This is a genomic window from Sphingomonas kyeonggiensis (assembly GCF_014204495.1).
Lineage (GTDB): Bacteria > Pseudomonadota > Alphaproteobacteria > Sphingomonadales > Sphingomonadaceae > Sphingomonas > Sphingomonas kyeonggiensis_A.
In genome coordinates this window covers 288,358-345,286 of sequence record NZ_JACHLN010000002.1, presented here as the reverse complement: position 1 = coordinate 345,286, position 56,929 = coordinate 288,358, and the positions used below count along the sequence as shown (strand labels likewise).

51 protein-coding genes and 1 tRNA gene (2 of these 52 running past the window's edge) are annotated in these 56,929 nt (G+C 66.9%); 18 read left to right on the top strand and 34 right to left on the bottom strand.

What is annotated here, in order from left to right; translation table 11 throughout:
- From bamA to HNP52_RS09175, 12 genes are all read right to left on the bottom strand, one after another.
- On the bottom strand, positions 1-2,253 hold the 5' portion of the coding sequence (gene bamA / locus HNP52_RS09230) for an outer membrane protein assembly factor BamA (RefSeq protein WP_184165856.1). 516 nt of this gene lie to the left of the window's left edge; the window shows 2,253 of its 2,769 coding nt (coding positions 1-2,253); its start codon is at positions 2,251-2,253; its stop codon lies off the left edge, out of view.
- 69 nt (positions 2,254-2,322) lie between these two features.
- The gene (rseP, locus tag HNP52_RS09225) at positions 2,323-3,456 is read right to left on the bottom strand and encodes an RIP metalloprotease RseP (protein ID WP_184165853.1); all 1,134 of its coding nucleotides are present in this window, start codon (positions 3,454-3,456) and stop codon (positions 2,323-2,325) included.
- Positions 3,453-4,613, bottom strand: coding sequence for a 1-deoxy-D-xylulose-5-phosphate reductoisomerase (dxr, locus tag HNP52_RS09220; RefSeq protein ID WP_184165851.1), 1,161 nt, complete (start codon positions 4,611-4,613; stop codon positions 3,453-3,455). The genes rseP and dxr overlap by 4 nt, the downstream gene beginning before the upstream one ends.
- Entirely contained in the window at positions 4,610-5,389 is a 780-nt protein-coding gene (locus tag HNP52_RS09215; RefSeq protein ID WP_184165849.1) for a phosphatidate cytidylyltransferase, read from the bottom strand. The genes dxr and HNP52_RS09215 overlap by 4 nt, the downstream gene beginning before the upstream one ends.
- Complete coding sequence (locus HNP52_RS09210) at positions 5,386-6,138, bottom strand: isoprenyl transferase (RefSeq protein ID WP_184165847.1); 753 nt, start codon at positions 6,136-6,138, stop codon at positions 5,386-5,388. The genes HNP52_RS09215 and HNP52_RS09210 overlap by 4 nt, the downstream gene beginning before the upstream one ends.
- Before the next feature lie 33 nt (positions 6,139-6,171).
- Positions 6,172-6,729: a ribosome recycling factor gene (gene frr / locus HNP52_RS09205; protein WP_184165845.1), complete on the bottom strand. Its 558-nt coding sequence runs from the start codon at positions 6,727-6,729 to the stop codon at positions 6,172-6,174.
- 13 nt (positions 6,730-6,742) lie between these two features.
- Positions 6,743-7,474 (bottom strand): UMP kinase, encoded by a 732-nt coding sequence (gene pyrH / locus HNP52_RS09200; RefSeq protein WP_184165843.1) that lies wholly within the window; start codon positions 7,472-7,474, stop codon positions 6,743-6,745.
- 146 nt (positions 7,475-7,620) lie between these two features.
- Complete coding sequence (locus HNP52_RS09195; protein WP_260396037.1) at positions 7,621-9,510, bottom strand: beta-N-acetylglucosaminidase domain-containing protein; 1,890 nt, start codon at positions 9,508-9,510, stop codon at positions 7,621-7,623.
- Positions 9,511-9,703: 193 nt separating this feature from the next.
- Positions 9,704-10,465 (bottom strand): hypothetical protein, encoded by a 762-nt coding sequence (locus HNP52_RS09190; protein ID WP_184165839.1) that lies wholly within the window; start codon positions 10,463-10,465, stop codon positions 9,704-9,706.
- A gap of 386 nt (positions 10,466-10,851) precedes the next feature.
- The gene (tsf, locus tag HNP52_RS09185) at positions 10,852-11,784 is read right to left on the bottom strand and encodes a translation elongation factor Ts (RefSeq protein ID WP_184165837.1); all 933 of its coding nucleotides are present in this window, start codon (positions 11,782-11,784) and stop codon (positions 10,852-10,854) included.
- A gap of 217 nt (positions 11,785-12,001) precedes the next feature.
- Complete coding sequence (rpsB, locus tag HNP52_RS09180; protein WP_184165834.1) at positions 12,002-12,799, bottom strand: 30S ribosomal protein S2; 798 nt, start codon at positions 12,797-12,799, stop codon at positions 12,002-12,004.
- Between the two features lie 154 nt (positions 12,800-12,953).
- The gene (locus tag HNP52_RS09175) at positions 12,954-13,421 is read right to left on the bottom strand and encodes a hypothetical protein (protein ID WP_184165831.1); all 468 of its coding nucleotides are present in this window, start codon (positions 13,419-13,421) and stop codon (positions 12,954-12,956) included.
- 218 nt (positions 13,422-13,639) lie between these two features.
- On the opposite strand from HNP52_RS09175, the gene HNP52_RS09170 reads away from it, so the two are divergent.
- Positions 13,640-13,858: a hypothetical protein gene (locus tag HNP52_RS09170; protein ID WP_184165828.1), complete on the top strand. Its 219-nt coding sequence runs from the start codon at positions 13,640-13,642 to the stop codon at positions 13,856-13,858.
- Here the strand turns inward: HNP52_RS09170 and HNP52_RS09165 are convergent.
- From HNP52_RS09165 to HNP52_RS09155, 3 genes are all read right to left on the bottom strand, one after another.
- Positions 13,809-14,585, bottom strand: coding sequence for a phosphatidylcholine/phosphatidylserine synthase (locus tag HNP52_RS09165; protein WP_184165825.1), 777 nt, complete (start codon positions 14,583-14,585; stop codon positions 13,809-13,811). The two genes, HNP52_RS09170 and HNP52_RS09165, sit on opposite strands and share 50 nt — an antisense overlap.
- A 50-nt stretch (positions 14,586-14,635) precedes the next feature.
- The gene (locus HNP52_RS09160) at positions 14,636-15,364 is read right to left on the bottom strand and encodes a phosphatidylserine decarboxylase (RefSeq protein WP_184165822.1); all 729 of its coding nucleotides are present in this window, start codon (positions 15,362-15,364) and stop codon (positions 14,636-14,638) included.
- Positions 15,365-15,472: 108 nt separating this feature from the next.
- Entirely contained in the window at positions 15,473-15,853 is a 381-nt protein-coding gene (locus HNP52_RS09155; protein ID WP_184165819.1) for a hypothetical protein, read from the bottom strand.
- A gap of 154 nt (positions 15,854-16,007) precedes the next feature.
- Here HNP52_RS09155 and HNP52_RS09150 point away from each other — a divergent pair, with 154 nt between their 5' ends.
- Together HNP52_RS09150 and HNP52_RS09145 are read left to right on the top strand one after the other, a co-directional pair.
- The gene (locus HNP52_RS09150; RefSeq protein WP_184165816.1) at positions 16,008-16,625 is read left to right on the top strand and encodes a class I SAM-dependent methyltransferase; all 618 of its coding nucleotides are present in this window, start codon (positions 16,008-16,010) and stop codon (positions 16,623-16,625) included.
- Between the two features lie 80 nt (positions 16,626-16,705).
- Positions 16,706-17,926 carry an NADP-dependent isocitrate dehydrogenase gene (locus tag HNP52_RS09145; RefSeq protein ID WP_184165813.1) on the top strand — a complete coding sequence of 407 codons (1,221 nt, stop codon included), beginning with the start codon at positions 16,706-16,708 and terminating at the stop codon, positions 17,924-17,926.
- Positions 17,927-18,109: 183 nt separating this feature from the next.
- On the opposite strand, the gene HNP52_RS09140 is transcribed toward HNP52_RS09145, so the two are convergent.
- Entirely contained in the window at positions 18,110-18,931 is an 822-nt protein-coding gene (locus HNP52_RS09140) for a hypothetical protein (protein ID WP_184165811.1), read from the bottom strand.
- Entirely contained in the window at positions 18,931-21,525 is a 2,595-nt protein-coding gene (locus HNP52_RS09135) for a TonB-dependent receptor (protein ID WP_260396036.1), read from the bottom strand. Before HNP52_RS09135 ends, HNP52_RS09140 begins: the two co-directional genes overlap by 1 nt.
- Positions 21,526-21,801: 276 nt before the next feature.
- On the opposite strand from HNP52_RS09135, the gene HNP52_RS09130 reads away from it, so the two are divergent.
- The 3 genes from HNP52_RS09130 (at position 21,802) to HNP52_RS09120 (ending at position 24,743) form a co-directional block, all read left to right on the top strand.
- Entirely contained in the window at positions 21,802-23,601 is a 1,800-nt protein-coding gene (locus HNP52_RS09130; RefSeq protein ID WP_184165809.1) for a cation:proton antiporter, read from the top strand.
- Between the two features lie 102 nt (positions 23,602-23,703).
- Complete coding sequence (locus HNP52_RS09125; protein WP_184165806.1) at positions 23,704-24,222, top strand: hypothetical protein; 519 nt, start codon at positions 23,704-23,706, stop codon at positions 24,220-24,222.
- 2 nt (positions 24,223-24,224) lie between these two features.
- A complete protein-coding gene (locus HNP52_RS09120; protein ID WP_184165805.1) occupies positions 24,225-24,743 on the top strand; it encodes a hypothetical protein in 519 nt (172 codons plus the stop codon).
- Positions 24,744-24,983: 240 nt separating this feature from the next.
- On the opposite strand, the gene alaS is transcribed toward HNP52_RS09120, so the two are convergent.
- From alaS to HNP52_RS09105, 3 genes are all read right to left on the bottom strand, one after another.
- Positions 24,984-27,635, bottom strand: coding sequence for an alanine--tRNA ligase (gene alaS, locus HNP52_RS09115; protein ID WP_184165804.1), 2,652 nt, complete (start codon positions 27,633-27,635; stop codon positions 24,984-24,986).
- A 68-nt stretch (positions 27,636-27,703) separates the two neighbouring features.
- Positions 27,704-28,255, bottom strand: coding sequence for a site-2 protease family protein (locus HNP52_RS09110; protein WP_184165803.1), 552 nt, complete (start codon positions 28,253-28,255; stop codon positions 27,704-27,706).
- A gap of 147 nt (positions 28,256-28,402) precedes the next feature.
- Entirely contained in the window at positions 28,403-29,656 is a 1,254-nt protein-coding gene (locus tag HNP52_RS09105; RefSeq protein ID WP_409372617.1) for a M24 family metallopeptidase, read from the bottom strand.
- 156 nt (positions 29,657-29,812) lie between these two features.
- On the opposite strand from HNP52_RS09105, the gene HNP52_RS09100 reads away from it, so the two are divergent.
- Positions 29,813-31,132 carry a dicarboxylate/amino acid:cation symporter gene (locus tag HNP52_RS09100; protein ID WP_184165782.1) on the top strand — a complete coding sequence of 440 codons (1,320 nt, stop codon included), beginning with the start codon at positions 29,813-29,815 and terminating at the stop codon, positions 31,130-31,132.
- Positions 31,119-31,979, top strand: a complete 861-nt coding sequence (locus tag HNP52_RS09095) for a rhodanese-related sulfurtransferase (protein ID WP_184165779.1) — start codon at positions 31,119-31,121, stop codon at positions 31,977-31,979. The genes HNP52_RS09100 and HNP52_RS09095 overlap by 14 nt, the downstream gene beginning before the upstream one ends.
- A 10-nt stretch (positions 31,980-31,989) precedes the next feature.
- Here HNP52_RS09095 and HNP52_RS09090 read toward each other — a convergent pair whose 3' ends face one another.
- The 5 genes from HNP52_RS09090 to recA all read right to left on the bottom strand — a co-directional run bounded on the left by HNP52_RS09090 (position 31,990) and on the right by recA (position 36,263).
- Complete coding sequence (locus HNP52_RS09090; RefSeq protein WP_184165776.1) at positions 31,990-32,499, bottom strand: hypothetical protein; 510 nt, start codon at positions 32,497-32,499, stop codon at positions 31,990-31,992.
- Positions 32,492-33,118: a glutathione S-transferase family protein gene (locus tag HNP52_RS09085; protein ID WP_184165773.1), complete on the bottom strand. Its 627-nt coding sequence runs from the start codon at positions 33,116-33,118 to the stop codon at positions 32,492-32,494. Before HNP52_RS09085 ends, HNP52_RS09090 begins: the two co-directional genes overlap by 8 nt.
- The gene (locus HNP52_RS09080) at positions 33,115-33,597 is read right to left on the bottom strand and encodes a DUF1801 domain-containing protein (protein WP_184165771.1); all 483 of its coding nucleotides are present in this window, start codon (positions 33,595-33,597) and stop codon (positions 33,115-33,117) included. Before HNP52_RS09080 ends, HNP52_RS09085 begins: the two co-directional genes overlap by 4 nt.
- On the bottom strand, positions 33,594-34,988 hold the full coding sequence (locus HNP52_RS09075; protein WP_184165768.1) for an RNB domain-containing ribonuclease: 1,395 nt from the start codon (positions 34,986-34,988) through the stop codon (positions 33,594-33,596). Before HNP52_RS09075 ends, HNP52_RS09080 begins: the two co-directional genes overlap by 4 nt.
- 195 nt (positions 34,989-35,183) lie before the next feature.
- A complete protein-coding gene (recA, locus tag HNP52_RS09070) occupies positions 35,184-36,263 on the bottom strand; it encodes a recombinase RecA (RefSeq protein WP_184165765.1) in 1,080 nt (359 codons plus the stop codon).
- A 175-nt stretch (positions 36,264-36,438) separates the two neighbouring features.
- Here recA and HNP52_RS09065 point away from each other — a divergent pair, with 175 nt between their 5' ends.
- Positions 36,439-37,155, top strand: a complete 717-nt coding sequence (locus tag HNP52_RS09065) for an MOSC domain-containing protein (protein WP_184165763.1) — start codon at positions 36,439-36,441, stop codon at positions 37,153-37,155.
- 195 nt (positions 37,156-37,350) lie between these two features.
- Positions 37,351-38,628: a S41 family peptidase gene (locus tag HNP52_RS09060; RefSeq protein WP_184165760.1), complete on the top strand. Its 1,278-nt coding sequence runs from the start codon at positions 37,351-37,353 to the stop codon at positions 38,626-38,628.
- Between the two features lie 176 nt (positions 38,629-38,804).
- Here HNP52_RS09060 and HNP52_RS09055 read toward each other — a convergent pair whose 3' ends face one another.
- From HNP52_RS09055 to smpB, 6 genes are all read right to left on the bottom strand, one after another.
- On the bottom strand, positions 38,805-39,035 hold the full coding sequence (locus tag HNP52_RS09055) for a hypothetical protein (protein WP_184165757.1): 231 nt from the start codon (positions 39,033-39,035) through the stop codon (positions 38,805-38,807).
- A 470-nt stretch (positions 39,036-39,505) separates the two neighbouring features.
- Complete coding sequence (locus tag HNP52_RS09050) at positions 39,506-39,868, bottom strand: response regulator (protein WP_184165754.1); 363 nt, start codon at positions 39,866-39,868, stop codon at positions 39,506-39,508.
- Between the two features lie 41 nt (positions 39,869-39,909).
- Positions 39,910-42,309 (bottom strand): response regulator, encoded by a 2,400-nt coding sequence (locus HNP52_RS09045; protein ID WP_184165751.1) that lies wholly within the window; start codon positions 42,307-42,309, stop codon positions 39,910-39,912.
- A gap of 52 nt (positions 42,310-42,361) precedes the next feature.
- Positions 42,362-44,440, bottom strand: a complete 2,079-nt coding sequence (locus HNP52_RS09040) for a M13 family metallopeptidase (protein WP_184165748.1) — start codon at positions 44,438-44,440, stop codon at positions 42,362-42,364.
- A gap of 237 nt (positions 44,441-44,677) precedes the next feature.
- On the bottom strand, positions 44,678-45,175 hold the full coding sequence (locus HNP52_RS09035) for a DUF2062 domain-containing protein (protein ID WP_184168264.1): 498 nt from the start codon (positions 45,173-45,175) through the stop codon (positions 44,678-44,680).
- A gap of 52 nt (positions 45,176-45,227) precedes the next feature.
- Positions 45,228-45,710 (bottom strand): SsrA-binding protein SmpB, encoded by a 483-nt coding sequence (smpB, locus tag HNP52_RS09030; RefSeq protein ID WP_184168263.1) that lies wholly within the window; start codon positions 45,708-45,710, stop codon positions 45,228-45,230.
- A 225-nt stretch (positions 45,711-45,935) separates the two neighbouring features.
- Here smpB and HNP52_RS09025 point away from each other — a divergent pair, with 225 nt between their 5' ends.
- The 5 genes from HNP52_RS09025 to HNP52_RS09005 all read left to right on the top strand — a co-directional run bounded on the left by HNP52_RS09025 (position 45,936) and on the right by HNP52_RS09005 (position 50,979).
- Complete coding sequence (locus HNP52_RS09025; protein WP_184165745.1) at positions 45,936-46,097, top strand: hypothetical protein; 162 nt, start codon at positions 45,936-45,938, stop codon at positions 46,095-46,097.
- A 50-nt stretch (positions 46,098-46,147) separates the two neighbouring features.
- Positions 46,148-47,911 (top strand): single-stranded-DNA-specific exonuclease RecJ, encoded by a 1,764-nt coding sequence (gene recJ, locus HNP52_RS09020; protein ID WP_184165742.1) that lies wholly within the window; start codon positions 46,148-46,150, stop codon positions 47,909-47,911.
- A gap of 82 nt (positions 47,912-47,993) precedes the next feature.
- Positions 47,994-48,068 (top strand) — tRNA-Glu (locus tag HNP52_RS09015).
- 424 nt (positions 48,069-48,492) lie between these two features.
- On the top strand, positions 48,493-49,185 hold the full coding sequence (locus HNP52_RS09010) for a galactosyltransferase Lgt5 (protein WP_184165739.1): 693 nt from the start codon (positions 48,493-48,495) through the stop codon (positions 49,183-49,185).
- 3 nt (positions 49,186-49,188) lie between these two features.
- Complete coding sequence (locus HNP52_RS09005) at positions 49,189-50,979, top strand: ABC transporter ATP-binding protein (RefSeq protein ID WP_184165735.1); 1,791 nt, start codon at positions 49,189-49,191, stop codon at positions 50,977-50,979.
- Here the strand turns inward: HNP52_RS09005 and HNP52_RS09000 are convergent.
- Positions 50,976-51,689 carry a Stf0 family sulfotransferase gene (locus HNP52_RS09000; protein WP_184165733.1) on the bottom strand — a complete coding sequence of 238 codons (714 nt, stop codon included), beginning with the start codon at positions 51,687-51,689 and terminating at the stop codon, positions 50,976-50,978. The genes HNP52_RS09005 and HNP52_RS09000 overlap by 4 nt on opposite strands.
- Before the next feature lie 283 nt (positions 51,690-51,972).
- On the opposite strand from HNP52_RS09000, the gene HNP52_RS08995 reads away from it, so the two are divergent.
- Together HNP52_RS08995 and HNP52_RS08990 are read left to right on the top strand one after the other, a co-directional pair.
- Positions 51,973-53,811 carry a CmcI family methyltransferase gene (locus tag HNP52_RS08995; RefSeq protein WP_184165730.1) on the top strand — a complete coding sequence of 613 codons (1,839 nt, stop codon included), beginning with the start codon at positions 51,973-51,975 and terminating at the stop codon, positions 53,809-53,811.
- A complete protein-coding gene (locus HNP52_RS08990; protein WP_184165727.1) occupies positions 53,808-54,758 on the top strand; it encodes a UDP-glucuronic acid decarboxylase family protein in 951 nt (316 codons plus the stop codon). The genes HNP52_RS08995 and HNP52_RS08990 overlap by 4 nt, the downstream gene beginning before the upstream one ends.
- Before the next feature lie 42 nt (positions 54,759-54,800).
- Here the strand turns inward: HNP52_RS08990 and HNP52_RS08985 are convergent, their stop codons facing one another.
- Positions 54,801-55,565 carry a LytTR family DNA-binding domain-containing protein gene (locus HNP52_RS08985; protein ID WP_311768432.1) on the bottom strand — a complete coding sequence of 255 codons (765 nt, stop codon included), beginning with the start codon at positions 55,563-55,565 and terminating at the stop codon, positions 54,801-54,803.
- Positions 55,562-56,653 carry a sensor histidine kinase gene (locus HNP52_RS08980; protein WP_184165723.1) on the bottom strand — a complete coding sequence of 364 codons (1,092 nt, stop codon included), beginning with the start codon at positions 56,651-56,653 and terminating at the stop codon, positions 55,562-55,564. Before HNP52_RS08980 ends, HNP52_RS08985 begins: the two co-directional genes overlap by 4 nt.
- 189 nt (positions 56,654-56,842) lie before the next feature.
- Here HNP52_RS08980 and HNP52_RS08975 point away from each other — a divergent pair, with 189 nt between their 5' ends.
- A protein-coding gene (locus HNP52_RS08975; protein WP_184165720.1) for a hypothetical protein crosses the window boundary here: on the top strand, positions 56,843-56,929 show its 5' portion. It continues 228 nt past the right edge of the window; 87 of the gene's 315 nt are visible here — the first part of the coding sequence; the start codon lies at positions 56,843-56,845; its stop codon lies off the right edge, out of view.

Genomic DNA, 56,929 nt, shown 5'->3' with positions numbered 1-56,929 from the left:
GAGCTCGGCCTTGGTCAGGTAATAGGCCTTGCCGCCGATCGCGTCGTCGACGATCTGGTCGCGATCGGTGACCAGCAGCTGGTCGCCGGTCGCCACCGAGCCGGTATAGCTGATGCGCTGCACGCGCGGACCGACGCCGCGGATGTCGAAGCCGCGGAACTGCGGCTCACCCAGATAGAAGCGATCGGTGATGCGCACCGGATCGATGCCCGAACCGCGGCTCTTCTCGAGGCTGTGGATATAGCCGCCCTCGACCGAGACCGAGGCGATGAAGCCGCTGCCGACGTTCCAGTATTTGTCGCCATCGAAGCGCGCGCGCAGATAGCGCACGTCGCCGCCGACACCGGCGAAGTCGCCGCTCAGCGACAGGCGCTGGCCACGCGACGGACGCAGGCGGCTGTTCAGGCTGTCATAGGTCAGCGTCACGCCGACCAGCGAGGTGATGCGGTTGCCCACGGCCTCGCAATAATAGCGACCGGCCTTGAGCGGATCGCAGACGCCGTCGGTGTAGAAGCTCGACTTGTCGAGCGTCACGTCGTCCTGCGCGAGATAGTAGCGGCCCGACAGCGTCCAGTACTCGGTCAGCGGCACGCCGGCGACGACCTGGAAGCCGGTCGAGACCTGGCTGTAGGTGGTCGAGCGATCCGAGCCGATATAGTTGAACGCGTTATAGTCGCGGCGGAAGATCGTGCCGCCCAGCGCGATGTTCTTGTCGAACAGATAAGGCTCGGTGAAGCCCAGCTCGACCGACTTCGAGTAGCTCGAATAGTCGACCGAGGCCGACACGGTCTGGCCCATGCCGCGGAAGTTGCGCTGGCGGATCGAGGCCTGGAGGATGAACTGCTCGAGGCTCGAGAAGCCCGCCGACAGGGTCAGTTCGCCGTTGGCGCGCTCTTCGACGTTCGCCTTGAGGACGATGCGGTCCGGCGCCGAACCCTCGACACGCTCGATCTCGAACTTGTCCTGGAAATAGCCCAGCGAGTTGATGCGGTCCTGCGAGCGCTTGACCAGGAAGGTGTTGAAGGCGTCGCCCTCGGCCACGCGGAACTCGCGGCGGATCACCTTGTCCTGGGTCTGGCGGTTGCCGGTGATGTCGATGCGCTCGATATAGGTGCGGTTCGCTTCGGCGATGTGGAAATTCATCCCCATCGTCAGCGCTTCCTTGTCGCGCTGGAAGTCCGGGCGGACATCGGCAAAGGCGTAGCCGGCGATGCCGGCGGTCTCGCTCAGCTGCTCGACCGTGTCTTCCACGGCCTTCGCATTGTACCAGTCGCCTTCCTTGATGCTCAGCGCGCTGGCGAGCTTCTTGTCGTCGAAATCGCGGATCGCGCTGTCGACGGTGACCGGACCGAACTTATAGCGGGGGCCTTCCTCCACCACATAGGTGATGATGAAGTCCTTCTTGTCCGGCGTCAGCTCGGCCACGGCCGAGATCACGCGGAAATCGGCATAGCCATTGGTCAGGTAGAACTGGCGCAGCTTCTGCTGGTCATAGGCCAGGCGGTCCTGATCGTACGACGTGTTCGAGCTCATCAGGTGGGCGAGGCTCGCCACCTTGGTCGCCATCTCGCCGCGCAGCTTGCCGTCGGAGAACACCTCGTTGCCGATGATGTTGATCTGGCGGACCTTCGACTTCGGGCCCTCATGGACCTCGAAGATCACGTCGACGCGGTTCTGGTCGAGGCTGACCATCTTCGGCTCGACCACGGCGGCGAAGCGGCCCTGGCGGCGATAGAGCTCGATGATGCGCGCGACGTCGGCGCGCACCGCGGTACGGGTGAAGATCTGGCGCGGGGCCAGCTTCACTTCCTTCTTGATCTTGTCTTCCTTGAGCCGCTTGTTGCCCTCGTAGATCACGCGGTTGATCACGGGGTTCTCGCGGATGCGGATCACCAGCTCGCCGGTCTCGGCGCCTTCGATCGACACATCGGCGAGCAGCTCGGACGCGAGCAGGTCCTTGATCGCCTGGTCGAGCGTCTCGTTGGTATAGGCGTCACCCACGCGCAGGCGGGTGTAGCTCATCACCGTTTCCGGCTCGATGCGCTGCGAACCCTGGACGCGGATCGACTTGATCGTGCGCGTCACCGGGGCCGGCAGGCCGGGAACAGGCGTGGCCTGGGCCGCCGCGGGAGCGGGCGCAGGGGTCGCCTGGGGCGCGGTCTGCGCGAACGCAGCTCCCGAGAGCACCGTGCCCGCGAGGAGGGTCGCCGTGGCGCGCGCGCCGATTTTCGTTGCCTTGATCGCAGTCACCATCCCACCCCAGTCGGAATCAAAATACCCGGCCGTCAGCCACGCGGCTTGCACCGCCCTGCACGAACCACATCAGCCGATCAACCCGGCCAGATTTCTCCACACGCCGAACGTGCCGAGGTCGTTGAACGTAACGAACAGCATGAGCGCGAGAATTGCGACCAAACCGCCACGATAAGCCCATTCCATAACCTGCGGCTCCACCGGGCGGCGACGAACGGCTTCCACTGCGTAGAACAGGAGATGGCCGCCATCCAGCACGGGGACTGGCAACAGGTTGATGAATCCCAGATTAATGGAGATCAGCGCGATCAGATAGACCAATTGGACCGGCCCCATGGCGAGAAATTCGCCGGAGACCTTGGCGATCTTGAGCGGACCGCCCAGCTCGCTCACCGGGATACGTCCCAGAATGATCCGCTGGAGCCCCTCGATCGTGGTCTTCACGATCCCGACCGTCTGCCTGATCCCCTCGCCCGGCGCTTCCCAGAGCGCGACGGGGCGGATCTCCGACGCGACCCGGCCGATGCCGAGCACGCCGCGATGCGTGATGTTGCCGAACCGGTCCTTCTCGGTCAGCGAGCCGATCGTCGCGCTGGCCTGCGCGGTCTGGCCGCCACGCTGATATTCGATGTTCACCGCCTCGCCCGAGCGGATCATCGCGAAGACGCCGATATCGACGAAATCCTCGACCTGGCGTCCGTTGAGCGACAGGATCCGGTCGCCCGGCTTGAGCCCGGCGCTCTCGGCCGCGCTCTTGGGGGCGATGCTGCCGATCACCGGCGGGGTCACGACCTTGCCATAGGCGACCGCGAAGGCGCCGAGGATCGCGATCGCGACCAGGAAATTCATGATGGGGCCCGCGGCGACGATGATCGCGCGCTGCCACAGCGGCTTGGCCTGGAAGGTCTGCGCCCGCTCCCTGGGCGGCAGCGAGAGCCATTCCGGCGAGGGCTGGCTGGCGGGGTTCATGTCACCGGCGAAGCGGACATAGCCGCCGAGCGGCAGCCAGCCGAACTTCCAGCGGGTGCCGCGCTTGTCGGTGAAGCCGGCGATCTCGCGGCCGAAGCCGATCGAGAACTCGTCGGCCTTCACGCCGAACCAGCGCCCGGCGAGGTAATGACCCAGCTCGTGCAGGAACACGAGCGGCCCGAGCACCAGCGCGAACGCCAGGATGGTGACCAGGATGCCGGGAGATTGAATCAAGCGACGCCGTCCTTCACACGCTCGCCCGCGATCCGCCTAGCCTCGGCGTCGATTGCCCAAACGGCTTCGAGGCTTTCCGGAGCGACCGGGTCATAGCGGTCAAGCGTATCGGCAGAGATTGCGGCAATTTCAAGAAAGTTGAGACGGCCCGCAAGGAAGGCCGCGACAGCCACTTCATTGGCCGCGTTGAGGATCGCCGGACGAGCGCCCCCGGCCTCCAGCGCCTCGCGGGCCAGCCGCAAGGCGGGGAACCGCACCGCGTCGGGCGCCTCGAAGTCCAGCCTTGCCATTGCCACAAAGTCGAGCGGTGGCATCGGCGTCGCCATCCGGTCGGGCCAGGCGAGCGTGTGCGCGATCGGCACCCGCATGTCCGAAGGGCCCATCTGGGCCAGCACCGATCCATCGACATATTCCACCATCGAGTGGATAACTGATTGGCGATGCACCAATATTTCAAGTGCGTCATTTGCGACCGGGAACAGCCGCGCCGCCTCGATCAGCTCGAGGCCCTTGTTCATCATCGTCGCCGAATCGACCGAGATCTTGGCGCCCATCGACCAGTTGGGATGCGCGCAGGCCTGGGACGGCGTGACGCCGCGCATCGCTTCGAGGTCCCAATCGCGGAACGGACCGCCACTCGCGGTCAGGATGATCCGCCGCACGCGTTCCGGGCGCTCGAAATCGAAGCACTGGAAAATCGCATTATGCTCCGAATCGGCGGGAAGGAGCGTGGCGCCGTGACGTCGTGCCGCCGCGGTGACCAGGTCGCCGGCCGATACCAGCGGCTCCTTGTTGGCGAGCACCACCGTGCCGCCCCGCTCGATCGCTGCCATTGCCGAGCCCAGCCCGGCCAGGCCGACAATCGCCGCCATCGTCCAGTCCGCGCCCATCCGCGCCGCGTCGCAAACGGCTTCCGCGCCGCCGGCGCAGGGGATGCCCGTGCCGGCAAGCCTGTCACGCAGCGCCGGGAGGCAGCTCTCGTCCGCAACCACCGCATGGCGCGCACCGGTGCGGATCGCAGCCGCGGCAAGCTTCTCGACATCGCTGTTGGCAGTCAGCGCGATCACTTCGAAGCGATCGGGTTCGCGCTCGATCAGGTCGAGCGTCGAGCCGCCTACCGATCCGGTGGCGCCCAGGATCGTGACACTGCGTTTCATCGGGCCAGCCAGAGCACCAGCAGCGCCGCCACCGGCGCGACCGTGACCAGCCCGTCGAGCCGATCGAGCACGCCGCCATGGCCGGGAAGCAGGTTCCCCGAATCCTTCACGCCGGCGCAGCGCTTGAGATGGCTCTCGAACAAATCACCGAGCTGGGACAGCACACCGAGCACCGGCGTCGCCCAGGCCAGCGCGACCGGCAGGTGGAACAGCCAGACCAGCACAAAGGCGAACAGCGTCGCCCCCGCAACGCCGCCGAGGAACCCCGCCCAGGTCTTGTTCGGGCTGATCGCCGGGGCAAGCTTGGGTCCGCCGATCGCCCGGCCGGCGAAATAGGCGGCACTGTCGCACGCCCAGACCAGCGCCATCGCCCAGAAGGTAAGCAGCAGGCCCTGTTGCGGCTGCTCGCGGAGCAGCACCAGCGCCAGGATCGGCAGACCGACATAGAAGGCGCCGAGCGCCAGCTGCAGCCCGCGGGTGATGATCATCAGGAAGAAGAAGGCGCCCAGGATCAGGCCCAGCGCCAGGAAGCCCGGCCCGGCCGCGAGACCCGGAGCCATCGCCGCCAGCGGCACCGAGATCGCATATTGCGCGAGCCGCTTGCCCTTGTCGCTGGCACCGGCGAGCAACGCCCATTCGCCCATCATCAGCACGCCGGCGACGCTGACCACCACCCAGAAGCCCAGGCCGCCGGAATAGAGCGCGGCAAAGGCCAGGCCGATCAGGATGAAGGCGACACCCAGCCGGGTGGCGAGTTCGGAACCGTTCTTGCTCACAGGCCCCCGAAACGGCGCTGACGGCGGCCATATTGGTCGAGCGCGGCGGCCAGCGCCTTCTCGTCGAAGTCCGGCCACAGCGTGTCGACGAACAGGAATTCGGCATAGGCCGCCTGCCAGAGCAGGAAGTTCGACAGGCGCTGCTCACCCGAGGTACGGATCAGCAGGTCGAGCGGCGGCAGGTCGCCCGTGTCGAGCGCGGCCTCGAACGCCGCCTCGTCGATCGAGGCGGGATCGATCTCCCCTGCCCGCGCCTTCTCGGCCAGCGCGCGCGCGGCGTCGGCCAGCTCGGCCTGGGCGCCGTAGTTGAGCGCGATCACCAGGGTCGGACCGGGATTGTTCGCGGTGCGTGCCATCGCGCCTTCGATCATCGCGACCAGATCGGGCGAGAGCTTGCGCCACGCACCGATCACCCGAAGCTTGACGCCTTCGGAAACCAGCTCGTCGAGCTCGCTCGCTAGGAAGTGGCGGAGCAGGCCCATCAGGTCCCGCACTTCCTCTTCCGGACGCCGCCAGTTCTCCGAAGAGAAGGCGTAGAGCGTCAGCACCTCGATGCCGAGCGTACGTGCCGCGCGGCTGATCCGCCGCACGGCCTCCACGCCCTGCTTGTGCCCGGCGATGCGCGGCAGGAACCGCTTCTTCGCCCAGCGGCCATTGCCGTCCATGATGATGGCGACATGGCGCGGGGGCGTGGCGCCCTCCGCCTCGGGAACGGGCTTAGCAGCCATCGAACGCACCGCTGACGTCATTCCGGCAAGAAACAGGCAGGGCGCGCGACGACGTCACTTGCCCAGGATTTCCTTTTCCTTGGCAGCGGCCGCCGCGTCGATATCGGCGATCGTGGCATCGGTGAGCTTCTGCACCTCGGTCTCGTGGCGCTTGCGCTCGTCTTCCGAGAAAACGCCCTTCTTCTCGTCGGCCTTCAGGCTGTCATTGCCGTCACGGCGCACGTTGCGCACGGCGATGCGGGCTGCTTCGGCATATTTGCTGGCGAGCTTGGCGAGCTCCTTGCGGCGCTCCTCGGTCAGGTCCGGGATCGGCAGGCGCAGCGTCTGGCCGTCGGTGATCGGGTTGAGGCCGAGGCCGGCCGAGCGGATCGCCTTCTCGACGGGCCCGACGTTCGACTTGTCCCACACGGTGACCGAGAGCAGGCGCGGCTCGGGCGCCGCAACCGTCGCCACCTGGGCGAGCGGCATATGTGCGCCGTAGACCTCGACGGTCACCGGCTCGAGCAGCGTGGTGCTCGCGCGGCCCGTGCGCAGGCCCTGCAGGTCATGCTTCAGCGACTCCACCGCGCCGTTCATGCGGCGCTCGAGGTCGGCCTTGTCGTAAGCGGCCATTATCGGCTCCTTCTTATGCGGATTGGGTTTCGTTCTGGACGATGGTCGAGGTGCCCTCGCCCACCAGCACCTTGGTCAGGTTGCCGGCATCGCGGATGTTGAACACGACGATCGGGATATTGTTGTCGCGGCACAGGGCGACCGCGGAGGCGTCCATCACCTTCAGATTGTCTGCGAGGACGCGGTTGAAACTCAGCGTATCGTAACGCTTTGCCGTCGGCACCTTCTTCGGATCGGCATCATAGACGCCGTCGACGCTGGTGCCCTTGAACAGCGCGTCGCACTGCATCTCGGCCGCGCGCAGCGCCGCCGTGGTGTCGGTGGTGAAGAACGGCAGGCCGGTGCCGGCGGCGAACAGGACGACGCGGCCCTTCTCCATGTGGCGCTCGGCACGACGGCGGATATAGGGCTCGCAAACCGACGCCATCGGGATCGCCGACTGGACGCGGGTATCGACGCCCACCTTCTCCAGCGCGTTCTGCATCGCCAGCGCGTTCATCACGGTCGCCAGCATGCCCATGTAATCGGCCGAGGCGCGGTCGATGCCCTGCGCCGCGCCGGCCAGGCCGCGGAAGATGTTGCCGCCGCCGACGACCATGCAGATCTCGAGCCCGCTCTCCTTGGCAGCCTTCACTTCGAGCGCCACGCGCTCGCAGGTCTCCGGATCGATGCCGAACTGCCCCTGCCCCATCAGGACCTCGCCCGACAGTTTGAGGAGGATGCGCTTGAATCGAGGAGCGGTCATGAAAGCCTTTTGGTTACGCCGGATACGGGAAGCGGCGCGGACCCTAGAGGAGCGCGCCCAAAGGGACAAGCGGGCGCACGGCCTATTTGCCATGCGCCCGCTCGTGACAACGGTAACAGCTGTGGACGATGCCGGTTCCGGCGCGATCAGTCCTTCGGCGAAGGCGCCGGAGCGAGGTAGATCAGGCCCGGCGCATCGCTGATGAAGCTGTCGAGCACGCCGTCCGACACCTTCACCGGCCCTTCGAAGCGGGTGGCGCCGGGGATCGAGCGAATCGCCGAGGCCTTCTTGGTCAGCTCCGTCGCCTCGGCGAAATAGCGCGCGGCGCCCGACTGACCGGCGCGGGCGGCGACCAGACCATCCACGGTCAGGCGCAGCGCGCGGCCCCAGAGCTGCGCGGCATCGAGCCACGGCCCGGTCTCGCGCACGAAGCCGGGCACCACCACACCGGCACGGATCCGGTCCGGCGCCGCCGCCAGCGCGTCCGCCGCCTCGCCCAGGTCGGTGAGCGCCGTGGCGATCGCCTGCGGATCGTTATCGGCCAGCGCGTCGCGCGCGGTGTCGATCAGCGCCTTGAGCTTCGGTGCCTGGGGCTGCCAGGGCAGATGGCCAAAGGTCGGCGCGACGTGCTGGGTATCGAAGAAGGCGAGCAGCGCATCGGCGGTCCCGGCATCGCCGCCGGCAAGGTCGAGCGCCGCCGCGCGCCAGGTGCGCTGGACGTTGTAGTCGCGGTCGTTCCACGAGAAGGCCAGCAGCCCCGCCACCGCGGGGCGGCTCGCCACTTCCTGGTTCATCGGATTGGAGACGATGCCGCTCAGCTCGGCCGAAAGCCCCGCTTGGCGGCGGTCATAGGGTGCCATCAGCAGCCGCCCGGTGGTCTCGCCGAAATCGTTCACCGGGTAATTGTCCCAGAGCAGCGTCTTGCGGCCGAATGCCTTGGTGGCGTTCTTCGCATCGGACACCGAGATCGAGGCGGGCACGACATCGGTGCCGGTCCACTGCACCACCACGCGCGGATCGAGCGCCTTGCGCAGCTCCGCTTTGTAGGGCGATTCCGTGGTGTTGTAATATTCGGTGGGCACCATGGTCAGCGAGCCATGGCCTGCAGCCGCCAGGTCCGCCTGCACGGCGTTGAGCAGCTTTGCCTGCGCGGCCGCGGCAGCCTTCTGGCCGGGCGCGCCGAACGCCGCCTCGTCGGCCGGGCAGTTCCACTTGGTATATTCGATGTCGTCGAGCGCGACATAGAAGCTGCGCACGCCCAGCCCGCGCAGCGCGGCGAACTTGCGACGCACTGCCTCCAGGTCGGCAGCGTCGCTGTAGCAGATCGAGGGCCCCGGCGAGATCGCATAGACGAAGTTGACATGCTCGCGATTGGCGACGTCGACGACCTTGCCCAGCGCGCCCAGCGTGTCGGCCGGATAGGGATCGCGCCACTTGTCGCGGGCGAACACATCGTCCTTCGGGCTGTAGATATAGGTGTTAGCCTTGAACCGGGCGAGGAAGGCGATGTGGTCCTCGCGCTCGGCCATCGACCAGGGCTTGCCGTAGAAGCCTTCGATCGAGCCGCGCACCGGCATCGCCGGATAGTCGGAGACGACCACCGAGGATACGCGCCCGCGCGCCACGATCTGCCGCAGGCTCTGCGCGGCATGGTAGAGGCCGTCGCCATCCCTGCCCGCCAGCACGATCAGCGCGCCGTCGCCCTGCGCGGCACTGGCCAGCGCATAGCCCTCGGCCTTGGCCGGCACTTCGCCGCCGGTCCGCGCCAATGCGTCGCGCACCGCCGCGCCTCCGGCTCCGCCGATCACGACATGGGTGAGATAGAGCCGCTTCGGCAGCACCGTCTCGACCCGGATGTTCTTCACGCCGGCTTCGGTCAGGACCGCGCGCACCAGCTTCTCGGTCGCCGCATCCGCCCCCGCCTCGCGCACCAGCACCACCGCATCGCCCAGCGCGACGCTCGGGCCCGACAGGCGCAGCGACACCGGCGCGGGGAAGATCGCGGGCGCGGTGGAGACCTGGGCCAATGCCGGCATCGCGCTTCCCATCGCCAGGGCCAGAACAGCAGCACGAAGGGAACGGGATTCTCGCATTGAACAGGCTCCTGCCGGTGAAAGGTATTAGATTGGTAGGAAACCAAGCGCACAATGTCGAGAGATTGCGGCAGCACCCCGCTCCTACGCAACAATGTGAAACGCAAAGGGCCGCCACCGATCGGGAGCGGCCCGCTCAGGACGCGCGCTTGCCTACCACCGGAAAGAAATAGGATTGAACGGTCTTCGTGTTGGCAACCTGAATGAGGATGCCGGCTTCCGTCGCGGATGGACCAAACAGCCAGCCCGCAAAGGATCCCGTCGGCATCGACGCATCATTCGTCACGTCACCGGACAGGCTCAGATCCGCCGCATTGAGCGTTCCGGAGATGGTCAGGTGCACCGCCGGTCCGCCGCTCAGGGAAGGAACGGTTATCGTACCGCCGACGGCCCTGGTCGCCATGTTCACGATCAGGCTGCCCGAAGGATACAGGAGCGTCTCGACGCCCGAGCTGCCCAGCGTCTTGTAGCTGTCCGGAGCAATGGGATAGGTCAGTGTGGCGGCCGCGGGCGCGTCTCCCGGCAGGGTTCGGGCGCCCAGGAGCATTCTCTCGAAATATCCCCCCGCTCCGGCGACCGGCTTGTTCCCCTCGCCCGTCGCGGCGTACTGGATGCCGGCGACTGGAAAAATGACAACCGCACGGCGCGAATAGGGGCCGGTATTGGTATCCGCGCGCAGGATATCGGCTCGAGAATTATACAGAACGCCGTTGTACGGATTTGCCCGGTAGAAGAAGCGGAAATCTCCCAGGGACATTCCCACAGCGCCATATCCATATCCTATCTCGACCGTTCCGGCGGCAAGATCCTGGGTGAAATGGAAATCATCCACGATATAGGGCTGCGGCTTCTTGCCGACCTCATACTCGAAGCCCTGGGGATAATTGAAAAACAACATCGGAATGGTGCGATTCCGCGAGAAATCGAACGCGGTCTCATAGGCTACTGGCGTGGGAGTCGGCGTGGGACTGGGGGTAGGTGTTGGCGCCGGCGTCGTGGTGGGCGTCGGTGTCGGCGCGGGAAAAGATGCGCTCCCGCCACCGTCGCAGCCGGCAAGTACCGTGGCGACAAGAACCGCGCCCAACCCCACCCGCATTGCCGAACACTCCGCGTTACGCAACGGTAATTGAAGTGTTTTACTACCCGCAACCGATGACGCAACGTCGACAGATGCGTTGCAGTTCTGGTCACGCCCCCTGCCGCGGATGACCAATATTCGCCGAAACGCAAACGGGCGCCGTCACCCTGGGGTGACAGCGCCCGCGCATCAGGTCCGGGAAGACCTTAGTTGGTGAGACCGGCGGTCGCAGCCACTTCGGCAGCGAAGTCGCTCTCTTCCTTCTCGATGCCTTCGCCGAGCTGGAAGCGGACATAGTCCTTCAGCACGATCGAAGCGCCGGCGTCCTTGGCTGCCTTGGCGATCACGTCCTGAACCGGGGTCTTGCCGTCCATCACGAAAAGCTGGGTCAGGAGAGCGTTCTCCTTCTTGAACTTCTCGATCGGGCCGTTGAGGATCTTCTCAGCGACTTCGGCCGACTTGCCGACGATCTTCTCGGCGTTCTTCTCGCGCAGGATCGCGGCTTCGCGCTCGACGACTTCCGGATCGAGGTCGTCGACCGACAGCGCCAGCGGGAAGGCAGCCGCGACGTGCATCGCGATCTGCTTGCCGAGCGGCTCGAGCACATCGACGCCGGCATCGCTCTCGAGCGCGACGAGCACGCCGATCTTGCCCAGGCCCGGGGCCTGCGCGTTGTGGACGTACGGGATCACCGCGCCCTGCGAGACCTGCACCTGCTTGGCGCGGCGCAGAACCTGGTTCTCGCCGATGGTCGAGATGTTGTTGGTCAGCACTTCCTCGACAGTCCCGGCCGGCAGCGGCGCTGCCTTGATGGTGTCGATGTTGTCGCCCAGCTCGAGCGCAACCGCAGTCACGTCACGAACGAAGGTCTGGAAGATCTCGTTCTTGGCAACGAAGTCGGTCTGCGAGTTGACTTCGACGGCAACGCCCTTGGTGCCGGCAACGGCCAGGCCGACCAGGCCCTCGGCGGCGGTGCGGCTCGACTTCTTGGCGGCGGCGGCGAGGCCCTTGGTGCGCAGCCAGTCGACTGCGGCTTCCATGTCGCCATTGTTCTCGGACAGCGCCTTCTTGCAGTCCATCATGCCCGCGCCGCTCTTCTCGCGGAGTTCCTTCACGGCTGCTGCGGTGATCTCGGCCATGTTTCTTTCCTCTTGGTTAGGCCGCGCCGGGGCACGGCCGATAAATCAATCCCCGTTCGCCCTGTGCTTGTCGAAGGGCCGCCTTCTTTGGCCCGGCACGGGAGAAGAAGTACGGGGCTTCGACACGCGCAGCCCGAACGGGGATGGGATGACGCTCCGAACTGACCGGGCGCCTAATGCGCGCCTATGTCAGTTCGGAGACAATCAGTTGCAAGCTTTACGCGTCGATCTGACGCTCGCCCTCGACTGCCTGCTCGGCGGTCTCGGTCAGCGCCGGCTCGACCGGAGCGACTTCCTGGGCGCCCAGGTCGACGCCGAAGCTCGCCTGGCGGTCCTGGTTGCCGCGGGTCGCCGCGATGGCGATCGCTTCGCAGTACAGGCGGATGGCGCGCGAGGCGTCGTCGTTCGCCGGAACCGGGAAGGCGATGCCGTCCGGGCTCACGTTCGAGTCGAGGATCGCAACAACCGGGATACCCAGGGTGTTGGCTTCCTTGATCGCCAGCTCTTCCTTGTTCGCGTCGATCACGAACATCACGTCGGGCAGGCCGCCCATGTCGCGGATGCCGCCGAGCGAGAGCTCGAGCTTGTCGCGCTCACGGGTGAGCTGCAGCACTTCCTTCTTGGTCAGGCCGTGCGTGTCGCCCGAAAGCTGCTCTTCGAGCGTCTTGAGGCGCTTGATCGACTGCGAGATCGTCTTCCAGTTGGTGAGCATGCCGCCCAGCCAGCGGTGGTTGACGAAGTGCTGGCCGGCGCGGCGAGCTGCCTCGGCGATCGGCTCCTGGGCCTGGCGCTTGGTGCCGACGAACAGCACCTTGCCGCCGGCGGCGACGGTCGAGTTCACGAACTCAAGCGCGCGCGCGAAGAGCGGCACGGTCTGCGAGAGGTCAATGATGTGAACGCCGTTGCGCTCGCCGAAGATGTAAGGCTTCATCTTCGGGTTCCAGCGGTGGGTCTGGTGACCGAAGTGCGCGCCCGATTCGAGCAGCTGCTGCAGAGAGACGACAGGTGCCGCCATAGGGATAACTCCTTCCGGTTGTTCCTCTGGGAAGCGAGTGACCGAACGGCGTTCGGCACCGGGTTATGATGCTTCCCATGCGGGGTTGAGGCGGCGCCCCTACGCGAAAGCGCGCAGGAACGCAACCAGGCTGTTCATATAGGAAGGAATCAGATCAATAGAAGCAGATCAGATAGCGTCCGTCCGGCTCGCCTTCCTTCACGAACCGCCCCTCGAAAGTCGAGAAGTCGAGGCTGTAGAGTCCCCAGGCGCGCTTGTCGTTCATGCGGATATAGCAGCCCTTGTCGGGTTCGTCGCAATTGACGCGCGCCGCATCAGCCGCATGCGCTGCGCGCACCACCGCCGCATAGGCAGACGGTCCGCGCGGCAGGCGGATATGGAGCCAGCCCGTATCCCGGTTGGTGTACAGGCCCTGCACCGGATCGCCCTGGAAACGCAGGTTGCTGGTATCGAAGGAGATCGTGCCGCCCGGCGCCTCCCCATTCTGCTTGAGTTTCGAGATCAGCGCGCTCGCCTCGAGCTTGGTCGCCGGGCAGCTCTGCAGGTTGATCGCCTGCGCCGCGGCGGCATCGACATATAGCGCCGTCACGGCCGCCATCGCGGCCAGGATCTTCAGTCGCATGAAATGTCCCTCCCTATTGCCACGATGCTATCGGCAAGCCGGACATGCTGGCAAGCAGGAGGTTGCGCGACATCGGAACAAGCAAAGAACATGCGCTTGACAATGGAACGTTAACGGAACATAACAGGCTCACAACGCGGACAGGGAACGTCAGCGGGCGCCAATAGGTTGGAATCGCAGGGTTCTCGCCAGGTCAGGCGCGTTTTGGGAGCCAAGTGATGACTGCATTGCTTACCGTTCTGCTGTTCGCCGCCGCGTTCGCCGTTGCCGGCTGGACGATCGTCTCCTCGATCGTCGCCGCCCTTCCCCGCATGCGCGAGCTGATCGGCGGCAATCTCGTCCAGCCGCTGCCCGAGCTGGTGCCGAGCCGCGTCACTGTCCGCTATGCTACTCCGGTGCGCCGCTCCGCGGCATTCCCGCTGCGCGAAGCTGCCTGATCCGGCGATAGCTCCGGATGCTGAACGGGATCGAGAGCAGGTAGAGGACCGCGATCCCCGCCAGCGTCGGCCAGGGTGCGGCGACCAGCGCCGCAACCAGTACCACCAGCACGGCGATCGCCTCGAAGCGGATGCGCTGCTTGAGCCGGATATGCGGCGCGAAGGTCGCTACGCTCGAGATCATCAGCACCGCGATGAAAGCCGTCCACGGCGCCACCACCACCGGCATCCGCAGATGCGGCTCGTCGGTGAACAGCCAGAGATAGATCGGCAGCAGGGTCAGCACCGCCCCGGCCGGCGCCGGCACCCCGGTCAGGAATCCGGCGGACTTGTGCGGCTGTTCCTCGGCGTCGATCTGCGCGTTGAACCGGGCGAGGCGCAGCGCGCAGAACAGAGCGTGGATCAGCGCGATCATCCAGCCGAACCGGCCCAGCGTCTGCAGCGACCACAGATACAGGATCAGCGCCGGCGCGACGCCGAACGAGATCGCGTCGGACAGGCTGTCCAGCTCGGCACCGAACCGGCTCTCGCCGCGCACCATCCGGGCGATCTTGCCGTCGATCCCGTCCAGCAGGCCGGCGATGAGGACCATCAGCACCGCCAGCTCCCACTTGCCGTCGATGGCGAAGCGGATCGCGGTCAGGCCCGAGCAGAGCGCCAGCGCAGTGACGGTATTGGGCGCGATGGCGCGCAGCGGGATGCCGCGCACCGGCCGCATCCGCCGCATGCGACGGGGCCGGAGCGTACGCGGGAACCGTGTGTCGCCGCGCCGGTCGCTCACTGCGAGATGCCGGTGACGGCCGCGCCGCCCTTCTTCGCGATGATCGTCTCGCCGGCGATGGTGCGCTGGCCGAGCGTGACCTGCGCCACATAATCCTCGGGCAGGAACACGTCGACGCGGCTGCCGAAGCGGATCAGGCCGACACGCTGGCCGGCCACGACCATGTCGCCCGGCTTGGTGAAGCTGACGATGCGCCGCGCGACCAGGCCGGCGATCTGGGTGAAGCCGATGCGCAGCCCGTTCTTGTCCTCGACGATGAAGTGCTGGCGCTCATTCTCCTCGCTCGCCTTGTCGAGGTCGGCGTTGAGGAAACGGCCCGAGATATAGATGACGTGGCGGATCGTGCCGGTGATCGGCGTGCGGTTCACATGGACGTCGAACACGCTCATGAAGATCGACACGCGCACCATCGGCGCCTCGCCCAGCGCCTGCGCACCCTTGAGCTCGGGCGGCAGCTCCACCCGCTGGATCATCGTGATGAGGCCGTCCGCCGGCGCGACCAGCACGCCCTCGGCCTGCGGCGTCACCCGGATCGGATCGCGGAAGAATGCCGCGACCCCGAAGGTGAGGAACACCAGGGGCCAGGTGATGAAATCGAACACGAAGAGGCTGAGCAGCGCGATCGCCGCCGCGATCGCCACATATTTGCGGCCCTCGGGGTGGATGTCGGGAAAACGCCACTTGATCGTGGGAGTGCCGAGCGGGGGCTTGTCCATGGATGCCATCGGCAGGCTCTAGCTCCCTGTTGCAGCGAACACAACGCACCTGACAAAACGCGCATCCCGTCGCCTATTTCCCGGAAAATATGCCGCGTATCGATGCGGCAAGCCCGACTAGTCCTGGAGCGCCGCGATCACTGCCGGCAGGCAGTAGAGCCGCTGCCCCACGCCGATCCCCATTGGCACGGCAAGCGCCTTGGAGACGCCGCCCGCAGCCTCGCAGCCCGGCCCGGCGCGCAGGTTGTAGCGGATGATTCGCTTCGTATAGTCGGGGCAGACGTCCGAGCAGACATAGCTCGCCACCACCTGCACGCCCCGGTGCAGGCCCACGGCCAGCCCCCATTTGCGCCGATCGCTCTTCGGATCGAACGGTGTCTTCGCCAGCGCCACCAGCGCGGCATCGCCGATCGGCGCGAACCTGTCCGCGCTGCTGATCAGCTCGGGCGCGGCGACGCTCTGCCCGGCCAGCCACAACATCATCGCCGATCCGATCAAGCCACCCTCCCTCGTTACGCCTCCATCGTGCCGAACCGGGACTTGCCCACAGCTGAACGTCTGCGGATGCGGTGAAATGCAGTCGCTGCGCTTGCATGTTCGCTCGAATTGCCCAAATGCGGGCGACTGTCCTGAAATTGTAATAAGGTCGCCCATGCCCGCTTCCACCGCCGCGAAGGCCCGTACGCGTAACCGCCGCCCCGCCGGCACGCCGTCGCCCTGGGGCATGTTCTTCCGCGGTTTCCTGAAGCGCCCGGTGATGGTCGGCGCGGTCGCGCCCTCGTCGCGCTTCACGATCAACAAGATGCTCGCGCCGGTCGACTGGGAGAACACCAAGCTGTTCGTCGAGTACGGCCCCGGCGTCGGCACCTTCACCCGCCCGATCCTCGACAAGCTGTCGGCCGACGGCAAGCTGATCGTGATCGACACCAATCCCGATTTCATCCGCTATCTGAAGCAGAGCATCCCCGATCCGCGCCTGATCGCGGTCCAGGGCTCGGCCGCCGACGTGAAGCAGATCATCGCCGAGCATGGCTTCGAGCATGCCGACTATATCGCCTCGGGCCTGCCCTTCTCGACCCTGCCCCCGGGCGTGGGCGACGCGATCGCCAAGGCGACCCGCGAAGTGATCCGCAAGGGCGGCGCCTTCCTCGTCTACCAGTACAATCCGCGCGTGAAGAACTTCCTCACCCCGCACTGGTCGCACATCGACCATGCGATGGAGTGGATCAACATTCCGCCTGCCCAGCTCTGGTGGGCCTGGAACGACTGATACCGGTTGCAGGGGCGGGCTTGATCCCCCCGCCCCATCCTCCTAGACGCTCGCCAAACCCTTAAAAGGAACAGCGAGCAATGGCGAAGATCAAGGTTGCAACGCCCGTCGTGGAGATCGACGGCGACGAAATGACGCGGATCATCTGGGAATGGATCCGTGAGCGCCTGATCAAGCCCTATCTCGACATCGACCTGAAGTATTACGATCTCTCGGTCGAGAATCGCGACGCGACGGACGACCAGGTCACGATCGATTCCGCCAAGGCGATCCAGCAGTACGGCGTCGGCGTGAAGTGCGCCACGATCACCCCGGACGAGGCCCGCGTCGAGGAATTCGGCCTCAAGAAGATGTGGAAGTCGCCGAACGGCACGATCCGCAACATCCTGGGCGGCGTCGTGTTCCGCGAGCCGATCGTGATCAAGAACGTTCCCCGGCTGGTTCCGGGCTGGACCGACCCGATCGTCGTCGGCCGCCACGCGTTCGGCGACCAGTATCGCGCGACCGATTTCAAGGTCCCCGGCGCCGGCAAGCTCACGATGAAGTGGGTCGGCACCAATGGCGACGAGCTCGAATATGAAGTGTTCGACTTCCCGAGCGCCGGCGTTGCCATGGGCATGTACAACCTCGACGAGTCGATCCGCGACTTCGCCAAGGCGAGCATGAACTATGCGCTCGACCGCGGCTGGCCGCTGTATCTCTCGACCAAGAACACGATCCTCAAGGCCTATGACGGCCGCTTCAAGGACCTGTTCCAGGAGACCTTCGACGCCGAGTTCGCCGACAAGTTCAAGGCCGCCGGCATCGTCTACGAGCATCGCCTGATCGACGACATGGTCGCCTCGGCGCTCAAGTGGTCGGGCAAGTTCGTCTGGGCCTGCAAGAACTATGACGGCGACGTCCAGTCGGACACCGTCGCGCAGGGCTTCGGTTCGCTCGGCCTGATGACCTCGGTGCTGATGTCGCCGGACGGCAAGACGATCGAGGCGGAAGCCGCCCACGGCACCGTCACCCGTCACTACCGTATGCACCAGCAGGGCAAGGCGACCTCGACCAACCCGATCGCGTCGATCTTCGCCTGGACCCAGGGCCTGTCGTTCCGCGGCAAGTTCGACAACACCCCGGACGTCACCAAGTTCGCCGAGACCCTCGAGGCCGTCTGCATCGAGACCGTCGAGAGCGGCAAGATGACCAAGGATCTCGCGATCCTGATCGGCCCGGACCAGCCCTGGATGACCACCGAGCAGTTCTTCGAGGCGATCCGCGAGAACCTCGAAGCCAAGATGGCCGCCTGGGCATAAGCCTTCGGCACCACCGGAAATGCGAAGGGGGAGCGGCAACGCTCCCCCTTTTCTTTTGCCTGCTGTTATTCCCTAGCTGTTCCCCGAAGCCCTATTGCTCCCCGGCGAAAGCCGGGGCCCAGGGTTTCTCTGCCGTCTTGCTCTGTTACCCTGGGCCCCGGCTTTCGCCGGGGAACGGAAAGCTCAACGCACCGCCGGCACCCGGCTCGCCACCACCTGCCGGGCCTTGCGCTCGATCGACCAGAGCGTGCGCGGCTGCACCGGGTCCCAGGTCACCGCCTGGCCATTGGTCGGGATCGGCACCGTCGCCACCCATTCCAGCAGCGTGCCCGCCTCGGGCAGCTTCACCGCATAAAGCTCCGGCCGGTCGTGCCCGGTCAAATAGAGCAGCCCGTCCTTGCCCCAGGAACCGCCCGAGCTGCTCATCGGTGCGAAGCGGGCGAGCAGCTCCGGCGGGAAATGCCAGGAGCGGAGCGGCTGGAATTGCGCATCCAGCTCCATCAGCACCGTCCAGCGATGGTCGCGCCCCCCCTCGCCGCCGCGCTCGGCGGGATAGTTGGCGAACATCGCCCACCATTTGTCGCCCTTGCGCTCGATCCAGGTGAGCGAGCCCGGGAACGGCGCCAGCGCGACGCTCTTCACATGCTGCATCGTGCGCGTGTCGAAGAACTCGACCGCGCTCGCCATCGGCACGGCGGGATAGTTGGACGCGGCGCACACCAGCATCGCGGCATCGATCACGCAGGAATTCATGTGCGGGTAGAGCCGCTTGTCGCCCTCCCAGCGGGCGATGCGCTTGCCCGTCTTCTTGTCGTACTTGCCGATCAGATTGTTGCTGATCGCGTAGAAATGCCGGGCATCGGCGACAACGCCCTGCTTGGCTTCCTCGGCATCCCAGCGCGCGGTGACTTCGGCCGGCGCGAGCACGAGGGCTTCGCGCGCCGGCGGCGATGCGTCCTGGCCGCCGGGTGCGGCGGCCAGGAGCAGGATCGAGGCGATCAGCATCAGAACTTCGCCGACACGCCCATGTAGAACGTCCGCCCATAGCGCTCGTTCTGGATGATCCAGTTGGTGTTGCCACCCTGATACTGGCGGGTCGGCTCGTCGGTGAGGTTCTGCGCCTCGGCGAAGATGCGCACGCCCTTGAGGATCGCGACGCTGGCCTTGGCGTCCAGGCGGCGCAGATCGTCATTATACTGGTCGTTGTAGCTGGGATCGCCGACGGCGAGCAGCGCATGGCCGGTATTGTGATAGGCGATCGACGCTTCCACCGGACCGCGCTGGTAGAACAGCTCCGCGCCGTAGAGGTAGCGCGACTGGCTCGGGAAGGTCGAGGTCCGGCCGTTCGGCAGCTTCAGGTTGGAGTCCGTCAGCGTGCCGGTCAGCTGCACGCCCAGGCCCGAAAGCAGGCCCGGCAGGAAGGTGAACTGCTGCTGGTACTGCGCCTCGATGCCGATGATGTCGCCGCGATCGGCGTTGAACGGCTGGCTGACGCTGATCGTCGGATAGGTCACGCCCAGGATCGTCGCGTTGGTCAGTACCGTCGCCTTGCTGAAGATCGGGTTCTTGATGAACTTGGCGAAGGCGCCGACGCTGAACAGCCCGCCCGGGGCGAAATACCATTCGGCCGTCGCGTCGAGATTGTCGGCGCGATAGGGCTTCAGGTCCGGATTGCCGAACGAAGCGCTGTTGTCCGTGCCGAGCGCGCTGATCGAGCCGCCGGGATTGAGGCTGGAATATTCCGGCCGGCCGAGGCTGCGCGAATAGGCCAGGCGGACGATCACCTGGTTCGACGGCGCGATCTTGACGATCAGCGACGGCAGGAAGTCGTCATAGCTGTTGTTCACCGTCACCGGCACGATCGCGGTGCCGCCGCGCAGCGCGTTGCCGCGATCATCCAGGCTGGTGCGCTCGTAGCGCACGCCCGGCGTCACGGTGACAGCGCCGAAGGTGAGATTGGCCATCACATAGCCCGCCCACACCTTCTCCTTCAGGCGGAAGTCGGACAGGCTGTTGTTGGCGAGCGTGGTCGCGGCGTCGAGCGGCATCAGCGCGTCGCCGAGATGCTGGGCGGTGAACGCCTGCAGCGCTGGGATGTCGAAGGTCGGGCCGTTACTGAAGCAGCGGCCGGCATTGTCGGGATAGACGCACACCGCCGCGCCGCCCAGGTTGTACTGGCCCAGCGTCCAGCGGTTCGCCGTCGCCGAGGCGCGCACCCAGGTCGGCGTGTCCTGGTCGAACTTGCGGTCGGTATTGCGGTACTTCGCGCCGAACTTGACGAAGCCGATGTCGCTTACATCGATCGTGCCGTCGACCTTGCCCTGCCAGATCGTCTCGTCGTTGAGCTGGTGCGAATATTGGTACTGGCGGAACTGCAGCTGGTTGGCGGTGCACTCGGCGTCGGGCTTCGCCACGTACAGCGGCTCGCTGAAATCGAAGGTCACCCGGCCCGGATTGCAGCGGAACTGCCAGATCGGGAACTGGTCGAGCGTCTGGTTGCGGCTGTAGCCGCCCTCATAGGCGAGCTTGAAGCCGCCGAAATCGGTCGTGCCGCCGACCATGCCGCTGGCCAGCCACTTGGCCTTGTAGTCGAGGCGCAGGTCTTCGCGGCGCTCCGGGCCCGAACCCGGCGTGCCGGTGGCGCTGCTCGCCACGCCGTTGGCGAAGCCGGTCAGGCCGTCGGGATTGACGGTGAAGGCCGTGGTGGCGAAGTCCAGCCGGTAGCGCGGGCGGATCTCGTCCTCGGTGAACTTCGAATAGAAGCCGCGGACATAGAAGGTCTGGCGGTCGCTGGGGTGCCAGTCGAACGATCCGGTGCCGCCCAGGCGACGGCGGGCCAGCGAATATTCGGTGTACTTGATGTTGTCGGGCGTGCCGCCGCGCGCGAACCGCGCATCGGGCTTCCAGTTGTCCGGGTAGAAGCCTTCGCTGTTGAAGTCGCGATAGGAATAGCTGACGCCCAGCACCAGGCCGAACTGCTCGTCCGCGCCGAAGCGCGCCGCGATGCTGGCGTCGCCCTGCACCGGCACCTTCTTGTTCAGCTCCTGATAGCCCGCCTTGGCGCTGGCGGAGAGGGCGAAGCGCTCCTTGAAGTCGAACGCGGTCTGCGAGACCAGGTTGATCGTGCCGCCGATGCCCTGCCCGTCCATGTCGGCGGTCTTGACCTTGGCGACCTCGACCCGGTTGAGCAGCTGGCCCGAGACGATGTCGAGCGGCAGCGAGCGGGTGGTGCCGTCAGGGTTGCCGATCTCCATGCCGTTCAGCGTGTAGCCGTTCAGGTTCGACGGCACGCCGCGGATCGCGACATAGCGGCCCTCGCCCTGGTCATAGGTGACGCCCACCGCGGGGAGGTGCTCGACGACTTCGGAGACGTTGCGGTCCGGCAGGCGGCCCATCTCGTCGGCGGCGGCGACGTCGAGGATGCCGATCGCGTCGCGCTTGGCCTCGATCGCGCGCTTCTGGCTGGCCCGCTGGCCGGTGACGACGATCTCTTCCCCGTCACTTCCCTCGCTCACCGCGCTCTGCGCGTGCGCCGCGTTGGCGATGGTGAAGGAAAGCAGCGAAATGCCGAGCATTCCCAGCGTGCGTACCGTATGCATTTTGTCGATCCCCAATCCTTGGCAGGCGCCAGATGGCGCATGCGGCGGGGGCTTCGCAGTTGCAGCAAGCCCCCGGGCGCGCCCATCGGGGACGGCGATGACGATGGCGTTGCGGAAACACGACAGTTCCGCGACGCAGCAATAGTTTATGCGCGGGTGACATTGCCCATTGCGCATGGCGGCGCGGGACCGGAAAAGAGTTCCGGGCACATATCGGTTTCGAAAAGGGGGACAGGGCTTGAACTTCGCAATGGCACGCATCGCAAGGTTTCGCGCGTGAACCTCGGCAATAGCGGCCTTTCCGACGCGCTCGTCATCCTCGGTGCCGCCGGGCTGGTGATCCCCGCCTTCGCGCGCTTCCGGATCAGCCCGGTGATCGGCTTCATCCTGGTCGGCGCGCTGGTCGGCCCGTTCGGCCTCGGCAGCCTCGTGCCCCGCAACCCCTGGCTCTACCACATCACCATCTCGGACGCGCATTCGATCGAGCCGTTCGCCGAGTTCGGCATCATCCTGCTGCTGTTCTCGATCGGCCTCGAGCTGTCGTTCAAGCGCCTCTGGTCGATGCGCACGCTCGTCTTCGGCGTCGGCGCGGCGGAGCTGCTCGGCGCCGGCCTGATCCTCGCCGCGGTGCTCTACCTCACCGGCCTCAGCACCGGCGGGGCGATCGGCCTCGGCCTGGCGCTCGCGCTCTCCTCCACCGCGATCGTGCTGCCGATCGCCGGCACCACCAGCGCGGTCGGCCGCTCGGCCTTCGCCATGCTGCTGTTCGAGGACCTCGCGCTCGTCCCGATCATCTTCCTGCTCGGCGCGCTGGCCCCGGCGGCGGGCGGCGAGGACGGCTGGATCAAGCTCGCCCAGACGCTCGGCTTCGGCATCGTCACCGTCGCGATCCTGTTCGTCGGCGGCCGCATCCTCCTGCCCCGCATGTTCGCCCAGGCGGCGCGCACCAAGAGCCCCGAGCTCTTCCTCGCCGCCAGCCTGCTCGTCGTCATCGCCGCCAGCCTCGCGACCAGCGCGGCCGGCCTCTCGCCGATCGTCGGCGCGCTGATCGCCGGCCTGCTCATCGCCGAGACCGAATATCACGGCGAGGTCGAAGCGATCACCGCGCCGTTCAAGGGCCTCGCGCTCGGTGTGTTCCTGATCACCGTCGGCATGCGGCTCGACCTCAGCTTCATCGTCCACAACTGGGCACCGCTGCTCGGCGCCTCGCTGGTCGTGATGCTGGTCAAGGCGGCGGTCACCACCGGCCTGCTCAAGCTCTCCGGCGCGCGCACCGGCACCGCGACCGAGGCCGGCGTGCTGATGGCCAGCCCGTCCGAGACCACGCTGATCGTGCTCGGCGTCGCCGGCGCGGCGGGGCTGATCAGCCCGAGCACCGGCGCCTTCTGGACCACCGTCACCGCGATCGGCCTCACCGCCACCCCGGTGCTCGCCAAGGCCGGGCGGATGATCGCCCAGCTGATCGAGCGCACCAAGGGCGAAGAGGCGCCGGACGCCGACCTCGCCCATGTCCAGGCTGGCACGGTGGTGATCGGCTTCGGCCGCGTCGGCCGCACCGTGGCGGACATGCTGCGCCGCCACGGCCTGCCCTATATCGGCGTCGACGCCGATATCGACAACGTCAACGCCGCCCGCCGCGGCGGCTACAACGTCCTGTTCGGCGACGTCACCCGCTCGGAGCTGGTCGACAAGCTCAACCTCGGCCATGCCAAGGCGCTGGTGCTGACGATGGACGATCCCGTCCTCACCGTCCGCCTCACCCGCCGGGTGCGCGGCTGGGTCCCCGGCCTGCCGATCATCGCCCGCGCCCGCGACACCGCGCACGCCGCCGAGCTCTACCGCGCCGGCGCCAGCGAAGCGGTGCCCGAGGCGCTCGAAAGCTCGCTCCAGCTTTCCGAAGTGGTGCTGGTCGATCTCGGCATGGCCGTCGGCCCGGTGATCGCCTCGATCCACGAGAAGCGCGACGAGATGCGCAAGAAGATCAAGGACGTCGCCGGGCTAGACCGCGAACCGCGCTTCCGCCGGGTCAAGCTCGACCGGAACGGTGCCGACGAGGACGCCGACGCGCCGGCCTGACGAGCAGGAACCGTCTGGAAATACGCATTTCCAAACAGACTCCGCTTGCCCGCCGCGCAGCCCCGGCGCATCTCAGGGGTCACATCCTGTTCGGGAGTTTCGATGATGTTGACCAGCCTGCTTCTCCTCGCCGCCGCTGCCGCCGGAGGGCAGGCCGACGATCCGGTCGCGCCCGCCCGGGCGGGCAAGACGCAGTGCGTCATGCCGGATCAGGCGAAGAAGACCTGCGTCGGCACGACGAGCTACAAGATCAGCGGCAACAGCTATGAGGCGACCACCCGGCTGTTCCTCGCGGCCACGCCGCTGATCACCATGGAGATCCGCACCCGGGGCACGGTCAGCGACGGCCAGCTCTGCGAGACGATCAAGCTGGCCGATTTCCAGGCAGGCACCGTCTACATGAACGGCAAGCCGGCCGAGGACGCCACCGCCAACGCCGTGAAGAGCCAGCTCACCGCGGCGGTCGCGCCGCTCGACGGCAAGAACACCTGCACCACGATCAAGCCGGCCGAGAACGGCCTGCTGCTCAACGAGCTCAGCGTCGATGGCGCGGTGCGCCCCGATCTCAGCCAGAAATTCGTCTGGGTGAGCGACAAGGACGGCTACAAGCTGGGGAACTGACGATGATCGCCACTCTGCTCCTCCTCGCCACCGCGGCGCCGCAGCCGGCGCCTGCCCCCGATCTGCTCGACCCGGCCCGGACCGGCAAGATCCGCTGCGTCAGCCCGGACACGCGCCAGCGCACCTGCACCACCATGGTCCGCTACACCGTCCATGAGAACGGGACCTTCGAAGCGACCGTCACCGGCGTGGTCTCCACCGAGCCGACGATCCTGCTCGAATATCATATGTCGGGCCAGATCGAGGACGGCGCCGCCTGCTCCACCGTCCGCCCGATCGACTTCAGCTCGGGCAAGCTCACCAAGGACGGCGCCCCGCTCGCCACCGCGGTCGAGACTTCGGTCCGCCAGCGCCTGATGCTCGCGCTCCAGCCGCTCGCCGGCAGGAAGCGCTGCTACCGCGACAAGGCGGACGGCGAAGGCATCATCTCGGACGTCACGATCGACGGCCTGGTCCGCAGCGACATGACCCAGCGCGCGCTCTGGGTCTCGCCGGAGGACGGCTGGGCACCGGGGATGTGATCCCTAAAACTCCTCCCCGTTCCGGGGAGGGGGACCATCACGCAGCGATGGTGGAGGGGCCGCTCCAGAGGCGCGGTCAGCGGGTTTGGAAGCACCGCTCAAAATAGCTGCTCCCCGGCGAAAGCCGGGGCCCAGGGTTTCTCTGCCGTGTCGCTTTGTTACCCTGGGCCCCGGCTTTCGCCGGGGAGCAGTGGGATCAATCGCCCCTACCCCAGCAAGCTGGAGGAGGAACTGGGAAGCTCAAACCCCCGCCAGCGCTTCCGCCAGCGCGGCCTTCACCGCCTCGAGCGCCTCGGCGCCCTTGTCGCCATCCGGGCCGCCGCCCTGGGCCATGTCGGGACGGCCACCGCCGCCCTGCCCGCCCAGCACCGCCACGGCGACCTTGACCAGGTCGACCGCGCTCGCCGCCACGCCGGCAGTCACGCCGACCGCGACCGAAGCGCGCCCGTCATTGACCGCGACCAGCGCGACCACGCCGGCGCCAACCCGCTGCTTGGCCTCGTCGACCGCGCCGCGCAGTTCCTTGGGCTCCAGCCCGTCGATCACCTGGCCGATGAAGTTGATGCCCGCGACCCGTTCCGGACCGGCCGCCTGCGCGGCACCGCCGCCGCCCAGCGCCAGCGCCTTCTTCGCCTCGGCCAGCTCGCGCTCGAGCTTGCGCCGCTCCTCGACCAGCGCAGCCACACGGCCCACGACTTCATCGGGCGACGTCTTGAGCGCCGCCGCCGCCTCGCGCAGCTGCGCGTCGCGGCCGTTGAGCCACAGCCGCGCGCCTTCGCCGGTCAGCGCCTCGATCCGGCGCACGCCGCTCGACACGGCGCTTTCCGAGACGATCTTGAAGATCGCGATGTCGCCGGTGGCGTTCACGTGCGTGCCGCCGCACAGCTCGACCGAATAGGACGCATCCTCGCCCAGCCCCATCGACAGCACGCGGACTTCGTCGCCGTACTTCTCGCCGAACAGCGCCATCGCGCCGGCGGCGATCGCGTCGTCCGGAGTCATCAGCCGGGTCTCGACCGAACCATTATGGCGGATCTGCGCGTTCACATCGGCCTCGATGTCCGCGATCTCCTCGGCCGACAGCGCCGAGGGGTGCGAGAAGTCGAAGCGCAGGCGATCGGGCGCCACCAGGCTGCCCTTCTGCGTCACATGCCCGCCCAGCCGCTTGCGCAGCGCCGCGTGCAGCAGATGCGTCGCCGAGTGGTTGGCGCGCACGCGATCGCGGTGATCGGCATCGACGGTGAGCTGCACCGCGTCGCCGACCGCGACTTCGCCGGTCTCGATCTTGGCATGATGCGCGTGAAGCCGCCCAAGCGGCTTGGAGGTGTCGTTCACCGCCGCGCTCAGCTTGTCGTTCGAGATCACGCCAACATCGCCCATCTGGCCGCCGCTCTCGGCGTAGAAGGGGGTCTGGTTGGTCAGGATCGTCACGCTGTCGCCGGCGGCCGCCTTGTCGACCTTGGCGCCGTCCTTGACGATCGCCACCACCTGGCCTTCGCCCTGGGTGCCGGCATAGCCGGTGAACTCGGTGCCGCCCAGCTCGTCGGCCAGGTCGTACCACAGCTCTTCCGAAGCCTTCTCGCCCGAGCCCTTCCAGGCGGCGCGCGCGGCAGCCTTCTGCGCGGCCATCGCGGTGTCGAAGCCGGCGCGATCGACGTTGATCTCCTGGGCGCGCAGGGCGTCCTCGGTCAGGTCATAGGGGAAGCCGAACGTGTCGTAGAGCTTGAACGCGGTCTCGCCGGGCAGCGTGTCGCCCGCCGCCATGCCGACAGTCGCCTCGTCGAGCAGCCGCAGGCCATTGGCCAGCGTCTGGCGGAAGCGCGTCTCTTCCTGCAGCAGCGTCGCTTCGATCAGCGGCTGCGCGCGGACCAGCTCGGGGAACGCGGCGCCCATCTCGGCGACCAGCGACGGCACCATGCGGTGCATCAGCGGATCCTTGGCGCCGAGCAGATGGGCGTGGCGCATCGCGCGGCGCATGATGCGGCGGAGCACATAGCCGCGGCCTTCATTGGCCGGCAGCACGCCGTCGGCGACGAGGAAGCCGGCCGAGCGCAGGTGATCGGCGATCACGCGGTGGCTCGCCTGGTTCTCGCCGGTGGTCGAGGCGCCGGTCAGCGCGCCCGAGGCGGCGATCAGCGCCTTGAACGTGTCGGTATCGTAATTGTCATGGACGCCCTGCAGCACCGCCGCGACGCGCTCCAGGCCCATGCCGGTATCGATCGAGGGACGCGGCAGGTCGCCGATGATCTCGTCATTCTCCTGCAGGAACTGCATGAAGACGAGGTTCCAGATCTCGACGAAGCGGTCGCCATCTTCTTCCGGCGATCCCGGCGGTCCGCCCCAGATATGGTCGCCGTGATCGTAGAAGATCTCCGAGCACGGCCCGCACGGACCGTCCGAACCCATCGCCCAGAAATTGTCCTTGGTCGGGATGCGGATGATCCGCTCCTCGGGGAGCCCCGCGATCTTCTTCCACAGCTCGAACGCCTGGTCGTCGGTGTGATAGACGGTGGCGGTCAGCTTCGACGCCGGGATGCCCCATTCCTTGGTCAGCAGCGTCCACGCGTGCGTGATCGCCTGTTCCTTGAAATAGTCGCCGAACGAGAAGTTGCCGAGCATCTCGAAGAAGGTGTGGTGGCGCGCGGTATAGCCGACATTGTCCAGGTCGTTATGCTTGCCGCCAGCGCGGACGCACTTCTGCGAGCTGGTCGCGGTCGAGTAAGGGCGATTCTCCAGGCCGGTGAACACGTTCTTGAACGGCACCATGCCCGCGTTCACGAACATCAGGGTCGGGTCGTTGTGCGGCACCAGCGGAGCGCTGGGAACGCGGGCATGTCCCTGGCCCTCGAAATAGTCGAGGAACGAACGGCGGATATCGTTGGTCGAAGTCATAAGCCGCCGACTTAGTTGCGGACAGGCTTTCGCTCAAGCGAAACACTTCGATCAGGGTAAAAGGTCCGCTATCTCACCGATTTGTTGCGGGCGCCGGCGCGCAGGCCTTGCAGGATATGATGGCCGTCACTGCCCTTGAACGGCACGAGATTGGCGATTCCCATCCCCGCCGAGAGTAAGGCGAGCGCGCCGAGCAGCGCGCCGGCCAGAGTCGCGCTGCCGATCAGGGCCGCGCCGGTGCCGGCCAGCAGCGCGAGCAGCAGGTTCGCGATCGGCCCGGCGGCGGCGATCATCATGTGCTTGCGGCGCGCATCGATCCGGTCGAGCACATAGGACACATAGCCGCCCAGGTCGCCCATTCCTGCCCGCCATTTCAGCCGCAGCCGGCGCTGCCGCATGCTGTATTCGAAGGGCAGCACCACGATCGAACGGATATCGGCGCCCAGCCGGTGCGCCGCGGCGGCATGGCCCAGCTCGTGCACCAGCACCGCGATGAAGCAGAGCAGCGCGTCGACGATCAACCGCGCGGGCAGTCCGGCATCGCCCCGGAAATGCTCGCTCAGCACCCCCATCACGCCAAAGGCGGTCAGGAAGAAGATCACTATCGCCAGCGCCCGCATCGTCCCGTCCCCTGCTGCAGGTACCCTGTCAGCACCGGCCCGGATTGCAATGTAGGATTTCACCTGCTTCGCTCGCGCCGCCGGGTTTCATTCCCGCCGCTCTTTGATCCGTAGGAAGGAGAACAGGTTCTCGCCGGCGCGGGAAGCTCAGCCCATCGGCGCGTCGATCGAGCGGGGCGGCTCGCTGAACCATTTCGGCCCGCTCTCGGTCATGTGGAAACAGTCCTCCAGCCGCACGCCGAAGCTGCCGGGGATGTAGATGCCCGGCTCGTTCGAGAAGCACATGCCCGGCGCCAGCTTCGTCGCCTCGCCGCGCACCAGGTTGACCGGCTCGTGCCCGTCCAGGCCGATGCCGTGTCCGGTGCGATGCGACAGGCCCGGCAGCTTGTAGTCCGGTCCCCAGCCGAGCGAGGCGTAGTAGCGGCGCACCGCGTCGTCGACGCTGCCCGCGGTCGCGCCGAGCCTGGCGGCGGCAAAGGCGGTCTGCTGGCCCTTGGCGACCTGGTCCCAGACCTTGCGCTGCTCGGCATTGGCGCTGCCATGCACCCAGGTCCGCGACACGTCGGACTGGTAGCCCTGCACCGTGCACCCGCAGTCCATCAGGACGATTCGGCCATCGGCAACCGGCGACGGGGTCTTGGTGCCGTGCGGATAGGCCGCGCCCTCGCCGACCAGCACCATGCTGAACTCGGGGCTGCCGCCCAGCTTCTTGGTGGCGGCGTCCATCAGCGCCGAGACGTCGCGCTGGCTCATCCCCTTCTCGACGCGCGGCTGGACCCAGCGATAGGCGGCGATGGTCACGTCGGTCGCGAGCTGCATCAGTGCGATTTCCGGGGCCGTCTTGATCATCCGGCAGCCCCGAACCACGGGATTGGCGGAGACGACTTCGAATCCCTCCTTCTGCAGCCCCCCGACTGCAAAATATCGAACGGTTTCCTCGATTCCGACCGGCAGATGCGCCAGCTTGCGGTCCTTCAGGAAACCGGCAACGGTCTTGAGCGGGTTCTCATCCTCGTTCCAAACGCGGATTTCCGCCGGGATCGCCAGCCCCTCGCGGGTGCGTGCCTCCTCGAAGAATGGGGTGACGATGCACGGCGCGCCCTCGGCCGGCAGCACGACCGCGGTAAGCCGCTCGCTGCGCCCCCAGCGCAACCCGGTGAAATAGACGAGCGACGATCCACCCTCGATCAGCACCGCGCCGATGCCGTTCGCCTGCATCAGCTTCTGCGCCCGGGCAAGCCGCGCGGCGCGCTCTTCATTGCCGATCGGCACCGCGCCCGTGGTGATGTCCTGCAGCGCCGAAAGGTCCGGCTCGGCGGCGCGCAGCACGCCCGGCAGGGCGAGCAAAGGCGCGGCAGCGGCAGCGCGGACAAGGGTACGGCGGTCGAGGCGCATCGGCATTCTCCGGACAGGACGGCGCATGCGATACGGCCGCTTTCCCAGTCGCTGCAATACCCCCTGTGCATAGGGCAGCGCGCATCGGCTGGCCGCGCAGGGCTTGACCCGGGGCCCGCAATCCCCTTTGCCTGCGCCAAAGGATTTTAGGGGGACCCTGTTTTGGGCAAGCGACTTACCTGGTTCATTCTGGCAGCACTGCTGCTCGGCGGCATATTGGGCTATGTGCTCAACGTCTCGCTCTCGGGCACGCCGGAAGGGGCGAAGGCGATCGAGAACTGGGCGTACGGGCTCGACATCCCGACCCAGATGTTCCTCCACCTCATCAAGATGATCATCGCGCCGCTGGTGGTTTCCACCCTGGTGGTGGGCATCGCGCATATGGGCGGCGGCGGCGCCATTGGCCGCGTCGGCCTGAAGGCATTCTTCTGGTTCGTCTGCGCCAGCCTCGTCTCGCTCACCCTTGGCCTGATCTTCGTCAACCTGCTCCAGCCCGGCGTCGGCCTCAACCTGCCGATCCCGGCGGCCTCGGCTTCGAGCGGCGTCGATCGCTCGAGCTTCGATGTCGCCAAGTTCTTCATCCACATCATCCCCACCAGCGGGATCGATGCGATGGCGAGCAACGACATCCTCCAGCTCGTGATCTTCTCGCTGTTCTTCGGCGTCGGCCTCGCCGCGATCGGCGAAAAGGGCGAGCCCCTGGTGAAGGGGCTCGAGGCGCTGGTCCAGGTGATGCTCACCGTCACCGGCTATGTCATGCTGTTCGCTCCCGTCGCCGTGTTCTGCGCGGTGGCCAAGGCGCTCGCGACCAAGGGCATCGGCGTGGTCGGCGACCTCGCCTTCTTCATGGGCAGCTTCTACCTCGGCCTGTTCGCGCTCTGGGCGGTCCTGCTCGGCGCCTGCTTCCTGATCGTCGGCCCGCGCACCGGCACGCTGCTGCGCTACCTGCGCGATCCGATCCTGCTCGGCTTCTCGACCGCTTCGTCCGAAGCCGCCTATCCGCGCACGCTCGACGCGCTCGACCGGTTCGGCGTGCCGCCGCGCATCGCCAGCTTCGTGCTGCCGCTCGGCTATTCGTTCAATCTCGACGGCTCGATGATGTACATGACGTTCGCGTCGATCTTCATCGCCCAGGCGTACGGCATCCATCTCGACTGGATGACGATGATCCAGATGCTGCTGATCCTGATGGTCACCAGCAAGGGCATCGCCGGCGTGCCGCGCGCCAGCCTGGTCGTCATCACCGGCACGCTCAGCCACTTCAACATCCCCGAGGCTGGCATCCTGCTGATCCTCGCCGTCGACCATTTCCTCGACATGGGCCGCACCGCGACCAACGTGATCGGCAATGCCGTCGCCAGCGTCGTCGTCGCGCGCTGGGAAGGCAAGCTCGACGCGCCGGGCGATCCCGAGCCGGCGGTCCTGCCGATGCACGGCACCACCACCAAGACCGACAGCTTCGAGGATTATGGCCAGTCCTGATCCCGCGGCAGTGCCCGGCGCGGACCTGCCCGTCCGCGTCGCCGCACTCTACCAGTTCACGCGCTTTCCCGATGTCGAGAGCCTGAAGGCCCCGCTCCTCGCCTTGTGCGAGGGGCTGGGCATCAAGGGCACGCTGCTGCTCGCCAAGGAAGGGCTGAACGGCACGATTGCCGGCAGCGACGCCGCGATCGCGCAACTGCTCGACCATGTCCGCGCCCTGCCCGGCTGCGCTGGGCTCGACGTGAAATATTCGCGCGCTGCCGCGATGCCGTTCGACCGGATGAAGGTCCGGCTCAAGCGCGAGATCGTGACGATGGGCGAGCCGGACATCGATCCGCTCACCGATGTCGGCCATTATGTCGCGCCGCAGGACTGGAATGCGCTGATCGACGCGCCGGACACGATCGTGATCGACACGCGCAACGCCTATGAAGTCGCGCTGGGAACGTTCGACGGCGCGATCGATCCGCATACGCGCAGCTTCCGCGAGTTCCCCGAGTGGTTCCGCAAGTTCCGCGCCGCGCGCGAGGCCGATGGCCCGATGCCGCGCGTCGCGATGTTCTGCACCGGCGGCATACGCTGCGAGAAGTCGACCGCCTTCCTCAAGGCGGAGGGCATCGACGAGGTCTATCACCTCAAGGGCGGCATTCTCGCATATCTCGAGCAGGTCCCGCCCGAGCAGAGCCGCTGGCAGGGCGAGTGCTTCGTGTTCGACCAGCGCGTCACCGTCGACCATGCCCTCCAGCCGCGCAACCGCAGCCTCTGCCCGCGCTGCCAGGGCCTCATCGCCGGCGAGGACGCGCCCTGCCCGGCGTGCGACGACCTCGCGTTCCGGGATCACGCGTAGAGGTTCCGACCTATAGCGCCAGCAACTTTCGCCCGATGCGTTCAAACCAGCCTTCCGGGCCCATCAGCCTGACGACCTGTTTCTCGGAAATGCCGATCAATTCGCCGATTTCCGCTTCGCTGATGCCGGGCCGTTCCTTTCGCAGGTCTTCGATTATCGGCAGAAGACCGGAGCGGGGATCGAGGAAGCGGAACGCCCTGCTGTTCCTTTGCCCGAAGCGGAGCACGGCCTCGTAGCACAGGAAGTCGTCTGGCCAGAGGTCCCTTGCCATGATCGCGCCTGCCTCATCCGGAGTCAGCCGCTTGAGGTAGTGATCGTCATAGATCCGTTCTTCCTGGGCGATCATCCAGTCCTGCCCACAAGCCGTGCATCGCGAAAGCTTGGGCCACCACAGCAGGTCGCCATGCCAGCGAACGACATCGATGGTAGCGAAGACACGCTCGTCATGCCCATCGCCACCTATATGGACCACTGCCATGTCATCCAGCGTCGCGCAGATGCACGGCGCTGCTTCACGCATAGGCATAGGGTCCGCCGGCAGCGAGCGCAGCCCGATAGGCCGGGCGGGCATGGATCTTCGCGATCCAGCCGGCGATGTGCGGGCGGCCCTCCGTCGCATTGGCACGGCTGACCGCGGCTTCCAGCGGGAAGCTCATCATCACGTCCGCAGCGGTGAATTCGGCCCCGGCGAACCAGGGCCGCGCGGCCAGCTCGCGCTCGACATAGTCGAGATGGACGTCGATCATCGGCTGGAACTTCTTCTGCGCCATCTTGCCGAACAAGGGCACGCGGCTCAGCACCAGCTTGGTAAAGAGGGGCGGCATCAGCGAGCCCTCGGCATAGTGCAGGAAATGCCGCCAGCGCAGCGCGTCCTCGCGGTGTCCCGGCGCGCCCAGTTTCCCGTCGCCCAGCGCGACCAGATATTCGACAATCGCCCCGGTCTCCGCAATCGCCTGGCCGCCATGCTCGATCACCGGCGACTTGCCGAGCGGGTGAACGTGCCGGAGCTCGGGCGGCGCCAGCATCGTCGCCTTGTTCCGCTCGTAGCGCCGCACCTCATAGGGAAGGCCGAGTTCCTCGAGCAGCCAGAGCACGCGCTGCGAACGGGAATTCTCGAGATGGTGGACGATTACGGTCATGCAGCTTCCCCTGGACGGCGCGGGCGTTGCCGGGCCGAGATCGACTTGACGATGGTCCGCCCACCCTCGGGCGGCAAAGGGCGCTTCGCGCGATCGAGCGCGGCGTCGATCAGCGCGATGATCGCCGGTTCGTCGAGCAGCGCCACATCCTTGAGGCAAACATAGCGCCCCACCTTGCCTTCGCCCTGCAGCAACCCTTCCGGATCGGGCAGGCCGACACCTGGGAGGAAATAGAGCAGGACGTTGCGGGGATAGATGGCGAGGCTGAACACGGCCTCTGACGTCTTCTCTCCGGGGCCGTAGCCGATCGCCAGCGCGTTGTAATTGTCGTAGACCAACTCGGTGGCGCCGGGCAGCCGGCTCCGCAACACCGTCCGGGCGACGCGAACACGGTCGGCAATCTCTGACGCGAAGCGGTCGATGAAGATCTCGACCTGGGCCGCGGTCGCGGCCGAATCCCCAGGGTCGGCGGGCGTCATGCCCCATCCCCGACTGCTTCGAACTGGAGCGCGCGCTTCGCCGGGTCGGCATCGACCAGCTTCACCTGCAACGCGGTGCCGGGCGCCGCGCCGGGAGCATCGATCCGGGTGACCACCGGCAGGTCAGAGAGCTGCATCCGCGCGCCGCGCATGTCGACATCGGTGACGACGGCGGCGAAGGTCTCCCCTTCGCGGCCATCGAGGATCACGGCTTCGGCGAGGTCGATCACCGCGCGGTCGATCTGGCCGCTCAGGGCATCTGCCCGGCCCATAACCTTGGGCAGGCGGGCAAAGGCGTCGCTGACGGCATCCGGCACCGGCCGGCCGTTCATCACCGCGAGCGTGGCACGGATCACATAGCGATCGGCGAGCCGGCGAAGCGGCGCGGTGGCATGGACATAGGGCGCGGCGACCGCGGCATGCCAGGGCGCCGCATCGGCGCTCCATGGCGCGTAGCTCGCGCCCTGCCCTGCCCGGCGGATCGCGAGCATCAGCGCCGCCTGATGTGGATCGGCCGCATCCAGGCCGTCGCGGAAGCGCTCGAGCGGCAGAGCCTCGGGCCATGCGATGCCGAACGCCCGGGCGCTGTTGCGCAGCCTGGCGACCGCCGCGGCATCAGGCTCGGCCATTACCCGGAACAGGCCCGTGTGATGGGCCTGCAGCACCTCTGCTATGGCAAGGTTCGCCGCAAGGGACAGGGCAGCATTCTGGTCCTCGGACGGATGCCGGGCACGGAAGGCCAGCGCATAGCCGCCATCGGCGCGGCGGGCGACTTCCTGCTCGGGCGGATCGACCCGCGACGCGCCGCGCGCGGCTTCGGCCAGCGCGATACGGCGTGCCAGTTCGGCGAACTGGGGCGGCAGCTCGCTGTCAACCACCGTTTCATAGGCGAGCTTGGCGCGGCTGCGGACCAGCGCGCGCTCCGCTTCCTCGAGCTTCACCGCGCCATCGGGAGCGACGCGGACGGTGAAGATCACGGCGGGACGGGGACCATCGGGAAGCAGGCTGGCGGCGCCCTCGCTCAGTATCGGCGGATAGAGGCTGGCCTTGCCGTCCGGCAGGTAGAGCGTCGTGCCCCGGCGCCAGGCCTCGGCGTCGATCGGATCGCCGTCGGTGACGAACCATGCCACGTCGGCGATGGCGTAGCGGAGCAGCAGGTCATTGCCGCTGGCCTCGATCGCCAGTGCCTGGTCGAGGTCGGTGGCGCTGGCGGGGTCCAGGGTGACGAAAGGGATATCGGTGCGGTCGACATGCTCGCCTGGTATCCGCCTGGCGGCGATTTCGGCGGCTTCCAGTACCGGCTGCGGAAAGGCAGGCGGCACCTGATACTGGCTGCGAATCGCGGCAAGGCCATGGGCCAGCACGCAATCGGGATCGAGAACGGCCTTCATGCCCGCATCTTAGCGTGCCCAGCGCCGGTGCACAGTTCTCAAAATTCGCCGCTCGGCGCGACAGGGGAAGGATTCGAACCGCCCTCCCCGCAAACGCGAAAGACCCGGCGCGGGGCAACGCGCCGGGTCTTCCGATGGGGCTGAGCCCGTGACCGCTGCCACACGCGTCGCACGCGGGCGCGGCCTGATATTCCATTATAGGTCGTCGTCACCGTCATCGGCGTCGGGACCCGCCATAAGTCCCTCGGCGACCTTCTCGGTGCGCGCGCGGATCGCCTTTTCGAGACGCTCGCGCAGCTCGGGATTGTCGCGCAGGAAGTTCTTCGAATTCTCGCGGCCCTGGCCGATCCGGACGCTGTCATAGCTGAACCAGGCGCCCGACTTCTCGACCAGCCCGGCCTTGACGCCGAGATCGAGGATCTCGCCGATCTTCGAGATGCCCTCGCCATACATGATGTCGAACTCGACCTGCTTGAACGGCGGGGCGACCTTGTTCTTCACCACCTTCACGCGGGTGGTGTTGCCGATGATGTCCTCGCGGTCCTTGATCTGGCCGGTGCGGCGGATGTCGAGGCGGACCGAGGCGTAGAACTTGAGCGCATTGCCGCCGGTCGTCGTCTCCGGATTGCCGTACATCACGCCGATCTTCATGCGCAGCTGGTTGATGAAGATCACCATGCAGCGCGAGCGGCTGATCGAGCCGGTGAGCTTGCGCAGCGACTGCGACATCAGGCGGGCCTGGAGACCGACATGGCTGTCGCCCATCTCGCCCTCGATTTCGGCGCGCGGCACCAGCGCGGCGACCGAATCGACCACCAGCACATCGATCGCGTTCGAGCGGACCAAGGTGTCGACGATCTCGAGCGCCTGCTCGCCGGTATCCGGCTGCGAGACGATCAGCTCGTCGATATTCACCCCGAGCTTCTTGGCATAGACCGGGTCGAGCGCGTGCTCCGCGTCGACGAACGCGGCGACGCCGCCGGTCTTCTGCGCCTCGGCGATCACATGGAGCGCCAGCGTGGTCTTGCCCGAGCTTTCCGGACCATAGACTTCGATCACGCGGCCGCGCGGCAGGCCGCCGACGCCGAGCGCGATGTCGAGCCCGAGCGAGCCGGTCGAGATCGCCTCGACCTGCATCGCCTCCTTGGAGCCGAGCTTCATTGCCGAGCCCTTGCCGAAGGCGCGGTCGATCTGCGCCATTGCGGCGTCGAGCGCCTTCTGCTTGTCCGAAGAAATCGCCATGTTGCCGTCAATCACCTTGAGCGAAGCTGCCATTGGAAGTCCCCGTCGCTAGAAGGTTTAGCGTGCTGCATCAACCTGTGTTGGAACGCCGTGTATCGCCTTTGTTCCACAAGAACAAGAGCGGAACGAAGATTTTTGTTCCATAATCGTTCCACCCGAGGGGAACGCGGCGATTGCCCTTCCCCGCGCACACCGTTAGCCCGGCGCAATGACCCGCATCCTCGGCCATGTCAGCGCGCTCAATCGCTATCCGGTCAAGTCGATGGCCGGCGAGCGGCTGGCCACGGCCGAACTCGACTGGCAGGGGATCGAGGGCGACCGGCAATATGCGTTCGTCCGCGCCGCCAACGGCACGCGCTTCCCTTGGCTGACCGCGCGCGAGGTGCCGGCGATGGTGCTGCACCGGGCGCGGTTCGAGGAGCCAGGCAAGCCCAAGACCAGCGCGGTAACGGTGGACACGCCCGATGGCGCGACGCTGGGGCTGCGCGATCCGCTACTGATGGCGCGGCTGGAGGAAGCGGCGGGCGAGCCCGCCGCGCTGATCCAGGTGGCGCGCGGCGTCTATGATTCGATGCCGGTATCGATCCAGACCAGCGCCGGCCATGCCGCGCTGGAAGCGGCGCATGGTGAAACGCTCGCGATCGACCGCTTCCGGATCAACGTGATCGTGGAGAGCGATGCCCTGCCCGGCGATTGGCAAGGCAAGCGGCTGGCGTTCGGCGACGGCGATACCGGCGCGGTGGTGCAATGCGCGGACCCGATCCAGCGCTGCGTGATCGTGACGATCGATCCGGTGACCGGCGCGAAGGAACCGCGGGTGCTGCGGACGGTCGCCCGGGAATTCGGGGCTTGCTACGGGATCTATGCTGGGCCTGCGCGGCCGGGGGTGATCCGGGTCGGGGATGCGGTGCGGGTGGTGGATTAGGGCGTGAAAGACCGCTTTCAGCGCAAGAGCTGAACGGCCGATATTGGGTGGTTAGCTGCCTGACAGCTTTCAGCGTGAACTTTGAGAATGCGGACACGAGAGCATCGCTTAAGCAGAATCGCGGACGTCTAGAAACTAGCCGTTGACACGACGCTAACAGGCGGCTGTGCCGGCTCAGGAGTTTTGGGGGGTATAATGATCCGCAAGCACTTTTGGGGAGCGCTGGTCGTTGCGAGCCTTTGCGCGAGTTCGCCGATACAAGCGCAGTCTTCCGAGGATACGTTCGCGCGGTTCAGATACGTCTTCGCGTTGATCCGTGACAATTATGTCGAGCCGCTTGACATGGCCCCACTAGCCGGCGCTGCAATCGATATGATCCGCGGCAAGGCCCCGCTGGACGAGGAGGCTTGGTCCCGCTGCATGGGCGAGCGGTCCTCCCTCGGATCCGATGAAGTAGCCAAGGCAATGCGTTGTGCGGGCTTTGATCAGCCGGGATCCGAGGCGGACAAAATCATGGATGCGGCTATCGAGGCGATGATCGCGAAGCTCGATACTCACAGCCGGTGGGTTACATTCACGGCGCCCGCCAAACTGCTCGGCCAACCAGCCGCACGGGCATCTACCGGTCTGACCCTCAGGGAAAGCAATCGTCACTATACCGTCCTTGCCACCGGTTTCACCTCTGCGGCTGAAAGAGCCGGCATTCGCAAAGGTGACGAACTGATAGCAATTGATGGAACCGTCACGGCCGAGCTGTCCTTTGACGATGTTATCCAGAAGCTTCGTGGGCCGGAGGGCAGCCCCACTACGCTGACGATGCGTCGCTCCGACGGCAGTACCGCAGACTTTCCGCTAAATCGAACGATCGTCGATCGGATCGACACTGAATTGCAAATTGAGCGGCGTGGATCTGTGCTGATTGTACGACTCTCCGGCCTGCCATCCGGCGCCACACAGGGGGTCAGTTCTGCTCTGTCGCAGAATGGCGACGTGTCCGCGCTGGTTGTCGATCTTCAAGATAACCAAGGTGGGTTATTATCTGAAGCCGTTGCTCTCGCCGATCTCTTCCTCGACAAGGGCGTCATCGTCACGTTGAAAGGGCGCGACAAGCGCGACGTCGAGACATATCGCGCAGTTAAGAAGCAGCTGGTGCAGGGCATCCCGATTCTCGTGCTGGTGAACGAGAATACGGCGGCTGGCGCGGAGATTCTTGCCGCTGCGCTTCAAGACAATAGGCGTGCGACCGTTTTCGGGCGCTCGACTCAGGGTGCTGGCAGCGTCCAGTCGATCATTCCGGTTGGATCGCAGCGCGCACTGCGGCTGACGACTTCCCACGAGTATCGCGCCGATGGCCGCAAGCTTTCAGAAGCTCCTGTCATTCCTAATTGCTCAAGTAACCTCGACACCTCAACGCTGCTCAATCGGTCAGTAGTCATTGCCGCAACAGACCCTGGATCGTGTCTCGTCAACTAGGAACAATGCGTCAGAAGGGGCTTTCTTTAATTTCAAACCGAACGGCCGCTTTGGCGCTCGTCGGCGATCGGTATCAACGGCAGCGACTGGGGCGTTTGCAGCCCGGCAGCCGTTGAATCGCCCGTCTCTCCGCTGAGCGACTACTAGTAGCTGGAAGCGGCCATTGGCTCACTGAGCTACGATTTGCCGATCGCTTCGATCAACTGGATGATGGCGCCAATGCAGATGAGGCCGACGGCGAATATGTTGAAGGCCATCAGCCAACGGTAGCGCTTTGGCTGGGCATCCCTCGAAAAAGAGAAGCCTCGCGCTGACGCGACCCCTCGGCGAAGATCGCGCCTGATGAACCAGATGCCATAAACCCCGAGAGCAAAAATTGCGGCGGTGAAAAGGATGCTGGCTGCCATCGCCGGATCATATGCCGGTCAGAGGGGGACGCAATGTCCGCAATCGGGGCACTTGCAGTCGGCCTGCTTCCATGAGGCTGTCGCCCGGTTTGCGGCAGCTCCGTGCGGAGCGGTATCGGCGATGGTGGCTGGCCTGATGGTTTCCCGGCGGAAGTCGGGGGCCAGGGTAACAGGCGATCCAGCAGAGAAACCCTGGGCCCCGGCTTTCGCCGGGGAGCTGGATGGGAGCGGCGCTTCCCCCATGTCGTCATCCCGGCGGACGCCGGGATCTCAGACTAAGGCGCGGGAAGGAACCGCATGCCCCAGGAGCGGATTTGCCGAATGTCGGTAATCTCTGCGGTGCCCCGGCGAAGGCCGGGGTCCAGTTGCAACGTCATTCGAGAGGATAGTCCACCCCAACCCACTGCGCCGAAACTGGGCCCCGGCCTTCGCCGGGGAACGGGATGGCTATGGGAAAGGCTGGAGGAAGCTCAGTCCGCCGCGACGAGGCTGTCGAGGACCTTCTCGACGCTGTCCATGGTGAAGGGCTTGGAGAGCACCGGACGGTTGCGATAGTCCTCGCGGATCATGTCCCCTGCCCCGCCGGTGGCGAGGACGAAGGGGATGCCGCGCGCGGCGAGCGCGTCGGCGATCGGCCAGCTGGTCTCGCCGCCGCGCAGGTTCACGTCCATGATCGCGGCGTCGATGCCGCCGGCTTCGACCAGCGCCAGCCCGGAGGCGACGCTGTCCGCCGTACCCGCGACGACGCGATCAAGCGCGTCGAGGAAATCCTCGAGCATCATCGCGATGAGCGGCTCGTCTTCGACGATCAATACTTTCTGGGGCCCCGACATATGCGCGTTCAATCGCAAAAAAGTTCCGGGACGCCAAGAGCTTATTTCGGACCAAGCACATCGCGGGCGGCTTCGGCAAGTTGCTGGACCGAAAAGGGTTTCGGCAGGAATGCAACTTGCTCCAGATCAATCGACTTGCGGAGCTGTTCTTCGGCATAGCCCGACATGAACAGGATCGGCAGGTCCGGATATTTGGCGCGGATGCGGCGCGCCATGCTCGGCCCGTCCATCACCGGCATGACCACGTCGGAGATCAGCAGATCGGGCCGGTCGATCGTCTCGATCAGCTCGAGCGCGGCCTCGCCATTGTCGGCGGTGACCACGGTATAGCCCTGGCGGGTGAGCGCGCGCTCGGCGATGGCGCGGACCATGTCCTCGTCCTCGACGACCAGGATCGTGCCGGTGCCCCAGGTGTCGGCGGGCTTTTCCTTGATGCCCGGCACCAGCGCGGCCACCGGCGCCTCGGTCGCGGCATGGACCGGAAGGTAGATGGTGAACTCGGCGCCGCCATGCGACCCGTTGTCAGCGAAGATGAAGCCGCCCGACTGCTTGATGATGCCGTAGACGGTAGAGAGGCCGAGCCCGGTGCCCTTGCCGACTTCCTTGGTGGTGAAGAAGGGCTCCCAGATCTTGGCGAGGATCTCGGGCGGGATGCCGGTGCCGGTGTCGGAGACGCGCACGGCGGTATAGTCGCCGACGGGCAGGACATCGTCGTCCATCTGGCGGACTTCGGATGCGGGCACCGCCATCGTCTCGATCGTGAGCGTGCCGCCACCATTGGGGCTCTTCGACAGCATCGCGTCGCGGGCATTGACCGCGAGGTTGACCACGACCTGCTCGAGCTGGCCGGGATCGGCGCGGACCGGGCCGAGATTGCGGCCGTGCTTGACCTCGAGGCGGACGGTCTCGCCGAGCAGGCGCTTGAGCAGGTTCGAGACCTCGGAGATCACGTCGGGCAGCTGGAGCAGCTGCGGGCGCAGCGTCTGCTGGCGCGAGAAGGCGAGCAGCTGGCGGGTCAGCGAGGCGGCGCGGTTCGAGTTGGCGCGGATCTGCTGGATGTCGTCATAATCGCTGTCGCCGGGCGAATGGCGCATCAGCATCAGGTCGCAATGCCCGATGATCGCGGTGAGGATGTTGTTGAAGTCGTGCGCGACACCGCCGGCAAGCTGGCCGACCGCCTGCATCTTGGTCGCCTGGGCGACCTGGCGCTTGAGCTTGGACTCCTCGCCCGAATCCTTGAGGCTGATCAGGACCGCGGCGTCGCCGAGGCCGCGCGCGCCGGCGATGCCGATCGAGACGGGCTCGTCGGGGGCGTCGGACATGCGGACGGTCATCTCGGCCGATTGCGGCGCGCCACCGGCGAAGCGGCGGACCGCGTCGGCCAGCGCCGACTTGTCCTCGCGCACGACCAGGTCGCCCGGGTAGAGCGGCGGCGCGGCGGCGTTGACCCGGGTGGCGCGGACGAACGCGTCGTTCATGCTGACGAAGCGGCCGTCGCGGTCGACCAGCGCCAGGCCGAGCGGCAGCAGCGCGATCAGCGAGCGGACATGCGCGCCGGCGCTGGCGCCGATCGCGGGGGTCGGCGCATGGCCCTGCTCCTCCTCGTCGAGCAGGGCGACGAGCAAGGGCGCATCCTCGCCGTCGAGGAACGGGATCTGCAGGACGCGGAGCGGATTGCCCTCCAGCCCCTCGCGCTCGAAGCGGACCAGGCCGAGGCTGTCGGTGATCAGGAAGCGGGCGAAGTCCCTGCCCTCCACCGCCGCCTCGCCGCTGCCCATGGCGCGCAGGCGAAACACGCGGTTGGCGGCGCGGACCCGCCCCTCGGGCGAGACCATCGCGGTCATGATGCCGGAGGACCCGAGCCGATCGCCGGTATGGCCGTCGATCAGCGCCCGGACCTGGCTGGCGAGGTCGAGCGCCTGGACGCCGATGAAGCGCCAGACCAGCGACTCGTCGCCGACGCGCTGGACGCGGACGGAGACGGGGGCGCCGAACACCTGGATGCCGTCCTCGCGCGCCTCGCCATCGCGCCAGGCGGTGCGGGCGGCGGTGCCGAGCGCGGCGACCGCGGCGTCGCTGATCGGCAGGTTGGGCGGGGTCGGCCAGCCGGCGAACAGCGCCTCGAACCGGTTGTTGGCGCAGACCAGGCGGCCGGCGCGATCGGTGACGGCGAGCGCATCGTCGCTGGCGGCGGCGAGCGCCTGGGCGACCGACCAGTCGACCGGCTGCTCGGCGGCGGTGTCGCTATGGAAGAGCCTGCGCGCGCCGAGCAGCACGCCGGCGGCCAGCACGCCCGCCGCGACGAAGCCGACCGCGACGGCGCGGTCGTTCAGCGTCAGCAGGATCACCGCGCCCGCCAGGATGCCGGCCAGGATCGCGCCGGCATAGGGCAGCCAGCGGCGGGACGGCGATACGGGGGTGTGAACGGGCAGCGTGGCCATGCGCCCGTGTGAGGCGGCGCCGCTTGCGGGTCAAGCGGCGCCGTACGTCACTTTACCAGATCCGGACGCGCTTTTCGGGCGTCAGGAACAGCTTGGTGGTCGGATCGGGGTTGTAGGCGCCGTACCAGGGATCGAGGTTGCGCACGACCCAGGCGCGCTGCTGCGACGGCGAGTGCGGATCGGTGAGCAGGCGCTGGCGCAGATTGGCCTCGCGATAGTTGCGGCGCCACACCTGGGCCCAGCCCTGGTAGAAGCGCTGGTCGCCGGTGAAGCCGTCGAGCACCGGCGCGGCCTGGCCGTTCAGCGAATGCTTGTAGGCGTCATAGGCGACGGTGAGGCCGGCCAGGTCGGCGACATTCTCGCCGAGCGTCAGCGCGCCCTTCACATGCATGCCCGGCAGCGGCTCATACTGGTCATACTGGGCGACCAGCGCATCGGTGCGATCCTTGAACGCCTTGACGTCCGCCGGCGTCCACCAGTCGGTCAGGCGGCCTTCCTTGTCGTACTTGGCGCCCTGGTCGTCGAAATGGTGGCTCAGCTCATGGCCGATCACCGCGCCGATGCCACCGTAATTGACCGCCGGATCGGCGTTCGGGTCGAAGAAGGGCGGCTGCAGGATCGCGGCCGGGAAGACGATCTCGACCATGCCGAAATTGGCATAGGCGTTCACCGTCATCGGGGTCATCCCCCACTCCCAGCGGCGGATCGGCTGGCCGAGCTTCGAGACATTGTCGTCATACTGCCAGTTGTTGGCGCGGACATTGTTGCCGAACGCGTCGCCAGCGGTGATCGTCAGCGCCGAATAGTCCTGCCAGCGGTCCGGATAGCCGATCTTCGGGGTGAAGGCGGCGAGCTTGGCATGCGCCTTGACCTTGGTCTCGGGCGCCATCCAGTCGAGCTGATCGATGCGGCGGTCCATCGCGGCGATGACGTTCTTGACCAGCTGGTCGGCCGCCTTCTTCGTCTCGGGCGGGAAATACTTGGCGACATAGAGCTGCGACAGGTCATCGGACAGCGCGCCGGTGGTGAAGTCGGTCGCGCGCTTCCAGCGGGCTTCCTGCTCGGGCGTGCCCGACAGGGTGGTGCCGTAGAAAGCGAACTGCTCCTTGTCGAAGGCGCTGGGCAGCACATCGGCGAAGCCGTCGAGCGTGCGGACCAGCAGCTGGTCCTTGAGCACCGCGAGCGGCGCCTGCTGGATCGCCTTCGCGATGCCGGTGAAGGCGCTCGGCTGCGCGACGATGACGGTGTCGACGTTCATCTTGCCGGCGGCGAGCATCGCCTTGAAGTCGAAGCCCGGGGCCAGCTTCTGCAGCTGGGCGACGGTCATCTTGTTATAGGTCTTGTTGCTGTCGCGGCTCTCGACCCGGGTCCACTGGACCGCGGCGATCCTGGTCTCGAACTCGACGATCGCCTTGGCGCGGGCGGCGGCATTGGGCTCGCCGGCATTGGTCAGCTGGGTGGCGAGATGCTTTTCGTACGCAGCCTTGGTCTCGACGAACTTGGCGTCCTTCGAGAGGTAATAGTCGCGGTCCGGCATGCCGAGGCCCGACTGGGACAGGTTCACCGCATAGACTTCGGGGTTCTTGTCGTCCTGGCCGATAAAGGCGGCGAACGGGCCGCCGACGCCGTTGCGGCGGGCGGCGGCGGTGAGCGCCGGATAGCCGGCCTTGGTGCTCAGCCCCTTGATCTGGCCGATCCAGGCCTGGGCGGGTGCCAGCCCCTTGGCGTCGATCGCCGCGGTATCGAGATAGGTCGAATAGGCGGTGCCGATCTTCGACGACGGATCGTTCTTCACGCCCTCGAGGATTTCCTGAGTCTGCTTCTGGGCGTTGTCGGCGAGGATGTTGAACGCGCCGTAGTTCGACTTGTCCGACGGGATCGGCGTGTTCTTCGCCCAGGTGCCGTTGGCGTAGCTGTAGAAATCGTCGCCCGGCTTGATCGCGCTGTCCATGCCGGCGATGTCGAAGCCATAGCTGCCATAGACGGGCTTGGGCTTTTCGGGCGGCGCAACCTCGGCCTCGGTGACCGGCGCGGCTTCGACCGGGGCGGTCGGCAGCGGCTGGTTGTGCGCGCAGCCGGCGAGCAGCACGGGCGCGGCGAGGAAGGTCGTGGTCAGAAGCGACAGGCGCATGGGGAACCTCTGGGTCGGTTGGATGCGCGCTGTCTTATACCGTCGATACGCCTCGTCAATCGATTGGGCGCAACATTGTTACGTTGTGGGGACTGATTGTGTTTCCGGGGTGTGTGCCTGCTGGCAGGTGCGCCATTCTTACCGCTCCCCGGCGAAAGCCTGGGCCCAGAGTCACAAGCGACACGGCAGAGAAACCCTGGGCCCCGGCTTTCGCCGGGGAGCAGAGGAGCCAAAAACCTAAGCCCCTGCCCGCGCCGCCTGGCGGCGCTTCCACTTTCGCGCGATCCATAGCCGCCACGCCAGCGCCGTGCCGAAATAGCCGATCAGCGCGAGGATGAAAGTGATCGTGATCAGCCCGGTCAGCGTCGCGGGACCGGCCTGGTGGACCAGCCAGTCGCTCCAGCTCTGCTCGATCACCTGCGCCTTGGCCACCACCTCGCCCGGACCGATCATCCAGCTGCCGAGCCAATAGGCCGCCACCCAGAGCGGCGGCGTGGTGAAGGGATTGGTGACGAAGGTGGTCGCGGCGGCGGCCGGGATATTGGCGCGCAGCGGCAGCGCGAGCACGGCCGAGGCCGGGATCTGCCCCATCGGTACCAGCACGCCGGTGACCATGCCGAGCGCGACGCCGCGCGGCACCGACCGGCGGGTGAAGCGCCACAGCGACGAATGCATCACCCGGTTCGCGACCGGGCGCAGCCAGCGATTATTCTCGACCGACTCGCGGCTGGGCATCGCCTTGTCGAGCCAGCGGCGGAAGCGCGAGGTGTGCGCCGCGGGCGCGGGATCAGTCACGGCCGCCGCGGAGCAGGCGCCCCTGCTCGCGCTTCCAGTCCCGCTCCTTGATCGACTCGCGCTTGTCATGCGTCTTCTTGCCCTTTGCCAGCGCGAGCTCGACCTTCGCGCGGCCCCGTCCGTTGAAATAGATGGACAGCGGCACCAGGGTCATGCCCTCGCGCGCCACCGCGCCATGGAGCTTGTTTATCTCCCGCTCATGAAGGAGCAATTTACGGGGACGCTTGGGCTCATGGTTGAAGCGGTTGCCATGGCTGAATTCGGGGATGTTCGAATTGACCAGCCAAACGCCGCTGTCCGTCACTTCGGCATAGGCTTCGGCGATCGAGCCCTCGCCGAAACGCAGCGACTTCACCTCGGTGCCGGTCAGCGCGATGCCGGCTTCATAGGTGTGCTCGATGAAGTAATCGAACCGCGCGCGCCGGTTCTCGGCGACGGTCTTCACTTTTTCCTGGGCGGGACGTGGGCGGGCCATAAGAGGCGCGATGTAGGCGCGGAACGCACGAAGCGCCAGCCCGGTCCGGCACGAAGCGACAGCGTGCCGTAAATGCGGTGAAGCGAAGTCCTTGCTTGATCCAGATTGTCGCGAAAAATGGCGGATACGCATATATACGGAGGCATTGGCGCCTTCCCTGAAATCGAGCACGGCGCCGAATGACAGCAACTGGAGAGCTGCCGCTTGAAGCCGGAGCTTTTCGATATGCATCCGCCGAATGATCGAGAATATCTCGAACGCCGCCAGCGCATGAGCGAGGAAAAGGCGCGTACCGCAAGCGACCCGGGCATTGCCCGGATCCATGGCGAGTTCGCCGCGGCCTATGCCCGCCGGCTCGCGCAGCAGGCTGCGCCTGTGGCCGAGTAGGGCGTGGCGCGCGATGGACAGGGCCCCTGCCCTGTTCCATAGCTGTTCCGATGTCCGTCGTACTCAATATCCAGCGTTCGATCACCGGCCAGCCCTGGCACTGGCGGGGCCTTGCCGGCGACTCGCGCGGCGGGCTGGTGCCCGACGACCTGGTGACGCAGCTGCTGCTGGCGCGCGGCGTGGCGCGCGAGGATCTCGACATGCACAAGGCGCCGAGCATCCGCGCCTTCATGCCCGATCCCTCGATCTTCCGCGACATGGACAAGGCCGCCGAGCGCCTCGCCGACGCCGTGGAGAAGCGCGAACAGGTCGCGATCTTCGGCGATTATGACGTCGATGGCGCGACTTCCGCCGCGCTGCTGATCCTGCTCCTGCGCGACCTGGGCCTCGAGGCGCGGCCCTATATCCCCGATCGCCTGATGGAAGGCTATGGCCCCTCGGGCGAGGCGCTGGTGCGATTGAAGGGCGAAGGCGCCAGCCTGATCGTCACCGTCGATTGCGGCGCGCAGGCTTTCGAGGCGCTGGAGATGGCGCGCGACGCCGGCGCCGAAGTGATCGTGGTCGACCACCATAAATGCACTACCGAGCTGCCGGTCGCGCTGGCGCTGGTGAACCCCAACCGGCTCGACGAGGACGAAGGCGCGGCGCACGGCCATCTGGCGGCGGTCGGCGTCGCCTGGCTGCTCGGCGCGGCACTGGTCCGCGTGCTGCGCGCGCGCGACTGGTTCGCCAGCCGGCCGGAACCCAAGCTGCTCGACCTGCTCGACATCGTCGCGCTCGGCACCGTGGCCGATGTCGCGGCGCTGCGCGGGCTCAACCGGGCATTCGTTGCCCAGGGCCTGAAGGTGATGGCGCAGCGCCGGAACATCGGGCTCAACGCGCTGATCGAGGCCTCTCGCCTCACCCGGGCGCCGACCTGCACCGATCTCGGCTTCGCGCTGGGGCCTCGGATCAATGCCGGCGGTCGCGTCGGGCGTTCGGACCTGGGTGTGCGCCTGCTCACGACGCGTGACCCGCAGGAGGCGCGCGAGATCGCCGAGGAGCTCAATCTCCTCAACGAGGAACGCCGCGCGATCGAGGCGAGCGTGCAGGCCGAGGCCGAGGAAATCAGCCTGCTCAAGGCCAATCATTCGGTCGCGGTGATCGCGAGCAAGGGCTGGCACGCGGGCGTGATCGGCATCGTCGCCGGGCGGCTCAAGGAGAAGCTCGGCCGGCCGGCGATCGTGATCGCGCTCGACGAGGACGGCATCGGCAAGGGATCGGGCCGCTCGATCCCGGGCGTCGACCTGGGCGCGGCGGTGCTCGCGGCCAAGGATGCCGGCCTGCTCAAGGCGGGCGGCGGCCATGCCATGGCCTGCGGCGTGACGATCGAGGCGGACAAGCTCGACGCGTTCGCCGAGTTCCTCGAGGAGCGGCTCTCGGAACGCGTGACCCAGGCGATGGGCGAGCGTGCGCTGCTGCTCGACGCCGTGGTGGCGCCCGGCGGCGTCTGCCCCGACCTGGTCAATGCGATGGAGGCCGGCGGCCCCTATGGCATGGGCTGGCCCGCCCCGCGGGTGGCGGCCGGGCCGGTTACGGTGATCAAGGCCGATGTGGTGGGCAGCGGCGGCCATGTCCGCCTGATCGTGGCTGGGCCGGACGGGCGCAGCATCAAGGCGGTAGCCTTCCGCCAGGCCGATACCGAGCTCGGCCAGGCCCTGCTTTCCGCCCCGCGTCACCGCAAGCTGTGGCTCGCCGGGCGGGCCAGGATCGACGACTGGGGCTCGCGTCCCGCCGCCGAATTGCATGTCGAGGATGCGGCCTGGGCGGATTGAACAAATAATCGGGAAATGGTGCGATGAAGCGCTTGACCGCGTGCCGATCCTTCCCTAACTGGCCGCCTCCACGCTTCGGCATGGCCCCTTCGTCTAGCGGTTAGGACGCGGCCCTTTCACGGCTGAAACACGGGTTCGATTCCCGTAGGGGTCACCATCCTCGGTCTGTCGGCGACCAGGGTGGCGTTCGGGCGCGTTGTCTCTCAGTATATTCTCACATTATTGGCAGCGACGATCGCTGGCGGGGCCCCTTTGCACGTTGCGCTTGATGAAGCCGGACATGCGATCGCGACGCGCGCGAACGATTCGACGCGCCGGAGCGATCCCGCATCCAGGATCCTGGCGGCGGCAGTGTCGCTTCACGGGTTTTCAACCAACGCCGTGCGTCATTGCTACCGAATGGCACTTCACCGCCGCGTTCAACTTAGACATCAAGGATGGCCAACGCTAAGGCCCGTGTCGTGATGCACGGCCAGGGTGGCGGTGTCGCCGGAGGATCACATAGAAGCATGACGGCCTGTACCACGCTCTGGATAGGCCCCTCCCTTTCCCCGCTGGAAAGGGCGTGCTTCCGGTCGGTGATGCGCGCCGGTCATCCGCTGATCCTGTATTGCTATGACGAGCCGGCGGGAATTCCGGAGGGCGTGGAGGTACGCGACGCCGCGACGATCCTGCCGCGCGAAAGCATCATCCGGCATCGGACCGGCAGCGTGTCGCTCTTCTCGAACTGGTTCCGCTACGAGCTCCAGCGCCAGGGCGCCGGGATCTGGATCGATTCGGACATCTACCTGCTGCGTCCGATCACCGAGAACCGCAGCTTCCTGTTCGGCTTCGAGGATGTCGGCATCATCAATACGGCGATCCTCCGGCTGCCGCCGGACTCTTCGCTGCTGAAGCGCCTGCTCAAGATATTCGAGGAGGACAGCGTCCCGGCCTGGCTTCCGCGCCGCCCCCGGCTAAACGCCTGGTGGCGCCTCAAGACGCAGGGACGCACCGGCCTTTCGGAGATGCCGTGGGGCGTGACCGGCCCGCGCGCGCTGACCGCGCTGGCGGCCGAGGAAGGCGTGACTCATTGGGCGCTGCCCCCGCACATCTTCTATCCACTCCACTACACCCAGGCCGACCGGATACTGGATCCCGCATTCTCGCTGGCGGACATGACTGCCAGCGACAGCGTCGCGATCCATCTCTGGAACGAGAATATCAAGCATTTCAAGGACAAGCCGGCACCGCCCGGATCGTTCCTGGCCCAGCTGCAGGCAGAGGGCGCCTAGCCGATGCCCGGCGCCAAGCCTCTGCCGGACGAGACCTTCTTCGCCATTGCCCGGCGCCTGTGGCAAACCATGAACCAGCGCCGCCGGCGGCAGTTCTCGCGCACGCTGGGCCTGATGGCGATCGCCAGTGTCGCCGAGCTGGTCACCATCGGCTCGCTGCTGCCGTTCCTGGCGCTGCTCGTCGCCCCTGAACGGGCCGGCCGCATGGCGGGCGTCCGTTTCTTCGAGCGCCTTGCCGGCCAGGGAAACCTGCTCGACGCCGCGATCATCTGCCTCGTCGTCGCCAGCGTGGCGGGGGGCGTGATCCGCCTTGCCCTGCTCCGGGCCACCAGCAAGCTGACCTTCGGCCTGGCCCATGACGTGGGATCGGAGATTTTCCGCCGGACCCTGCTCCAGCCCTATCTGTTGTTCGCGTCGCGCAATCCCAGCGAGGTCGTCGCCGGCATCGACAAGGTGAACGTGCTCGCCAATTCGGCCTTCCAGCCGGTGATGCAGGGCCTGGTCGCCGTGTTCCTGACCTCGACGATCCTGCTCGCCCTGGTGCTGGTGGCACCGCTGGCGACGCTGGGCGCGGCGGGCCTGGTCATCGCGGCCTATATCCTGTTCAGCGTCACGGTGGGCGGCCGGCTTCGCGGCAACTCGGCCACGGTGGCACGGACGGCAACCGCCCGCATGAAGGCGCTCCGCGAAGGCATGGGCGCGCTGCGCGACGTGCTGATGTGCCAGGCACAGGGGGAATTCCAGGCGCGGTTCGACAAGCTGGACATCGCATTGCGCGAAGCCCAGGCGCAGAACACCTTCGTCACCTCGGCGCCGCGCGTGGTGGTGGAGAGCTCCGCCGTGGCGATCCTCGGGCTCAGCGCGCTCTATTTCAGCACGGTCGAGGGCGGGATCACCGCCGCGCTGCCCACCCTCGGCGCGCTCGGCTTCGGCGCGATCCGCATCCTGCCGCTGGTCAACAGCTCGTTCGTCGGCTGGAGCATGTTCACCAGCAACAAGCGGGTCTTCCTCGACGTGCTGGCGCTTTCGCAGACCCCGGTGATCGCCCAGCACGACGCACCCGCCGTGCCGCTGCCGCTGCAGGAGGGGCTGACCTTCGAAGCGGTGGGCCTCGAATATCCTGGTCGCGGCCAGGTGCTGCACGATATCGGCTTCCATATCCCCTATGGCACCTGGACGGCGCTGGTCGGCCCGACCGGAAGCGGCAAGAGCAGCCTGCTCGACCTGATCGCCGGACTGGTCGAGCCGAGCTCGGGATCGATCACGGTCGGCCGGCAGATCCTGGATGCGAGCACCCGCTCGGCATGGCAGGCGACCGTGGCCTATGTCCCGCAGCAGATATTCCTCTCCGATGGGCCGATCGCCGAGAACATCGCCTTCGGCACCGCCCGGGAGAATATCGACATGGACCGGCTGCACGCCGTCGCCGAGCGCGCGCAGCTGACCCAGTTCATCGCCGGCCTTCCCCACGGGATGGAGACCCCGGTCGGCGACGCGGGCATCCGCCTCTCCGGCGGGCAGCGCCAGCGCATCGCCATCGCCCGCGCTTTGTATCGCGAGGCCCGGCTGATCATCCTGGACGAAGCCACCGGCCAGCTCGACCGCGGCACCGAGCAGGCCGTCATCGAAGGCCTGCGCGCGAGCATCGGCAGCACGGCGAGCGTGCTGGTCGTCACCCATAATCCGGCGGTGGCCGCGGTGTGCGACCAGGTGCTCACCATGACCATGGGCAGGGTGACCAGCGAAACGCCGCCCGCAGCGGCGCAAGCCGGCCGGAACGGCAGCGCCGGCTAGCGCAGCGCGCGCAGCACCGACCTTGCGATCCCGGGCAGCGACCCGTCCTCGAGCTCCGCGATCCGGTCGACGGGACCGGCTTCGGCCAGGTAGCGCTGCTTCCATTCGGCGCTGAGCTCGTCGCGCATGACGCGCCCCGACACCTTGGACCAATCGATCTGCACGTCCGAGACGCCGACCAGATCGGCGATGCGCGTCACCACGTCCTGCGGCTTGTCCACGATCTCGTCATAGGAAATGCTGAGCGGCCGGATGCCATGGGTCGCGAACCAGACGCTCCAGCGCGCCTGCCCCCGTGCGATGTCCTTGAGGGTCGCGGTGATCTGCGCGCGATCATAGGCGGCCGGGCGGGCTTCGCCGGCGCTGCTCTCGTATCGCGAGGTCTGGGCAGCGCGCGCGAGCGATATCGCCTGATCCAGCAGGTCGGCGCGGGTGATATGCACGAACGACAGGTTCGGCAGGTCGCTCACCCAGCGCCACCGGTCAGCCACCCGGGCGTGCACCGAGAAGATCTTGAGGCCGTAGACGCCGTTGTCGCTGGATGCGCGGGCCATCATCATGTCGAGCAGGCTCTCGCCCTTGCCGAGCTGCGCCTCGAAGCGGGGATGGAACCATTCGAACGGATGGCCGAGCACGCCGGTGGACGCGATGGCCTGCTTGAGGAACGTGGTTCCCGACCGTGGTTCGCCACATAACGCATAGCCCCGCATTGCATTCTCCGCTCGATCAGCTCGCGCGCCTATCGCGAAAAAACGACAATGTCAGTCGATTAACGCGCCGCATCCCGGCGACGGAACGATTTTCCCGAAAGGGCGAGCGCCACCCGGAAACCGCATTGACACGGAATTTCCGTGGCCTAACCGGGATCCCAATTCCGTGGTTTTTGGGGGAACCGTCAATGCGGTTTGGGGATCAAGCGGCCAGTACTGCCATGTCTGTCCGCGCTGTGGCGTGCGTTCCGAACCGTGCCGGCAAGGCCGGGTGGGCGCAAGCGTGACGACCGCGAACGAACCGGCGACGGCGCCTTCCCCGGCAACGGGCACCGCCGGCGACGGGACCGGGATCTTCGATCCCCGGCCGGTCGCCCTGCCCGACCGCAGCGACGCCGGCGCGCCGGCCTGCTCGGTGGTGATGACCGCCTATAACGACTTCCGTTTCCTCGACGAAGCAGTCGACAGCGTCCTCGGCCAGGATTTCCAGGACTTCGAGCTGATCGTGATCGACGACGGCTCGGACGATCCCGAGCCGGTCAAGGCGCTCGCGGCCCGCGACCCGCGCATCCGGGTGCTGCTGAACGAGACCAATGTGGGCACCGCAGTGTCCGCCAACCGCGCAATCGCGCAGGCGCGCGGCGACATCATCGTTCGCCTGGATTCCGACGACGTCTCCGAACCCTCGCGGATCGGCAAGCTGGTCGAGGCGCTGCGCGCCGATCCCGAGCTCGGCCTGGTCGGCAGCGCGGTTACCCTGATCGACGAGGCCGGCCGTGCCCATCGTGTCGAGATCATGCCCGAAACCGATCTCGCCATCCGCTGGACGCTGCTGTTCCACAATCCCTTCTACCATTCCGCGACGGCCTTCCGCCGTGCGGCGTTCGAGGCTGCGGGCGGTTACCGTGAAGACGAGCCGGTCTCGCAGGACCATTATCTCTGGTTCGACATCCTGCCGCACACCCGCGCACGCAACCTGGCCGAGCCCCTTACCCGCTACCGCGTGAACTCGCAGGGGCTGACCGCGACCCATCCCACCCACAGCCGGAAGCGCACCGATCCGATCCGCGAGGCGATCTGGCGCGACCTCGGCCTGACCTATGACCCGCACAAGGTGCAATTGGGCAGCGATGCCAGCAATTTCCTGCGGGGCGTGGATATCCGCGAGCCGGAGCGCCGCGACGCGGCCGAAGCCCATATCCTGAAGATGCTCGATCACCTGCTGGCCGAACGCCCGGCGCTGGCCCGGCCCAATGAGCGGCTGGCGATCGACCGGTTCATCACCAAACTCCGGCAGCGCTTTGCCGCGGGGCGCCGCTCCACCCTTGTCCCGCACCGGCTCCGCCGGGCGTGGCAGCTCTCGCGCACCATCGGCGTGGCATCCACCGCGCGCCTGGTGATCGACCGCCTCTCGCGAAAGGCCGCCCCTGCCGCGCCGCGATCCGTTCGCCTGACCAATGTCGGCGAGATGGATCCGGTGACCGCATTGTTCCACCAGGTCTCCCCCTATGAGGGGTTCGATCCCAGCGTCTGGCCCGCCGATGTGCAGGGCTGGGGCTCGGAAGACCCGGTGTTTCTCGAGGTCATGTCGAAGGTGAAGCCGAAGCTGGTCGTCGAGGTCGGCAGCTGGAAGGGCGCCTCCGCGATCCACATGGCCCGGATGGCGAAGGCGCTGCGCCTGGACTGCCGGATCATCTGCGTCGACACCTGGCTGGGTTCGGCCGAACACGCCCTGGGGCAGCGACCCGAATGGCGTGAATCGCTGCAATTCAGGCACGGCTTCCCGCAGCTCTATTTCACCTTCCTGGCCAATGTCGTGCGCGCCGGCGTCGCCGACCGGATCGTGCCGCTGGCGAACAGCTCGGACAATGCCGCGCTGATCCTCGCCGCCAGGAACGTCGCCCCCGATCTCATCTATATCGACGGCGCGCATGAGGAGGATCCCGTCTATCGCGACCTCCACAATTATTGGCGCCTGCTGGCTCCCGGCGGCGCGCTGATCGGCGACGATTTCGGATGGGAGGGCGTGCGGCGCGCCGCCGAACGCTTCGCGGCGGAAACCGGCCTTGAGATCGACGCGCGCGGCGAGAAGTTCATCCTGTGGCAGGCGCAAGGCGAATGAGCGGGAATATCGAACGTGTCCTCGTGACCGGGGGCGCCGGGTTCATCGGTTCGCATCTTGTCGATCGGCTGATCGATCGCGGCGCCCATGTCATCTGCCTGGACAATCTGCTGACCGGCGCGATGGGCAATGTCGCGCATCTTGCCCGGCATCCGCGCTTCGAGTTCCTGCAGCGCGATGTCTGCGAGCCGCTCGATCTCCAGGTCGACGCGATCTACAACCTCGCCTGCCCCGCATCGCCGGTTCAGTACCAGCGCGATCCGGTGCGGACGACCAAGACCGCGGTGCTCGGCGCGCTCAACATGCTGGAACTGGCCAGGCGGAACACCTGCCCCATTCTCCAGGCCTCGACGAGCGAGGTCTATGGCGATCCGCTCGTCCATCCCCAGGACGAAAGCTATAGCGGCAATGTGAACTGCACTGGGCCCCGTTCCTGCTACGACGAAGGCAAGCGGTGCGCGGAGACGCTGTTCTTCGACTATCGCCGGCAATATGGCCTGGCCGTCAAGGTCGCGCGGATCTTCAACACCTATGGTCCGCGGATGCAGCGCGACGATGGCCGCGTGGTCAGCAACTTCATCACCCAGGCGCTCGTGGGCGCGCCGATCCAGCTCTATGGCAATGGCAGCCAGACCCGGTCCTTCTGCTATGTCGACGATCTGGTGGAAGGCCTGTTGCGGCTGATGGCGACGCCCGAAGAGTTCACCGGGCCGGTCAATCTCGGCAATGCCGCCGAGATCTCGATCAGCGCGCTGGCGGAGCGGGTCTTGTCCCTGACCGGCTCTGCGTCGCCGCTGCAGAACTCGCCCCTGCCGACGGATGATCCGCGCCGGCGCATGCCGAACCTCGCGCTTGCCGAGCAGGCGCTCGGATGGCGGGCGGCCATGCCGCTCGACAAGGGCCTGATGCACACCATCGACTATTTCTCGCGCCAGCCCGTGGCGTGATCGAAGCGCGATCGGGACCGGCGCAGCCGCGTCGGTCCCGGTTCACGCCCCCTCGGCACCGAGGCCTAGCCGGGCGAGCACCGCCTTCCCGTAGCTGGGGCCCACCTGCACCTGCGCGCCGTCCCGCATCTCGAGCGCGATCAGTCCCTTGCCCAGCCGCTGGACGCCGCTGACAAGCGCCGGGCGGATGAAGGTCGAACGGTGTACGCGCATGAGCCCGCTCGAGATCAGCAGGGAGTCGAGCACCTTCATCGAGATGCGGTGGATGAAGCTGCGCGTCGCGGTGTGGAGGATGACATAGTCCTTGGCGGCCTCCACCCACTCGATCTGGTCATGGGGCAGCCGCAGCTGGCCGTTCGCCACCTGCACCCAGATCGCCGCGTCGCACGCATCAGGCACGGGAGCGGGCAATGCGGCGAACCGGTCCGCCGCCTCGCGCTGCGCTTGCCGGCGCCGCGCCCGCTCGACCGCCTGGCGCAGGCGATGGAAGCGCACCGGCTTAAGCAGATAGTCGGCAGCCTCGACCTCGAACGCGTCGGGCGCATATTGTTCGAATGCGGTGACGAAGACGATTTCCGGCCTGGCTTCGGCCGGCAGATCCGCCGCGACGCGAAGCCCGCTCTTCCCCGGCATCGAGATGTCGAGCATCACCAGGTCCGGCGTCGTAGCCGCGATCCGCGCCTCCGCCTCGCCGCCGGTGGCCGCGGTGCCGACCAGCTCGACGCCGTCGATATCGGCAAACAGCGCCGCCAGCCGCTTCAGTGCCAGCGGTTCGTCATCGACGAGCAGAACGCGCAACGGCTTCACGCAGCCTCTCCCTGTTGCGGCTGGTGGGTCAGCGGCAGGCGAAGGGTGGAGAGAAAGCCCGGGCTCCGCCGCGCGGTCTCCAGCGATCCCTGGTCGCCATAGAGCGCCTCGAGCCGCTGCCGGACATTGGCGAGGCCCACGCCCGTACCCGGCTTGGCGGCGCCACCGGTGCCGTCGTCCTCCACGGTTATCACGAGATGGCTCCCCTCGGCCCTGGCCTCGACCCGGATCGTCACCGGCGCCGCGCTCGTCGCCACCGCGTATTTGATCGAATTCTCGACCAGCGGCTGCAGCGTGAAGCCGGGCAGCAGCGCGTCCTCGAGCTCGGGCGGGCAGACGAACTCCACCGCCAGCCGATCCCCGAACCGGACGCTCTCGATCTCGAGATAATGCTGCAGCGTCGCCAGCTCGTCTTCCAGCGCGATCACCGCGTCGGGGTCCACCGCAAGCGTGGCGCGCAGGAACTCGGAAAGCTCGGCCAGCATCGCATCGGCCGGCTTGTAGTCGCGGGTCACGATCAGCGAGGAGATCGCGTTCAGCGTGTTGAACAGGAAATGCGGATTGAGCTGGTAGCGCAATGCGGCAAGGCGCGCGGCGGTGGCGGCTGCCTCCGCCCGGCTCGCCGCCTCCCGCACGGCCGCAAGCTCCCGCTCGCGCAGACGGGCAAGGTTGTTCGCCTCGATCACCGTGAACGCGGCGCCGAGCAGCGCGAACTGCCAGACCAGGGCGACGAAATTGGTGAGCGCCCGGATGCCGAACGGCGCGGGCGGCTGGGTCGACGCCATCAGCCGCGCGATCCACTGGCTGGTCACGCCGTCGGTCACCGCCAGCATCGCCGAGGCCAGCACGACGGCGCCGCCGGCAACGGCGAAGCGAAGCACCGGCCGCCGCCCCCGGGCACCGCGCACCGCCAGATACACGCCCCCCGAAAGCAGCGCGCCCAGCAGGCAGATCAGGATGACCGAGACCAGGACATAGGCGGAGAGGCCGGTGAACACCTGATAGGGGATCAGGTAGAGCACGCCCGACAATATCCAGGTGAGCGCAACCAGATAGGCGGCCTGCCGTATCTCGGGTACCAGCTTCATCGCGTCTCGAGCCCCCTTCCGCCCGCCCCATAAGCTATCGCAGGGGCGCTGACGTCCACCTTCGTCTCATCCTTGTCCGCTTTTGTCGCATGCCCCCGTTCGCGCCGCCAGAGCGCCGGGTCCGGTCGCGGCGTCGAAGCACCACGCGCCCGCGCGCGCTAACGCGGGGCCGGGCGTCCGGAGATGATGATGAACAACCGAAGCTTGCCGCGAAGCATCGCCCTGCTCGCCGCCTGCGCCAGCACCGCGCCGGCACTGGCGACCGAGCTGCCCCAG

Bases quoted from the DNA above. Each gene is read 5' to 3' on its own strand.
- HNP52_RS08980 (WP_184165723.1), bottom strand. From the start codon at position 56,653: ATGAAGCTGGTACCCGAGATACGGCAGGCCGCCTATCTGGTTGCGCTC.
- HNP52_RS09170 (WP_184165828.1), top strand. From the start codon at position 13,640: ATGACTGCATTGCTTACCGTTCTGCTGTTCGCCGCCGCGTTCGCCGTT.
- HNP52_RS09105 (WP_409372617.1), bottom strand. From the start codon at position 29,656: ATGCCGATGCGCCTCGACCGCCGTACCCTTGTCCGCGCTGCCGCTGCC.
- dxr (WP_184165851.1), bottom strand. From the start codon at position 4,613: ATGAAACGCAGTGTCACGATCCTGGGCGCCACCGGATCGGTAGGCGGC.
- HNP52_RS09120 (WP_184165805.1), top strand. From the start codon at position 24,225: ATGATCGCCACTCTGCTCCTCCTCGCCACCGCGGCGCCGCAGCCGGCG.
- HNP52_RS09055 (WP_184165757.1), bottom strand. From the start codon at position 39,035: ATGGCAGCCAGCATCCTTTTCACCGCCGCAATTTTTGCTCTCGGGGTT.
- recJ (WP_184165742.1), top strand. From the start codon at position 46,148: ATGTCCGTCGTACTCAATATCCAGCGTTCGATCACCGGCCAGCCCTGG.
- HNP52_RS09195 (WP_260396037.1), bottom strand. From the start codon at position 9,510: ATGCCGGCATTGGCCCAGGTCTCCACCGCGCCCGCGATCTTCCCCGCG.
- HNP52_RS09190 (WP_184165839.1), bottom strand. From the start codon at position 10,465: ATGTTGTTTTTCAATTATCCCCAGGGCTTCGAGTATGAGGTCGGCAAG.
- HNP52_RS09060 (WP_184165760.1), top strand. From the start codon at position 37,351: ATGATCCGCAAGCACTTTTGGGGAGCGCTGGTCGTTGCGAGCCTTTGC.
- HNP52_RS09000 (WP_184165733.1), bottom strand. From the start codon at position 51,689: ATGCGGGGCTATGCGTTATGTGGCGAACCACGGTCGGGAACCACGTTC.
- pyrH (WP_184165843.1), bottom strand. From the start codon at position 7,474: ATGACCGCTCCTCGATTCAAGCGCATCCTCCTCAAACTGTCGGGCGAG.
- HNP52_RS09175 (WP_184165831.1), bottom strand. From the start codon at position 13,421: ATGCGACTGAAGATCCTGGCCGCGATGGCGGCCGTGACGGCGCTATAT.
- HNP52_RS09080 (WP_184165771.1), bottom strand. From the start codon at position 33,597: ATGACGCCCGCCGACCCTGGGGATTCGGCCGCGACCGCGGCCCAGGTC.
- HNP52_RS09045 (WP_184165751.1), bottom strand. From the start codon at position 42,309: ATGGCCACGCTGCCCGTTCACACCCCCGTATCGCCGTCCCGCCGCTGG.
- tsf (WP_184165837.1), bottom strand. From the start codon at position 11,784: ATGGCCGAGATCACCGCAGCAGCCGTGAAGGAACTCCGCGAGAAGAGC.
- rpsB (WP_184165834.1), bottom strand. From the start codon at position 12,799: ATGGCGGCACCTGTCGTCTCTCTGCAGCAGCTGCTCGAATCGGGCGCG.
- HNP52_RS09145 (WP_184165813.1), top strand. From the start codon at position 16,706: ATGGCGAAGATCAAGGTTGCAACGCCCGTCGTGGAGATCGACGGCGAC.
- HNP52_RS09050 (WP_184165754.1), bottom strand. From the start codon at position 39,868: ATGTCGGGGCCCCAGAAAGTATTGATCGTCGAAGACGAGCCGCTCATC.
- HNP52_RS09010 (WP_184165739.1), top strand. From the start codon at position 48,493: ATGCGCGCCGGTCATCCGCTGATCCTGTATTGCTATGACGAGCCGGCG.
- HNP52_RS09095 (WP_184165779.1), top strand. From the start codon at position 31,119: ATGGCCAGTCCTGATCCCGCGGCAGTGCCCGGCGCGGACCTGCCCGTC.
- recA (WP_184165765.1), bottom strand. From the start codon at position 36,263: ATGGCAGCTTCGCTCAAGGTGATTGACGGCAACATGGCGATTTCTTCG.
- HNP52_RS09040 (WP_184165748.1), bottom strand. From the start codon at position 44,440: ATGCGCCTGTCGCTTCTGACCACGACCTTCCTCGCCGCGCCCGTGCTG.
- HNP52_RS09035 (WP_184168264.1), bottom strand. From the start codon at position 45,175: ATGCCCAGCCGCGAGTCGGTCGAGAATAATCGCTGGCTGCGCCCGGTC.
- HNP52_RS09075 (WP_184165768.1), bottom strand. From the start codon at position 34,988: ATGAAGGCCGTTCTCGATCCCGATTGCGTGCTGGCCCATGGCCTTGCC.
- HNP52_RS09110 (WP_184165803.1), bottom strand. From the start codon at position 28,255: ATGCGGGCGCTGGCGATAGTGATCTTCTTCCTGACCGCCTTTGGCGTG.
- alaS (WP_184165804.1), bottom strand. From the start codon at position 27,635: ATGACTTCGACCAACGATATCCGCCGTTCGTTCCTCGACTATTTCGAG.
- HNP52_RS09065 (WP_184165763.1), top strand. From the start codon at position 36,439: ATGACCCGCATCCTCGGCCATGTCAGCGCGCTCAATCGCTATCCGGTC.
- HNP52_RS09160 (WP_184165822.1), bottom strand. From the start codon at position 15,364: ATGGCATCCATGGACAAGCCCCCGCTCGGCACTCCCACGATCAAGTGG.
- HNP52_RS09150 (WP_184165816.1), top strand. From the start codon at position 16,008: ATGCCCGCTTCCACCGCCGCGAAGGCCCGTACGCGTAACCGCCGCCCC.
- HNP52_RS08990 (WP_184165727.1), top strand. From the start codon at position 53,808: ATGAGCGGGAATATCGAACGTGTCCTCGTGACCGGGGGCGCCGGGTTC.
- HNP52_RS09140 (WP_184165811.1), bottom strand. From the start codon at position 18,931: ATGCTGATCGCCTCGATCCTGCTCCTGGCCGCCGCACCCGGCGGCCAG.
- HNP52_RS09005 (WP_184165735.1), top strand. From the start codon at position 49,189: ATGCCCGGCGCCAAGCCTCTGCCGGACGAGACCTTCTTCGCCATTGCC.
- HNP52_RS09085 (WP_184165773.1), bottom strand. From the start codon at position 33,118: ATGACCGTAATCGTCCACCATCTCGAGAATTCCCGTTCGCAGCGCGTG.
- HNP52_RS09125 (WP_184165806.1), top strand. From the start codon at position 23,704: ATGATGTTGACCAGCCTGCTTCTCCTCGCCGCCGCTGCCGCCGGAGGG.
- frr (WP_184165845.1), bottom strand. From the start codon at position 6,729: ATGGCCGCTTACGACAAGGCCGACCTCGAGCGCCGCATGAACGGCGCG.
- HNP52_RS09165 (WP_184165825.1), bottom strand. From the start codon at position 14,585: ATGCGGCGGATGCGGCCGGTGCGCGGCATCCCGCTGCGCGCCATCGCG.
- HNP52_RS09090 (WP_184165776.1), bottom strand. From the start codon at position 32,499: ATGCGTGAAGCAGCGCCGTGCATCTGCGCGACGCTGGATGACATGGCA.
- HNP52_RS09025 (WP_184165745.1), top strand. From the start codon at position 45,936: ATGCATCCGCCGAATGATCGAGAATATCTCGAACGCCGCCAGCGCATG.
- HNP52_RS09135 (WP_260396036.1), bottom strand. From the start codon at position 21,525: ATGCATACGGTACGCACGCTGGGAATGCTCGGCATTTCGCTGCTTTCC.
- smpB (WP_184168263.1), bottom strand. From the start codon at position 45,710: ATGGCCCGCCCACGTCCCGCCCAGGAAAAAGTGAAGACCGTCGCCGAG.
- HNP52_RS09210 (WP_184165847.1), bottom strand. From the start codon at position 6,138: ATGACGTCAGCGGTGCGTTCGATGGCTGCTAAGCCCGTTCCCGAGGCG.